General features: G+C 58.9%; 56 protein-coding genes and 1 tRNA gene (1 of these 57 running past the window's edge). 25 read left to right on the top strand and 32 right to left on the bottom strand.

Features of this window, described 5'->3' with window-relative positions:
• Window positions 1-19: 19 nt before the first annotated feature.
• On the top strand, window positions 20-865 hold the full coding sequence (locus INS80_RS07090) for a flagellin N-terminal helical domain-containing protein (protein ID WP_192964963.1): 846 nt from the start codon (window positions 20-22) through the stop codon (window positions 863-865).
• Window positions 866-964: 99 nt separating this feature from the next.
• Window positions 965-3,598 carry a DNA mismatch repair protein MutS gene (gene mutS / locus INS80_RS07085; protein WP_192964962.1) on the top strand — a complete coding sequence of 878 codons (2,634 nt, stop codon included), beginning with the start codon at window positions 965-967 and terminating at the stop codon, window positions 3,596-3,598.
• Between the two features lie 52 nt (window positions 3,599-3,650).
• On the opposite strand, the gene INS80_RS07080 is transcribed toward mutS, so the two are convergent.
• The gene (locus INS80_RS07080) at window positions 3,651-4,211 is read right to left on the bottom strand and encodes a nucleotide exchange factor GrpE (protein WP_192964961.1); all 561 of its coding nucleotides are present in this window, start codon (window positions 4,209-4,211) and stop codon (window positions 3,651-3,653) included.
• A 9-nt stretch (window positions 4,212-4,220) separates the two neighbouring features.
• Window positions 4,221-5,285, bottom strand: coding sequence for a heat-inducible transcriptional repressor HrcA (gene hrcA, locus INS80_RS07075; RefSeq protein ID WP_192964960.1), 1,065 nt, complete (start codon window positions 5,283-5,285; stop codon window positions 4,221-4,223).
• A gap of 142 nt (window positions 5,286-5,427) precedes the next feature.
• Here hrcA and rph point away from each other — a divergent pair, with 142 nt between their 5' ends.
• The 4 genes from rph to INS80_RS07055 are packed head-to-tail and all read left to right on the top strand — an operon-like array spanning window position 5,428 to window position 8,273.
• Window positions 5,428-6,141: a ribonuclease PH gene (rph, locus tag INS80_RS07070; RefSeq protein ID WP_192964959.1), complete on the top strand. Its 714-nt coding sequence runs from the start codon at window positions 5,428-5,430 to the stop codon at window positions 6,139-6,141.
• The gene (gene rdgB, locus INS80_RS07065) at window positions 6,138-6,752 is read left to right on the top strand and encodes an RdgB/HAM1 family non-canonical purine NTP pyrophosphatase (protein WP_192964958.1); all 615 of its coding nucleotides are present in this window, start codon (window positions 6,138-6,140) and stop codon (window positions 6,750-6,752) included. The genes rph and rdgB overlap by 4 nt, the downstream gene beginning before the upstream one ends.
• A complete protein-coding gene (gene hemW, locus INS80_RS07060; RefSeq protein WP_192964957.1) occupies window positions 6,749-7,915 on the top strand; it encodes a radical SAM family heme chaperone HemW in 1,167 nt (388 codons plus the stop codon). Before rdgB ends, hemW begins: the two co-directional genes overlap by 4 nt.
• A 4-nt stretch (window positions 7,916-7,919) precedes the next feature.
• Entirely contained in the window at window positions 7,920-8,273 is a 354-nt protein-coding gene (locus tag INS80_RS07055) for a YbaN family protein (RefSeq protein WP_192964956.1), read from the top strand.
• Here INS80_RS07055 and INS80_RS07050 read toward each other — a convergent pair.
• The 7 genes from INS80_RS07050 to INS80_RS07020 all read right to left on the bottom strand — a co-directional run bounded on the left by INS80_RS07050 (window position 8,263) and on the right by INS80_RS07020 (window position 15,707).
• Window positions 8,263-9,159 carry a ParB/RepB/Spo0J family partition protein gene (locus INS80_RS07050; protein WP_192964955.1) on the bottom strand — a complete coding sequence of 299 codons (897 nt, stop codon included), beginning with the start codon at window positions 9,157-9,159 and terminating at the stop codon, window positions 8,263-8,265. The genes INS80_RS07055 and INS80_RS07050 overlap by 11 nt on opposite strands.
• A 15-nt stretch (window positions 9,160-9,174) precedes the next feature.
• Complete coding sequence (locus tag INS80_RS07045; RefSeq protein WP_192964954.1) at window positions 9,175-9,984, bottom strand: ParA family protein; 810 nt, start codon at window positions 9,982-9,984, stop codon at window positions 9,175-9,177.
• Entirely contained in the window at window positions 9,977-10,591 is a 615-nt protein-coding gene (gene rsmG / locus INS80_RS07040) for a 16S rRNA (guanine(527)-N(7))-methyltransferase RsmG (protein ID WP_192964953.1), read from the bottom strand. The genes INS80_RS07045 and rsmG overlap by 8 nt, the downstream gene beginning before the upstream one ends.
• Window positions 10,591-12,465, bottom strand: coding sequence for a tRNA uridine-5-carboxymethylaminomethyl(34) synthesis enzyme MnmG (gene mnmG / locus INS80_RS07035; RefSeq protein WP_192964952.1), 1,875 nt, complete (start codon window positions 12,463-12,465; stop codon window positions 10,591-10,593). The genes rsmG and mnmG overlap by 1 nt, the downstream gene beginning before the upstream one ends.
• A gap of 12 nt (window positions 12,466-12,477) precedes the next feature.
• Window positions 12,478-13,764: a tRNA uridine-5-carboxymethylaminomethyl(34) synthesis GTPase MnmE gene (gene mnmE, locus INS80_RS07030; protein WP_192964951.1), complete on the bottom strand. Its 1,287-nt coding sequence runs from the start codon at window positions 13,762-13,764 to the stop codon at window positions 12,478-12,480.
• Between the two features lie 31 nt (window positions 13,765-13,795).
• Window positions 13,796-15,067 (bottom strand): transcription termination factor Rho, encoded by a 1,272-nt coding sequence (rho, locus tag INS80_RS07025; RefSeq protein ID WP_192964950.1) that lies wholly within the window; start codon window positions 15,065-15,067, stop codon window positions 13,796-13,798.
• A gap of 184 nt (window positions 15,068-15,251) precedes the next feature.
• The gene (locus tag INS80_RS07020) at window positions 15,252-15,707 is read right to left on the bottom strand and encodes a CopD family protein (RefSeq protein ID WP_192964949.1); all 456 of its coding nucleotides are present in this window, start codon (window positions 15,705-15,707) and stop codon (window positions 15,252-15,254) included.
• 416 nt (window positions 15,708-16,123) lie between these two features.
• On the opposite strand from INS80_RS07020, the gene INS80_RS07015 reads away from it, so the two are divergent.
• The 4 genes from INS80_RS07015 to dnaQ are packed head-to-tail and all read left to right on the top strand — an operon-like array spanning window position 16,124 to window position 18,873.
• Window positions 16,124-16,723 carry a Maf family protein gene (locus INS80_RS07015; RefSeq protein WP_192964948.1) on the top strand — a complete coding sequence of 200 codons (600 nt, stop codon included), beginning with the start codon at window positions 16,124-16,126 and terminating at the stop codon, window positions 16,721-16,723.
• Complete coding sequence (locus INS80_RS07010) at window positions 16,720-17,553, top strand: shikimate dehydrogenase (protein ID WP_192964947.1); 834 nt, start codon at window positions 16,720-16,722, stop codon at window positions 17,551-17,553. The genes INS80_RS07015 and INS80_RS07010 overlap by 4 nt, the downstream gene beginning before the upstream one ends.
• The gene (gene coaE / locus INS80_RS07005; RefSeq protein WP_192964946.1) at window positions 17,550-18,143 is read left to right on the top strand and encodes a dephospho-CoA kinase; all 594 of its coding nucleotides are present in this window, start codon (window positions 17,550-17,552) and stop codon (window positions 18,141-18,143) included. Before INS80_RS07010 ends, coaE begins: the two co-directional genes overlap by 4 nt.
• On the top strand, window positions 18,136-18,873 hold the full coding sequence (dnaQ, locus tag INS80_RS07000; RefSeq protein WP_192964945.1) for a DNA polymerase III subunit epsilon: 738 nt from the start codon (window positions 18,136-18,138) through the stop codon (window positions 18,871-18,873). Before coaE ends, dnaQ begins: the two co-directional genes overlap by 8 nt.
• Before the next feature lie 75 nt (window positions 18,874-18,948).
• Here dnaQ and secB read toward each other — a convergent pair whose 3' ends face one another.
• The gene (secB, locus tag INS80_RS06995) at window positions 18,949-19,446 is read right to left on the bottom strand and encodes a protein-export chaperone SecB (protein ID WP_192964944.1); all 498 of its coding nucleotides are present in this window, start codon (window positions 19,444-19,446) and stop codon (window positions 18,949-18,951) included.
• Between the two features lie 112 nt (window positions 19,447-19,558).
• Window positions 19,559-20,080, bottom strand: a complete 522-nt coding sequence (locus INS80_RS06990) for an FxsA family protein (RefSeq protein ID WP_192964943.1) — start codon at window positions 20,078-20,080, stop codon at window positions 19,559-19,561.
• 113 nt (window positions 20,081-20,193) lie between these two features.
• Between INS80_RS06990 and INS80_RS06985 the strand changes: the two genes are divergently transcribed.
• Genes INS80_RS06985 through INS80_RS06975 form a run of 3 tightly spaced genes read left to right on the top strand, consistent with a single transcriptional unit; the run spans window position 20,194 to window position 22,516 of the window.
• Window positions 20,194-20,853, top strand: coding sequence for a Tim44/TimA family putative adaptor protein (locus INS80_RS06985; RefSeq protein WP_192964942.1), 660 nt, complete (start codon window positions 20,194-20,196; stop codon window positions 20,851-20,853).
• Window positions 20,850-21,917, top strand: coding sequence for a murein transglycosylase A (gene mltA, locus INS80_RS06980; protein ID WP_192967219.1), 1,068 nt, complete (start codon window positions 20,850-20,852; stop codon window positions 21,915-21,917). The genes INS80_RS06985 and mltA overlap by 4 nt, the downstream gene beginning before the upstream one ends.
• Window positions 21,917-22,516, top strand: a complete 600-nt coding sequence (locus tag INS80_RS06975; protein ID WP_192964941.1) for a Smr/MutS family protein — start codon at window positions 21,917-21,919, stop codon at window positions 22,514-22,516. Before mltA ends, INS80_RS06975 begins: the two co-directional genes overlap by 1 nt.
• 5 nt (window positions 22,517-22,521) lie before the next feature.
• On the opposite strand, the gene INS80_RS06970 is transcribed toward INS80_RS06975, so the two are convergent.
• From INS80_RS06970 to hslV, 4 genes are all read right to left on the bottom strand, one after another.
• Window positions 22,522-23,616 carry an alpha/beta hydrolase gene (locus tag INS80_RS06970; protein ID WP_369411378.1) on the bottom strand — a complete coding sequence of 365 codons (1,095 nt, stop codon included), beginning with the start codon at window positions 23,614-23,616 and terminating at the stop codon, window positions 22,522-22,524.
• A gap of 109 nt (window positions 23,617-23,725) precedes the next feature.
• Complete coding sequence (gene hslU, locus INS80_RS06965; protein WP_192964939.1) at window positions 23,726-25,039, bottom strand: ATP-dependent protease ATPase subunit HslU; 1,314 nt, start codon at window positions 25,037-25,039, stop codon at window positions 23,726-23,728.
• A gap of 13 nt (window positions 25,040-25,052) precedes the next feature.
• Window positions 25,053-26,123, bottom strand: coding sequence for a hypothetical protein (locus INS80_RS06960; protein ID WP_192964938.1), 1,071 nt, complete (start codon window positions 26,121-26,123; stop codon window positions 25,053-25,055).
• A 1-nt stretch (window position 26,124) separates the two neighbouring features.
• Window positions 26,125-26,688: an ATP-dependent protease subunit HslV gene (gene hslV, locus INS80_RS06955; RefSeq protein WP_192964937.1), complete on the bottom strand. Its 564-nt coding sequence runs from the start codon at window positions 26,686-26,688 to the stop codon at window positions 26,125-26,127.
• 233 nt (window positions 26,689-26,921) lie between these two features.
• Here hslV and INS80_RS06950 point away from each other — a divergent pair, with 233 nt between their 5' ends.
• A complete protein-coding gene (locus INS80_RS06950; protein ID WP_192964936.1) occupies window positions 26,922-27,116 on the top strand; it encodes a DUF1127 domain-containing protein in 195 nt (64 codons plus the stop codon).
• An 81-nt stretch (window positions 27,117-27,197) separates the two neighbouring features.
• Here the strand turns inward: INS80_RS06950 and INS80_RS06945 are convergent, their stop codons facing one another.
• Both INS80_RS06945 and INS80_RS06940 read right to left on the bottom strand, forming a co-directional pair.
• Window positions 27,198-27,563, bottom strand: coding sequence for a Lin0512 family protein (locus tag INS80_RS06945; RefSeq protein WP_192964935.1), 366 nt, complete (start codon window positions 27,561-27,563; stop codon window positions 27,198-27,200).
• A complete protein-coding gene (locus INS80_RS06940; protein WP_192964934.1) occupies window positions 27,563-27,907 on the bottom strand; it encodes a Lin0512 family protein in 345 nt (114 codons plus the stop codon). Before INS80_RS06940 ends, INS80_RS06945 begins: the two co-directional genes overlap by 1 nt.
• A 174-nt stretch (window positions 27,908-28,081) precedes the next feature.
• Here INS80_RS06940 and INS80_RS06935 point away from each other — a divergent pair, with 174 nt between their 5' ends.
• The gene (locus INS80_RS06935) at window positions 28,082-28,741 is read left to right on the top strand and encodes a dimethylsulfonioproprionate lyase family protein (protein WP_192964933.1); all 660 of its coding nucleotides are present in this window, start codon (window positions 28,082-28,084) and stop codon (window positions 28,739-28,741) included.
• Between the two features lie 137 nt (window positions 28,742-28,878).
• On the opposite strand, the gene trxA is transcribed toward INS80_RS06935, so the two are convergent.
• The 8 genes from trxA to regB all read right to left on the bottom strand — a co-directional run bounded on the left by trxA (window position 28,879) and on the right by regB (window position 40,824).
• The gene (trxA, locus tag INS80_RS06930) at window positions 28,879-29,199 is read right to left on the bottom strand and encodes a thioredoxin (RefSeq protein ID WP_008205718.1); all 321 of its coding nucleotides are present in this window, start codon (window positions 29,197-29,199) and stop codon (window positions 28,879-28,881) included.
• A gap of 62 nt (window positions 29,200-29,261) precedes the next feature.
• The gene (addA, locus tag INS80_RS06925) at window positions 29,262-32,624 is read right to left on the bottom strand and encodes a double-strand break repair helicase AddA (protein ID WP_192964932.1); all 3,363 of its coding nucleotides are present in this window, start codon (window positions 32,622-32,624) and stop codon (window positions 29,262-29,264) included.
• Window positions 32,621-35,557 carry a double-strand break repair protein AddB gene (gene addB, locus INS80_RS06920; protein WP_192964931.1) on the bottom strand — a complete coding sequence of 979 codons (2,937 nt, stop codon included), beginning with the start codon at window positions 35,555-35,557 and terminating at the stop codon, window positions 32,621-32,623. The genes addA and addB overlap by 4 nt, the downstream gene beginning before the upstream one ends.
• The gene (locus tag INS80_RS06915; RefSeq protein WP_226892580.1) at window positions 35,550-36,245 is read right to left on the bottom strand and encodes a nucleotidyltransferase family protein; all 696 of its coding nucleotides are present in this window, start codon (window positions 36,243-36,245) and stop codon (window positions 35,550-35,552) included. The genes addB and INS80_RS06915 overlap by 8 nt, the downstream gene beginning before the upstream one ends.
• On the bottom strand, window positions 36,246-37,241 hold the full coding sequence (locus INS80_RS06910; RefSeq protein ID WP_192964930.1) for an aminoglycoside phosphotransferase family protein: 996 nt from the start codon (window positions 37,239-37,241) through the stop codon (window positions 36,246-36,248).
• Window positions 37,238-37,714: a tRNA (adenosine(37)-N6)-threonylcarbamoyltransferase complex ATPase subunit type 1 TsaE gene (gene tsaE, locus INS80_RS06905; RefSeq protein ID WP_192964929.1), complete on the bottom strand. Its 477-nt coding sequence runs from the start codon at window positions 37,712-37,714 to the stop codon at window positions 37,238-37,240. Before tsaE ends, INS80_RS06910 begins: the two co-directional genes overlap by 4 nt.
• Window positions 37,715-37,791: 77 nt before the next feature.
• A complete protein-coding gene (locus INS80_RS06900) occupies window positions 37,792-39,339 on the bottom strand; it encodes a PAS-domain containing protein (RefSeq protein WP_192964928.1) in 1,548 nt (515 codons plus the stop codon).
• 87 nt (window positions 39,340-39,426) lie between these two features.
• Window positions 39,427-40,824, bottom strand: coding sequence for a sensor histidine kinase RegB (regB, locus tag INS80_RS06895; RefSeq protein WP_192964927.1), 1,398 nt, complete (start codon window positions 40,822-40,824; stop codon window positions 39,427-39,429).
• Window positions 40,825-40,981: 157 nt separating this feature from the next.
• Here regB and INS80_RS06890 point away from each other — a divergent pair, with 157 nt between their 5' ends.
• From INS80_RS06890 to INS80_RS06880, 3 genes are all read left to right on the top strand, one after another.
• Entirely contained in the window at window positions 40,982-41,602 is a 621-nt protein-coding gene (locus INS80_RS06890) for an SCO family protein (RefSeq protein WP_192964924.1), read from the top strand.
• Between the two features lie 81 nt (window positions 41,603-41,683).
• A complete protein-coding gene (locus INS80_RS06885) occupies window positions 41,684-42,238 on the top strand; it encodes an ActR/PrrA/RegA family redox response regulator transcription factor (protein WP_192964923.1) in 555 nt (184 codons plus the stop codon).
• Between the two features lie 27 nt (window positions 42,239-42,265).
• Window positions 42,266-43,444, top strand: a complete 1,179-nt coding sequence (locus INS80_RS06880; protein ID WP_192964922.1) for a glycosyltransferase family 61 protein — start codon at window positions 42,266-42,268, stop codon at window positions 43,442-43,444.
• Here the strand turns inward: INS80_RS06880 and INS80_RS06875 are convergent.
• Complete coding sequence (locus INS80_RS06875; RefSeq protein ID WP_192964921.1) at window positions 43,441-44,037, bottom strand: HD domain-containing protein; 597 nt, start codon at window positions 44,035-44,037, stop codon at window positions 43,441-43,443. The genes INS80_RS06880 and INS80_RS06875 overlap by 4 nt on opposite strands.
• Before the next feature lie 194 nt (window positions 44,038-44,231).
• Here INS80_RS06875 and ahcY point away from each other — a divergent pair, with 194 nt between their 5' ends.
• Both ahcY and INS80_RS06865 read left to right on the top strand, forming a co-directional pair.
• A complete protein-coding gene (gene ahcY, locus INS80_RS06870) occupies window positions 44,232-45,620 on the top strand; it encodes an adenosylhomocysteinase (protein ID WP_192964815.1) in 1,389 nt (462 codons plus the stop codon).
• A gap of 93 nt (window positions 45,621-45,713) precedes the next feature.
• On the top strand, window positions 45,714-46,514 hold the full coding sequence (locus INS80_RS06865; protein ID WP_192964920.1) for a transporter: 801 nt from the start codon (window positions 45,714-45,716) through the stop codon (window positions 46,512-46,514).
• Between the two features lie 398 nt (window positions 46,515-46,912).
• Here INS80_RS06865 and INS80_RS06860 read toward each other — a convergent pair whose 3' ends face one another.
• Genes INS80_RS06860 through tsaD form a run of 4 tightly spaced genes read right to left on the bottom strand, consistent with a single transcriptional unit; the run spans window position 46,913 to window position 49,665 of the window.
• The gene (locus INS80_RS06860) at window positions 46,913-47,335 is read right to left on the bottom strand and encodes an EVE domain-containing protein (RefSeq protein WP_192964919.1); all 423 of its coding nucleotides are present in this window, start codon (window positions 47,333-47,335) and stop codon (window positions 46,913-46,915) included.
• Window positions 47,335-47,607, bottom strand: a complete 273-nt coding sequence (locus tag INS80_RS06855) for a YciI family protein (protein WP_192964918.1) — start codon at window positions 47,605-47,607, stop codon at window positions 47,335-47,337. Before INS80_RS06855 ends, INS80_RS06860 begins: the two co-directional genes overlap by 1 nt.
• Before the next feature lies 1 nt (window position 47,608).
• Complete coding sequence (locus INS80_RS06850) at window positions 47,609-48,571, bottom strand: NAD(P)H-dependent glycerol-3-phosphate dehydrogenase (protein ID WP_192964917.1); 963 nt, start codon at window positions 48,569-48,571, stop codon at window positions 47,609-47,611.
• Window positions 48,568-49,665 carry a tRNA (adenosine(37)-N6)-threonylcarbamoyltransferase complex transferase subunit TsaD gene (gene tsaD, locus INS80_RS06845; RefSeq protein ID WP_192964916.1) on the bottom strand — a complete coding sequence of 366 codons (1,098 nt, stop codon included), beginning with the start codon at window positions 49,663-49,665 and terminating at the stop codon, window positions 48,568-48,570. The genes INS80_RS06850 and tsaD overlap by 4 nt, the downstream gene beginning before the upstream one ends.
• Before the next feature lie 73 nt (window positions 49,666-49,738).
• Here tsaD and INS80_RS06840 point away from each other — a divergent pair, with 73 nt between their 5' ends.
• From INS80_RS06840 to INS80_RS06830, 3 genes are all read left to right on the top strand, one after another.
• Window positions 49,739-50,488 (top strand): uroporphyrinogen-III synthase, encoded by a 750-nt coding sequence (locus INS80_RS06840; RefSeq protein WP_369411377.1) that lies wholly within the window; start codon window positions 49,739-49,741, stop codon window positions 50,486-50,488.
• Between the two features lie 78 nt (window positions 50,489-50,566).
• Entirely contained in the window at window positions 50,567-51,820 is a 1,254-nt protein-coding gene (locus INS80_RS06835) for a COG4223 family protein (RefSeq protein WP_369411376.1), read from the top strand.
• 10 nt (window positions 51,821-51,830) lie between these two features.
• Window positions 51,831-53,366, top strand: a complete 1,536-nt coding sequence (locus INS80_RS06830; RefSeq protein WP_192964915.1) for a heme biosynthesis protein HemY — start codon at window positions 51,831-51,833, stop codon at window positions 53,364-53,366.
• A 126-nt stretch (window positions 53,367-53,492) separates the two neighbouring features.
• On the opposite strand, the gene INS80_RS06825 is transcribed toward INS80_RS06830, so the two are convergent.
• Window positions 53,493-53,569, bottom strand: a tRNA-Arg gene (locus tag INS80_RS06825).
• Window positions 53,570-53,726: 157 nt separating this feature from the next.
• Between INS80_RS06825 and INS80_RS06820 the strand changes: the two genes are divergently transcribed.
• Together INS80_RS06820 and INS80_RS06815 are read left to right on the top strand one after the other, a co-directional pair.
• Window positions 53,727-54,752: a LacI family DNA-binding transcriptional regulator gene (locus tag INS80_RS06820; protein ID WP_192964914.1), complete on the top strand. Its 1,026-nt coding sequence runs from the start codon at window positions 53,727-53,729 to the stop codon at window positions 54,750-54,752.
• Window positions 54,753-55,967 carry a winged helix-turn-helix domain-containing protein gene (locus INS80_RS06815; protein WP_192964913.1) on the top strand — a complete coding sequence of 405 codons (1,215 nt, stop codon included), beginning with the start codon at window positions 54,753-54,755 and terminating at the stop codon, window positions 55,965-55,967.
• Here the strand turns inward: INS80_RS06815 and INS80_RS06810 are convergent.
• Window positions 55,962-55,975: the 3' end of a helix-turn-helix transcriptional regulator gene (locus INS80_RS06810; RefSeq protein WP_192964912.1), read on the bottom strand. The gene runs 916 nt beyond the window's last position; the window shows 14 of its 930 coding nt (coding positions 917-930); the start codon falls outside the window, past its right edge; it ends in the stop codon at window positions 55,962-55,964. The genes INS80_RS06815 and INS80_RS06810 overlap by 6 nt on opposite strands.

Here is a 55,975-nt window from a genome sequence, read left to right as displayed (position 1 = left end):
TAACTTGGGATGCAAGTAAATGACGAGTATAAACACGAACAGCGGCGCCATGACGGCGCTGCAGATGCTGGGCGGAACCGTCCAGAGCCGGGCGGAGGTTCAGGACGCCGTTGCCACAGGTCGCGAAATCAACAGCGCCAAGGACAACGCTGCGCTGTGGGCGATCTCTCAGATCATGGAAACCGATGCCGCCGCGTTCAAGGCAACTTCAAAGACACTGTCTTTGGGTGAAGCAACCGTAGCGGTATCCGCAGTTGGTGCAGAACAGATCGCGGAAACCGTAATGGAGATGAAAGAGCTGGCGATCACCGCTGCCAGCGGGTTGGTCGACTACTCCAAGATTGAAGCTCAAATGCAGCAGAAGACCGATCAGATCAATTCGATCATCTCCTCGACCCAGTTCAACGGGGTCAGTCTCCTCAAGAGCGACGTCAACGGCAGTGGCGCCACCAGCCTTTCGGTAGCCGCGTCGCTGGATCGGGACGGATCAGGTGGGGTTTCTCTGTCGATGATCGACGTGGGCACTGTCGATTTCGAAGGTGATCCCGCTTTTGATATCAACGGGCGCAGTGCCATCACAGACCAGGCCAGTGCAATGGCTGCCCTGGGCGAGATCGAAGGCTTTTTGCAATTCGCAGTGAACGGCGCTGCAGCGCTTGGGTCTTCGGCCAACCGGATCGCCGGACAGAACGAAACCGTCAGCAAACTGGCCGATGCAACACGCATGGGCATCAGTTCGATGGTGGACACAAATATGGAAGAAGCTTCGGTCCGGCTTGCAGCCCTCAGTGTCCAGCAGCAGCTCGGGACCATGTCCCTGTCCATTGCGAACTACAGTCCGCAGTCCCTTGGGGTGCTGTTCTAGGCGTGTTGCCCAAAGACTCATAGTCGCTCAGGCCTAACCGGGTTTTCCTTGGACCGTCCGCATTGTAAATGTCGGGCGAACACTTCCGGGGGACCTTTCATGACCGTTACGCCCATGATGGCGCAATATCTCGAGATAAAAGCAGCGCATCCCGATGCGTTGCTTTTTTATCGGATGGGCGATTTCTACGAGATGTTCTTTGAAGACGCGGTCAATGCCGCCGAGGCGCTGGACATTGCCCTGACGAAACGCGGCAAACATGACGGTGAAGACATCCCGATGTGCGGCGTTCCAGTCCACGCCGCCGAAGGGTATCTGCTGACCCTGATCCGCAAGGGCTTCCGCGTTGCCGTGGGCGAACAACTCGAAAGCCCGGCTGAGGCCAAGAAACGTGGCTCCAAATCGGTGGTCAAACGGGATGTAGTGCGGCTGGTGACACCTGGAACGCTGACCGAGGATTCGCTTTTGGAGGCGCGCAGCCACAACTTCCTCGTCTCCTACTCCGAACTCAGGGACGAGGCAGCGCTGGCCTGGGCGGATATCTCAACCGGTGCGTTTCACGTGATGCCAATCGCGCGCGTGCGCCTGTCGCCGGAACTGGCGCGACTGGCCCCGTCGGAACTGATCGTCGCGGACGGTGCAATCCATGACGCCACCCGCCCCCTGGCCGATGAATACAAGATCCCGCTGACCCCGATCGGCAAGGCGAGTTTCGACAGTGCGGCAGCCGAAAAACGCATCTGCGCCCTGTTCAACGTCGGCGCGCTGGATGGCTTTGGCACCTTTTCGCGTGCCGAGGTTTCAGCGATGGGCGCGCTGATTGACTATCTGGAGATCACGCAAAAGGGCAAACTGCCGCTCCTCCAGCCCCCGGTTCAGGAAGCGCAGGACCGGGTGGTACAAATCGATGCCTCCACCCGCGCCAGTCTGGAACTCACACGCTCCCTGTCGGGGGGACGTGCCGGATCGCTCCTGTCGGTCGTAGACCGCACCGTCACCCCCGGTGGGGCGCGACTGCTGGAACAGCGCATGGCAAGCCCGTCACGCAATCTGGATGTGATCAACGCGCGATTAGCTGCACTGGATTTCGCGGTCGAGGCGACGCAGCTTGCCCAAGACATCCGCGCGGCCCTGCGCAAGACGCCGGATCTGGACCGGGCCCTATCGCGCCTTGCGCTAGAGCGGGGCGGCCCCCGCGACCTGGCCGCCATTCGCAACGGGCTGATGCAGGCCGAGAGCATCGCCCAGATGTGCGAGGGGCAGGACCTTCCCGATCTGATCGCAGGCGCGGTGCGCGATCTTTTGGGCTTCGATGAGTTGCTCTCCCTGCTCGATGCGGCGCTGGTAACCGATCCGCCGCTGATGGCGCGCGACGGCGGTTTTATCGCGGCGGGCTATGATCCCGAGCTGGACGAGGCGCGTACCCTGCGCGACGAAGGGCGCTCGATCATCGCCGGGATGCAGCAGAAATACGCCGAGCACACCGGCATCACCTCGCTGAAGATCAAGCACAATAATGTGCTGGGCTATTTCATCGAAACCACCGCGACCCATGCCGACAAGATGCTGTCGGCGCCCTTGTCGGAAACCTATATCCATCGTCAAACTACCGCAAACCAAGTGCGCTTCACCACGGTGGAGCTGAGCGAGATCGAGACCCGTATCCTCAATGCCGGAAACCGCGCCCTTGAGATTGAAAAGCGGCTCTATGAAAGGCTTTCCCGCGCTATTCTCGAGACGGCGGCGCAGCTCAATACCGCGGCGAAAGGGTTGGCAGAACTGGATCTGGTCACCGCTCTGGCCGATCTTGCCCGCGGTGAAAACTGGACGCGGCCCAAGGTGGACACCTCCCGTGCGTTTCACGTGGAGGGCGGGCGCCACCCGGTCGTGGAGCAGGCGCTTCGGCAGCAGGGAGGTGACAGTTTCGTGGCCAACGACTGTGACCTCTCTGCCAGTGATGGCGCGGCCATCTGGTTGCTGACCGGGCCCAACATGGCCGGTAAATCGACTTTCCTCCGCCAAAACGCTCTGATCGCGCTGCTGGCTCAGATGGGCAGCTATGTGCCCGCCGAGACCGCGCATATCGGCCTCGTCAGCCAGTTATTCAGCCGCGTTGGCGCGTCGGACGATCTGGCGCGCGGGCGCTCGACTTTCATGGTGGAGATGGTGGAAACCGCCGCGATCCTGAACCAGGCCGATGATCGCGCGCTGGTGATCCTTGATGAAATCGGGCGCGGCACGGCGACCTATGATGGTCTGTCGATCGCTTGGGCGACGCTGGAACACCTCCATGAGGTGAACCGATCCCGTGCGCTGTTTGCGACGCACTATCACGAGCTGACCCAACTGGCGAACAAGCTTGAGGGCGTCGACAACGCCACCGTCACCGTGAAGGAATGGGAAGGCGAAGTGATCTTCCTGCATGAGGTCAAGAAGGGTGCTGCGGATCGTTCCTATGGTGTACAGGTGGCGCAGCTCGCCGGCCTGCCGCCTTCGGTGGTGGCACGGGCGCGGGATGTGCTCGACATGCTGGAAAAAGGCAGCCGTGAAGGCGCGGGCGCCAAGATCCAGATCGACGATCTGCCGCTCTTTGCCGCCGCGCCGCCGCCACAGCCAAAACCTACCGCAGGCCCTTCACCGTTGGATGAACTACTCAGCGAGATCCACCCGGATGATCTCACGCCACGTGAAGCACTTGAGGCGCTGTATCGCCTGAAAGAGGCCGCAAAATAAGAAAGGCGACCCGCAAGAGCCGCCTTTTCCAATTCTAGCCAATGTATGCCATTTACGCAGGCGTTGAGGAAACCCCGACCTGCGCCGGCCGCAGAAGACGATCGTGCAACATGAAGCCCTCGGCAGAGACCTGAATGATGTCTCCCGCCTTGGTGCCGGGAACCGGGGCTTCGAACATGGCTTCGTGGACCTGCGGGTCGAACTTGTCACCCACCTGCGGTGAGACGATGCGAATGCCGTGCTTTTCAAAGACACCCAGCAGTGCGCGCATGGTCAGCTCCACCCCTTCGATCAAGGCAGCAGAGACTTCCTTTTGCTCGTCCGTGGCAGATTCCACCGCGCGTTTCATGTTATCAAAGACCGGCAGCATGTCGCGCGCCAGTTTGGAGCCACCATATTGCTCAGCCTCGCGGCGCGCCTTGTCGCCGCGCTTGCGGGCGTTTTCGGCATCGGCCAGCGCGCGCATGAAACGGTCCTTGAATTCGTCCCGCTCGGCGCGCAAGGCATCCAGTTCCAGCGCCGCGTCGTCAAACTCTTCGGTCTGTGCCGCCAGCTCTTCCGCTTCGGCATTTGCGATATCGTCCAGAAAATCGTCGTTCTTGGGCTCTGCCATTTTTCACCTCTAACTCCGGTCTGACAGCAATTTGCCGACCAGTTGCGCCGTGTAGTCCACGATGGGCACAATCCGTCCGTAGTTCAGGCGGGTCGGGCCAATCACCCCAACCGCACCAATCACCTTTCGATCCGCGTTCATATATGGAGACACCACCAAAGAGGAACCCGAAAGTGAGAAAAGTTTGTTTTCCGAGCCAATAAAAATGCGCACGCCTTCGCCTTCCTCGGTGAGTTCGAGGAATTCGGCGATATCCTGCTTGCGCTCCAGATCGTCAAACAGGCTACGGATCAGATCCAACTCCTTGGTGACGCCATCCTCGGCCAAAAGATTCGCGCGGCCCCTCACGATCAGCCGGGCCTGATCGCTGCCATTGTCTTCCCAAGCGGCAAGACCGCTTTCGATCAGATCATGCGCCAGGTTATCAATCTCTTGCCGACGGGCGGTGATCTCTTCCTGCATATCCCGGCGCACATCACTAAGCGTGCGCCCCTCGACCAAGGCATTGAGAAAATTCGCCGCCTCGCGCATCGAACTGGGGGTCTGACCCGGCGGCGGCGTGAACAGGCGGTTTTCGACGTGGCCATCGGAAAAGACCAGCACCACCATTGCCCGGTCATGACCCAGAGAGACGAATTCGATATGACGGATCTCTGCCTCATGTTTCGGAGTCAGCACCAGCGATGCACCCTGCGTCACACCAGACAATGCCGCGCCGACGCGATCCAACATACCGCTGACATCGCCAGAGTTGCGACCCAAAGTGGCGTCGATCTTTTCACGGTCCTGGGCTTTCAGATCTTCGACTTCCAGCAGGCTGTCCACGAACATCCGCAGACCCAGCTGCGTCGGCACCCGCCCGGCGCTGATATGCGGGCTGTCGAGAAGACCGAGAAACTCCAGATCCTGCATCACATTGCGCACGGTCGCCGCGCTGACCTTTTCGCTCAGCGACCGGGTCAATGTCCGGCTGCCAACGGGATCGCCGCTTTCCAGATAGGATTCAACCACCGCCCGGAACACATCCCGCGAGCGGTCATTCATGTCTTTCAGGATATCATTTGCATCTGTCATGAGCATTTCAGCAGTTGAACGCTATATAGATAGGAACTCATTTCCGGATTGCCATTAAAGAGCCCTGCGCGCAAAGGTCAATCATGCTTGCATCCATCGCACCCGCAGGGCTATCCGAAGGCCAGCAACAAAAGGATATTCCATGCGACCCTCTGGACGACAACTGAACGAGATGCGCCCCATTTCCATCGAAACCGGATTTACCAAACATGCCGAAGGGTCCTGCCTGATCAAGGTTGGCGACACTCACGTTCTGTGCACCGCCACAATCGAGGACCGTGTACCGCCATTCATCAAGGGGTCGGGCCTTGGTTGGGTGACTGCAGAATACGGTATGCTGCCCCGCGCCACCAACACCCGGATGCGCCGTGAGGCTGCGGCTGGTAAACAAGGCGGACGTACAGTGGAAATCCAACGCCTGATCGGCCGTGCCCTGCGCGCTGGTGTTGACCGCGTCGCGCTGGGTGAACGTCAGATCAGCATCGACTGCGACGTACTGCAAGCCGATGGCGGTACGCGCTGCGCATCGATCACCGGCGGCTGGGTCGCTTTGCGGCTGGCGGTGAACAAACTGATGAAGGCTGGCGATGTGTCGGTCGATCCATTGATCGATCCCGTCGCCGCCGTGTCCTGTGGGATCTATGCCGGGCAGCCCGTGCTTGATCTGGACTACCCCGAAGATTCTGAAGCCGGCGTAGATGGCAACTTTATCATGACCGGATCGGGCAAGCTGATCGAAGTGCAGATGTCTGCGGAAGGGTCAATGTTCTCGCGCGATCAGATGAACAACCTGATGGATCTGGCAGCGCAAGGCACCGCCGAGCTCGCCGAAATGCAAAAGGCAGCCTGCGCATGACCCGCAAGTTCGAAGGCGACCGGTTGCTGGTCGCCACCCATAACAAAGGCAAGCTCGAGGAGATGGCGCATCTCCTCGAACCCTTTGGCGTCTCGGTCGTGGGCGCGGCCGAGATGAACCTCCCCGAACCGGAAGAGACCGAAGATACATTCGTCGGCAACGCCCGGATCAAGGCCCATGCAGCGGCCAAGGCAACCAGCCTCCCTGCCCTGTCAGACGATTCTGGCATCACCATCGACGCGCTGGATGGCGCGCCCGGTGTCTATACCGCGGACTGGGCTGAGACCGGGAATGGCCGCGATTTCATGGTGGCGATGACTCGCGCCCATGAGGAACTGGAAGCCAAGAACGCGCTGCATCCCCGCACAGCGCAATTTCGATGCACCTTGGTCCTTGCATGGCCTGATGGACATGACGAAGTCTTTGAAGGCGTGGCGCCCGGTCACCTGGTCTGGCCGATCCGCGGCGCCGAGGGCTTTGGCTATGATCCAATGTTCGTGCCTGATGGGCATGACGTGACCTTTGCGGAAATGGACCGCTGGGAGAAAAACAAGATCAGCCACCGCGCCGATGCGGTGTCAAAGTTCATCAAGGGTTGTTTCGGTGAATGACCGATCTGGTAGATGACTGGCGCAACGGGGGCTTTGGCCTTTACGTGCATTGGCCCTTTTGCCAGGCTAAATGCCCCTATTGCGATTTCAACAGCCATGTCACCGCTAATATTGATCAAAAACAATGGGTTGAAGCATATCTTCAGGAGTTGGCACGCACGCCTGAAGCCCTGCGCGGCCGAGTGCTGAACACAATCTTCTTTGGTGGTGGCACGCCATCCCTCATGCATCCAGATACCGTCGCCGCCGTGATTGATGCGGCACGTGACATCTGGCCCTTTGCCAACGATATCGAAATCTCTCTTGAGGCCAATCCTGGATCCGTCGAGGCAGGTCGTTTTGCCGGGTATCGTGATGCCGGGGTCAATCGCATCTCAATGGGTATACAGGCGCTCAATGATGAAGACCTGCGCCGCCTGGGCCGTATCCATTCGGTTGCCGAGGCACGGTCGGCCTTCGACATTGCCCGCGACTGTTTCGATCGTGTCAGCTTTGATCTGATCTACGCCCGCCAGGGTCAAACACCCCAAGCCTGGGAGGCAGAGCTGCAAGAGGCCCTGTCGATGGCCGTGGACCACCTGTCGCTTTATCAGCTGACCATCGAGGACGGCACCGCCTTCGGGGACCGCTATGCTCGTGGTAAGCTGCGCGATCTGCCCAGCGACGACAGTGCCGCCGACATGTACCAGCTGACGCAGGACATCTGCACGGCCCACGGCATGCCGGCCTATGAAGTCTCCAACCACGCCCGCCCCGGTGCGGAGAGTCGCCATAACAAGATCTACTGGCAATATGGAGACTATCTGGGCATCGGACCCGGCGCCCATGGTCGCATTACGATTGATGGCACACGCTATGCCACGGAAACCTATCGTGCGCCCGGCGCCTGGCTGGATGCCGTGGCCAGGGGCAGCGGTGAAACGATGCGTGATCCCCTTAAGCGAGAAGAGGCCGCCGTGGAGCTTCTGATGATGGGTCTGCGTCTGACCGAAGGTGTCGACATTTCTCGCTATGAAAGCCTGGCCGGGATCACGCTCGAAAAAGAGCGTCTTGATCACCTTGCCAACATGGGAATGGTGGCTATTTCAGGTCAAAGGCTGCGCGCAACGGATCAGGGGCGTGCCGTGCTGAATGCAATCCTGCGGGAATTATTGGTGGACTGAACGGATGCGCTACATCTACGCCAGCTTGGGGATGCTGTGCCTGGGCATTGGTCTGGTCGGTATTCCTGTCCCTTTGCTCCCAACTGTACCCTTCCTATTGCTTGCAACATTCTTCTTCGCAAACTCCTCAGAACGGCTTCACAACTGGATGATTACCCATCAGACATTCGGACCAATGATTCAGGATTGGCACGAAAACGGCGCCATCCGTCCAACCGCAAAAAAGGCGGCAACCGGTTCAATTGCCGCCGTCTTTTTACTGTCTCTGGCTCTGGGTCTTTCGTTCCGTGTGTTGGCTATTCAAGCCGTCGTGCTATCATGCGTCCTGATCTTTATCTGGACCCGTCCTAACGGCTAAGCAGATTGCACAACTCATCCAGCTGATCCAGCGTATCGTAGCTGATGGTGACCGATCCGGATTCGCCGCCCGGCTTGTGATCGATGGAGACCTTCATCCGCAGCACGGCAGACAGATCGCCTTCAAGCGCGCGCGTGTCAGCATCTTTCTCCATCTCTTTACGCGGTTTCTTGGCACCTGATGACGGCGTGTCCCCTGCCGCATCTTTTTTGACCAGGTTCTCGGTCGCACGAACCGACAGGCCGCCCTTCACAATTTTTTTCGCCAGATCCGACGCATTATCGGATGTGATCAGGGCACGAGCATGGCCAGCCGACAGCTTCCGATCCTGTACGAGCTGCTGAACGTCCGGCGGCAGATGCAAAAGTCGCACTAAATTGGCAATGTGACTGCGGCTTTTACCCAGCGCTTCAGCCATCCGCTCCTGAGTGTGGCCGAATTTCTCCATCAATTGCTTGTAGCTTTGGGCCTCTTCCATTGCATTCAGATCAGACCGCTGAATGTTTTCGATGATCGCAACTTCGAGCATTTCAAGGTCATCATAGTCCCGGATCAGGACCGGAACCTCATGCAGCTGTGCCGCCTGGGCCGCACGCCAGCGCCGTTCACCCGCAACGATTTCGTATATACCACCATCGCGAGGCCGCACGATCAGCGGCTGCAGAACACCCTTTTCCTTGATCGAAGCAGTCAGATCATCCAGATCTTCCTGCAAAAACTGGCGTCGTGGCTGATCCGGGTTGGCTGTTACCTTCTCGATTGGAACCAGAACTTCTGCATTACGTGGTGCCTCAGTCCGTGTGCTTACGGGATCAGGATTTACATCTGCCATCAGTGCGGACAATCCGCGACCCAAGCCGCGTGGTTTGTTCTTTTTTTCTGTCATAGTGCCCTCCCCGGTTTACGCTGCAAGCTTTTGCTGGTTGGCGATCACTTCCTCAGCCAATGCTCGGTACGCCCGAGCGCCAAGAGAATTCGTATCGTAGTTCAAGACCGGCAAGGCATACGACGGTGCCTCACTGACCCTCACGTTTCTGGGGATAACGGTCCGAAACACCAACTCACCAAGATTGTCCCGCGCATCCTGTTCTACCTGCTGTGACAGATTGTTTCGCCGGTCGTACATGGTCAGAACGACACCTTCGATCCGCAGATCTGGGTTGGCAGCCTGGCGGACTTCGCGAATTGTAAGCATGAGTTGGGAAACGCCTTCGAGGGCAAAAAATTCACTCTGTAACGGGATCAGAACAGAATGCGCTGCAACCATTGCATTCACAGTCAACAGGTTCAAAGACGGCGGGCAGTCGATCAGGATGTAATCCCAATCGTAGTCATCCATGGCCGTCTGCCGTAGCGCATCATGCAGAAGAAAGCTGCGCTTTTCGTTTGCAAACAACTCAATATCCGCCGAGCTGAGATCAACAGTCGCTGGTATCACACAAAGATCTTCAATTTCGGTCGCACGAATGACCTCTGTCAGGGGCGCATCATCCACCAGCAGATCATAGGTGGTATAATCTCGATCTTCGGGATCAATCCCGAGACCAGTAGAGGCGTTACCCTGGGGATCCAGATCCACCACAAGCACGCGCATTCCGGTCTCGACAAGAGCGGCTGCAAGGTTAATTGCCGTTGTTGTCTTTCCCACTCCACCCTTTTGATTAGCAACCGCTATGATACGGGGCCCATCCGGGCGGGATAAGTCAGACACGAGCAACTCCCTCTATTCTTAGTAAGACCGCGTCGGGTTCAGTTAAACTTGTAATCGCTTCGAGATCGAAGCGCCATCGCTGCTGCGCGTTATCCACTTCTTTTTTCCAGTTTGCACCCTTTGGAAACACAGCGATACCATTGGGATCAAGGTGTTGTTCGGAAAACTCTAAAAGTTTCGATAAATCGGCAAGAGCCCGTGCAGACAAGACACCAGCTTGCTGCGGCGAGCACGATTCGATTCTCTTGGAGATCACTTCTATGTTGGCACCGCATTCCCTCGCAGCCGTGCGGAGAAAGGCAGCCTTACGCTGGTCAGATTCGATCAGGGTAACGCGTGTGTCTGGATTTTCTACCGAGGCCATGATGCCAACGATCAGCCCAGGCAAGCCCCCACCACTACCGAGATCTACCCAATGGTCTGGCGTCGGGACGCATCGGAAGACCTGAACAGAATCAATAATGTGGCGGTTCCAAATATCTGGCACGCTATGGCGAGAGATGAGATTGATTTTTGAGTTCCACTTCTTGAGGACGGACTCATATATTTTGAGACGCTCAATTGTTTCACGTGAAACACTCAGTTGATCAAGAAGTCCTCCAGCCATTATGCAAATTTGCTCCGCGACGAACCATCCTTACGAATCCTCGCCAGCAGAAGCGCCAGCGCCGCTGGGGTCATACCATCTACACGCGCGGCCTGAGCGAGGCTCTGCGGGCGCGCCAACTTGAGCTTCTGCTGCAGCTCATTGGACAGGCCTTCTATTCCTTCAAACACAAAACTATCCGGTATCAGCATCTCCTCATCTCGCTGAAGAGCCTCGATCTCACGATTTTGCCGCTCTATATAGTTTGCGTAAAGCGCATCCCTCTCGATTTGCTTCCGGATTTCCAGATCGACACCCGAAAGTTCTGGCACAAGTGGCACAATATCTTCGAAATTAACATTTGGGAAAGCCAACACATCCATACCAGTCCTTTTCTTTCCGTCCTGGTTAATCGATATTCCGGCTTCCGCTATGGTCTTGGGAGAGTAAGACTTCGAGACCAACTTTTCACGCGTCGAAATGAGCTTTTCCTGTTTGGATCGAAACAAAGCCTGGCGATCAGCGCCCACGCAGCCGATCTCCATTCCAAGAGGTGTTAACCTTTGATCTGCGTTGTCCGCCCGCAAAGACAACCTAAATTCTGCACGCGATGTGAACATCCGATATGGCTCAGTCACACCATTGGTGGTCAGGTCGTCAATCATCACACCGATATAGCTACCCGACCGGCCAAAGATGACCGCATCCTTACCCTGACTGTGCCGAGCGGCGTTTAGTCCTGCCACAAGCCCCTGGGCGGCGGCCTCTTCATAACCGGTCGTCCCGTTTATTTGTCCGGCAAGATATAGCCCCGAAACATTCTTCAACTCCAACGCCAAAGTCAAAGCCCGTGGATCTACATAATCATATTCGATGGCATACCCGGGTTGGAGGATTTTGGCATTCTCCAAACCGAAAATCGAGCGGACATAGTCCTCCTGGACCTCAACAGGCAAACTCGTCGAAATCCCGTTTGGATAGACCGTATCATCAGACGCGCCTTCTGGCTCCAGAAAGATCTGATGAGAAGTTTTGTCCGCGAACCGCACAATCTTGTCTTCAATCGATGGGCAGTAACGCGGCCCGATACCTTCAATGTGGCCCCCATACATCGCTGAACGCTTGAGGTTCGATCGGATAATGTCGTGAGTCCTCTCATTTGTATGAGTAATCCCACAGGACACCTGAGGTGCTGATGTTTCTTTGGACATGAAGGAAAAAAAGACGGGATCTTCATCGCCCGGCTGCATCTCCAGAGCGTCCCACCGAATCGTTTTTCCATCCAGCCTGGGTGGTGTCCCTGTCTTCAGTCTGCCAAGCGGTAGGTCAAAGCTATCCAAGCGATCCGCCAGTTGAACCGATGGCTTGTCGCCCATGCGTCCACCGGGCCGGGATTCGTCACCAATGTGGATCACACCTCGCAGAAATGTGCCCGATGTTAGAACGACTGCATGCGACACAACTTCGCTGCCGTCTGCAAGAACGACACCCGTTACCGTGTCTCCTTTCATTAGGAAGTCGACGACTTCGGCCTCGATGATGTCAAGGTTAGCCTGCTGCTCTGTAATCCTGAGCATCTCTGTCCGGTAAATGGCGCGGTCGGATTGGGCCCTCGGTCCCTGAACAGCAGGACCCTTTCGTCGATTCAGCAACCTGAACTGAATACCTGCGACATCGGCGACTTTTCCCATCACACCATCAAGTGCATCAATCTCCCGAACCAGATGACCTTTTCCGAGGCCTCCAATGGCTGGATTACAGGACATTACACCAATACCGGCCCTCTTCAGGGTAACCAAAGCCGTACGCGCACCCAGTCGTGCGGCTGCATGGGCTGCCTCGGTCCCGGCGTGACCTCCGCCAATAACGATTACATCATAATCCGAATGTTTCACGTGAAACACTCCCTACTTCCCAAGACAGAAACTGGAGAAGATCTCATCCAGCAAGTTTTCAACACCAATCCGACCAACAAGACGCTCAAGAGCGCGGATAGCTGCTCGCAGATCTTCAGCAACCAATTCATAACAGTGAGGACCAAGCTCAAGCGTTTTCGCAGCACTATTTAGGTGATTCAAAGCGGCAGACAACGCATCCTGGTGCCGTTTCCTCGTCGCCACCCCTGCTTGGAAGGAACGCTGTTTAAGAACAGACGACACATGGTCGACAAGTTCATCAACGCCCTGTCCCGTTTTTCCGGATATCCCTGGCCCGTCAAAGGACTTCTTGTCAATCTTCGGAATCAACCGAATATCATCAGGTCGCATATCAATATCCAGGGTTTCGTGGGGATCAGCAAGAAAAACACGAAGATCCGCCCGTTCTGCCCGTTCCTTCGCACGGGCGATACCGATGCTTTCGACGTGATCATCTGTTTCCCTCAAACCCGCCGTATCCAAAAGCGTAATCGGCAAACCTGCGAGATCCATCCTGACTTCGATAATATCGCGGGTCGTCCCCGCGTATTCAGAAGTAATTGCGGCGTCTCGACCCGCCAGCGCATTCAAAAGCGTCGACTTTCCAACGTTCGGAGCACCGACAATAGCAACCTCAAAGCCCGTTCTGATCCTCTCGGCAATTTGAACACCAGCGACTTCGGCTTCAAGATCCTTTCTAACCCCCGACAAAAGCGCCGCCACTTCGGGCGTCACATCCACTGGCACCTCTTCGTCCGCAAAATCAATTGTGACTTCAATCAACGATGCCGCCCTGATCAAATCACTTCGCCAACGGTCGGCCAAATCACCCAACGCCCCAGACAGGACAAGTTGAGCCTGCACTCTTTGCGCTTCGGTTTCTGCGTCGATTAGGTCGGCAAGGCCTTCCACTTGCGCCAGATCCAGATTTCCATTTTCAAGCGCCCGCCGGGTAAATTCACCCGGCTCTGCCAAACGAAGCTGATCCAGTTGTCCAAGGCGATCAAGCACAGCAGAAACCACAGCAGTACTGCCATGTGTTTGAAATTCAACAACATCTTCGCCCGTAAAGCTGTTTGGAGCCTTAAAGGTGAGAACGAGCGCTTCATCCAAAATTCCGCCAGATGCATCCCTCAAACGCCGCAATCCACGGCCAGGGGCAGGCATCGACGAGCCGCAGATTTCCTCGATTGTGGCCAGCGAATCTGGACCGGACACCCGGACCACGGCAACCCCGGCCTTCCCCTGGGCAGAGGCCAACGCAAAGATCGTATCCATGGGAGGCCTTCCTTTCTTTGAAACCTAAGGCCTAGGTGTTCATAGAGTCGAAAAACTCTGAGTTCGTCTTGGTTTGCTTAAGCTTTGACAACAGGAACTCGATAGCATCAGTCGTCCCCATCGGATTCAAGATTCGACGCAAAACAAAGGTCTTAGCCAAGTCGGCCTTATCAACGAGCAGGTCTTCTTTCCGCGTACCCGACTTGAGAATGTCAATGGCCGGGAAGACGCGTTTATCGGCAATTTTGCGATCCAGAACCAGTTCAGAGTTACCTGTACCTTTGAATTCTTCAAAGATGACTTCATCCATACGGCTACCGGTATCGATCAGAGCGGTGGCGATGATGGTTAGAGACCCACCTTCCTCGATGTTGCGTGCAGCGCCAAAGAAACGTTTCGGCCGCTGCAGGGCGTTCGCATCCACACCACCGGTCAGAACCTTGCCCGACGAGGGAACAACGGTATTGAACGCGCGTCCAAGTCTTGTGATCGAATCCAGAAGGATCACAACATCTCGTTTATGTTCTACAAGACGCTTGGCCTTTTCGATGACCATTTCCGACACCGCCACGTGACGGGTTGCGGGCTCGTCAAAGGTGGAGGAGACAACCTCGCCCTTCACAGACCGCTGCATGTCGGTGACTTCTTCGGGCCGTTCATCGATCAAGAGAACAATCAGGTAGCACTCCGGGTGATTTTTCTCGATCGAATGCGCGATATTTTGCAGGATAACGGTCTTACCGGTCCGCGGCGGCGCGACGATCAGCGAACGCTGGCCCTTCCCGATGGGCGCGACCAGGTCGATCACGCGGGCCGATTTGTCTTTGATGGTGGGATCTTCGATCTCCATCTTCAGACGCTCATCAGGGTAAAGCGGCGTGAGGTTGTCGAACGCAATCTTGTGACGCGCCTTCTCAGGCTCTTCGAAATTGATCTTTGTCACGTTTGTCAGGGCGAAATAACGCTCGTTTTCCAGCGGTGCCTTGATCTGACCTTCAACCGTATCCCCTGTACGCAATGAATACTGGCGGATCATTTCCGGGGAAACATAGATGTCATCCGGACCCGGCAGATAGTTCGCCTCGGGTGAGCGCAGGAAACCGAAACCGTCTTGTAGAACTTCCAACACACCGTCGCCGCCGATATCCCAGCCTTCATCCGCGCGTTCGCGCAGGATCTGGAACATCATCTCGCCCTTGCGCATGGTCGAGGCGTTCTCGATCTCCAGCTCCTCGGCCATAGACAACAGGTCCTTTGGGCTTTTTGCTTTGAGATCGGACAGATTGAGGGATTGAGCGGTCATACACATACAGCCTTTGCAGCCCTGATGTTCAGGGAGAGGTGTCATTTTGAATTCGGAAGACACGAGTGCCCGGACGGGCCCGTTAGTCGCCATTCATAGGGATATGTCGCTACTGAGTCAAACCCCGACTGTATGGCGCTCTTTTGGGTCTCTTAACGCCGATTCAACATCTCCGCGAGGGACGTCAGAACTTGAAGATCACCGAAACCACGATGATCACCATGAACAGAGTTGGAACTTCATTCATCATTCGGAATTGGCGCCCCGTCAGCGTGTTGCGGTCTTTCTCAAAGTCATTGATGCGCCGCTTCAGCCAGATGTGAAACCAGGTCATTCCAATCACACTGGCTGCTTTTGTCCATGGCCAGATCGACGACCAGTCTACAAAACCCGGAGTGAAAGCAATGAACAGGCCAGCCACCCAGGCGGTGTGCATGGCTGGGCTCATGATCACTTTCATCAGTTTGCGCTCCATCGTCAGAAAGATCGGAATGGCATCCTGCACCTTCTCAGCCTGCTCCACATGATACACAAACAGACGTGGGAGATAAAAAAGACCGGCCATCCAGCTGAGCACCGCCATGATGTGAAGGGACTTTGCGTATGGGTAAAGGACATACATCCAATCAGTCAGGTTCATGGTCGATCTCTTTTCTGCGTTCTCGTGAGGCACCCTAAAATAATAAAGAAAGATTTAAAGGATGATGTTTTTGTAGGGCGCAAGGATTTCCGTGGATTATCGAGTCCTTCCCCCGCATATCCCCAGCATGGAAAAACCTCCATGTGTCACATTGGGTCAAAGGTGAATAATCTCCTAACAGCCTTGTTTTTATGACCTATTAAGCTTTGATTAACCAGGGTAAACATGGGGATAACCCCGGGATGATTTCTGAAGACCAGAGATATCCACGATCCAAGAGTTATCCCAATCCACGCGGGACGACTCAGGGCACAGTCGGGATGAAATCGAGGTTCTGGCTGTGGGCTTGCCAAATGGCCTGAAAACCATACAAAACATTCCAATACTGTGAACCGATTTCCCACGGGGTTTTCCACATGACTGCCCACATAGTGTTGGCCTCCGGCTCCGAGATCAGGGCTCATCTTCTGCGTCAGGCGGGTATTGAATTTGCCCAGGATATACCGCGGCTGGATGAGGATAGCATAAAAGCTGCCCTTTTGGCTGAAGAGGCCCCGCCGCGCGACATCGCTGATGCCCTGGCCGAGGCAAAGGCGCGCAAGATCAGCGCGAAACACCCTGGATCCATAGTCATCGGATGCGATCAGGTGCTTGATTTCAAGGGACGATTGCTGTCGAAGCCTAAGACACCAGAAGAAGCGCTGTCTCAACTCAGCGAAATGCGCGGCCATCGGCACATGCTTCTGTCTGCGGCAGTGATCTACCGCGATGGTGAGCCCTTGTGGCGCCACGTGGGACAGGTGCGACTTCTGATGCGCAAGGCTTCGGACGAATACCTACAGGGGTATGTCACCCGCAACTGGGATAGCATCCGCAATGCGGTTGGCGCCTATAAACTGGAAGAGGAAGGCGTGAGGCTCTTTGCCAGCATCGAGGGAAGCTATTTTAACGTTTTGGGATTACCGCTGACTGAACTTATAAACTACCTGGGACTGCAGGGAGTTATCGATCAATGAGTCTTGCCAAGATACCTCTGGCCGGGGTCATCGGATGCCCGGTGGCCCATTCGCGGTCTCCGCAGATCCAGAACCACTGGCTGCGAACCTATGGGATCGATGGGTATTACATGCCCATGCACGTTGAACCGCAGGATCTGGAAACAGTAATTCGCAGTCTGCCAAAGGCGGGGTTTGTCGGGGCCAACATTACCCTGCCCCATAAAGAAGCCGTGATGCAGATTGCTGACAAGGTCACGGATCGCGCCACACTCATGGGGGCTGCCAATACGCTGATCTTCCGTCAGGATGGATCTATTCTTGCTGATAATACAGATGGTTACGGATTCATAACCAACCTTCATCAGGGTGCCCCCGATTGGAAACCGAATGCCGGCCCGGCCTTGGTTCTGGGGGCCGGTGGGGCTTGTCGCGCGGTGATCGCCTCCTTGGTTGAGGCCGGCGTGCCCGAAATCATGCTGTCCAATCGAACTCGCGAACGCGCAGACCAGTTGCGCAGTGAGTTCGGCAAACGGATCCGCGTGGTCGACTGGATTCAAGCTGGCAATGCGGTCGAGGAAGCCTCCCTTGTGGTCAACGCCACCTCGCTCGGGATGGAGGGAAAGCGCCCGTTGCGGGTGCCGATGGATGGGTTGCAGTCATCCTGTGTTGTCACCGACCTTGTCTATACCCCGCTCGAGACCGATCTGATCAAGGCGGGCAAAGAGGCCGGCTGTACCGTTGTCGATGGTCTCGGGATGCTGCTTCACCAGGCTGTTCCGGGGTTTGAACGTTGGTTCGGTCAACGGCCCAAGGTGGATGAGGACACCCGTGCGGCGGCGTTGGCATGACGTTTTCTCTGGGTCTGACCGGCTCGATCGGCATGGGCAAAAGCACCACGGCCAAAATCTTTGCCGAGCTTGGCTGCGCGGTTTGGGATGCGGATGCGGCGGTGCATCGTCTTTATGCCGTTGGCGGCGCTGCTGTCTCTCCGATGTCAGCAGCCTTTCCCGAGGCGATCAAGGATGGAATGGTGGATCGCAGCGCGCTGAAAAAGATCATCTCCCGCGACCCTTCTGCCCTGTCCGTGATCGAAAAGATTGTGCACCCTTTGGTGGCCGACGACCGCGCGGAATTCCGTCGCACCGCAGGCAGCGACGTCCTTATCTTTGATATTCCACTGCTTTTTGAAACTGGTGGCGACGCGGCAATGGATGCGGTCGCCTGCGTCTGGGTCGATGCAGAAACCCAGAAACAGCGGGTCTTGGATCGCGGCACCATGACGGTTGAGCAATTCACCCAGATCCTGCAAAAACAGATGCCAATCGAAGAGAAACGCGCCCGCGCCGATTATGTGATCGAGACTGACACTCTGGAACATGCGCGCGCGCAGGTGGAAGAAATCCTGAAAGACATCAGGGGAAAGATGGCAGATGCGTGAGATCGTTCTGGACACCGAGACGACCGGTTTTGATCCCTTCACCGGCGACCGCATTGTCGAAATCGGTGCGGTGGAACTTTATAACCACATGCCCACTGGCAAGACCTACCACGAGTACATCAACCCTGAACGGGACATGCCAGAGGAAGCTTTTGGCGTCCATGGGATCGGTCCCGACCTCCTTAGCCCGCCGCAGCCCCCTGCCCCCGGTGCGGTGACTCTTCGGGACAAGCCGGTCTTTGCCAAGATCGGTCAGAGTTTCCTCGATTTTGTCGGTGATGCGCGGCTGGTGATCCACAACGCCAGCTTTGACATGAAGTTCCTCAATGCGGAGCTTGGCTGGATGAACCTGCCTCAGCTCCCGATGGATCAGGCCATCGACACGCTGGCCATGGCACGCAAACGGTTTCCTGGTTCCCCTGCCACGCTGGATGCCCTGTGCCGACGGTTCAATATAGACAACTCCAACCGGACCTTGCATGGCGCGCTGCTGGACTCCGAAATCCTGGCCGAAGTTTATCTCGAACTGATAGGTGGTCGACAGCCGGATTTTGGCCTGTCTACGGCGGGCAGTGGTGGATCGCAGTCAGGATCGGCCGAGCAGGACTGGCGCCCTGCACCGCGTCCAACCCCCCTGCCCTCGCGCCTGACCGCCGAGGAAAAAGCCGCTCATGACGCCTTTGTCGAAAAGATGGGCGATGGCGCCCTCTGGGCGTCCGTTCAGTCCTGATACTCATCCACCAACCAAAGAAAAACGCTGCCGAATTGATCGGCAGCGCTCTGATTTTCTTCACAGTAAGAGGGTTTACTGCTGCGGTTGGGTTTCTGCCTGACGGCGGGCCAGCTCGTTGCGGTAGATCGCAACAAAATCGATATTGTCGAGGTTCAGCGGCGGGAAGCCACCGTCGCGGGTCACGTCCGAAACGATGCGGCGCAGGAACGGGAAAGTCATGCGCGGGCATTCGATCAGCAGAAACGGATGCAGCTGCTCATCCGGCACGCCCTGGATATTGAAAACGCCAACATATTCGATTTCCAGAACAAACAGGACTTCTCCGCCTTCCTTGTTCTTGGATTCGACGGTCAGCTTGGTCATCACTTCGAACTGGTTTTCAGCCGCGCGCTTCTTTGCGTCGAGGTTCACCTGAACGTTTACGTCGGGCTGCACTTCTCCGCCCGCGCCTTTTTGCGCCATCACGTTTTCGAATGACATGTCGCGGATGAACTGACCCAGAATGTTCATCTGGACTTGGGGCTGCTGCGGGGCTTCTGCTGCGCCCTCGGGGGTGCCGTTTTCGGCCATGGAGATACTCCTGAAATATGATTTTGCGCATTGCTTAGCAGCTTGTTGCGGGTACCTCAACGGTCACGCAGGCCGGGTTTGACGGTGCTTTGAAAGCGGGACAAAAAAGCCGTCAGTCCGGACCCTTGACCCAGCCGGATGGGCGGTCGGGCTCATCGCGCGGCGTAACGTCCTGAAAATCCCCGTCGATCACGTCACCTTGGCCCTGCGCACGGTGTGAATCTCGCGCAGAGCGCGGATCGCGGTGATAGGCCTGACCGTGCGTGGTGCCCATCTCAAAGTGAGATACGGTGATCCGAGAGCGAAGATGCCGTATGACGGCAAGACGCACTGGCGGCATCAACAATGCAAATCCAACAGCGTCGGTAAAGAAACCTGGTGTCAAAAGCAGCGCGCCGGCAAAGAGGATCATTGCTCCATGAGCAAGCGGCTCGGCCGGATCCGACAAAGTCTGGAATGAGGACCGAAGCTGACCCATCGCCAACCGCCCCTGTGAGCGCACCAAATATGTGCCGAAGATCGCGGTCAAAACCACGATTGCCAGGGTAGGCCACAGGCCAATCAAACCGCCAACTTGGATGAAAAGAGCGATTTCAATCAGAGGCACCATCAAAAAGGCCAGAAAAAGATACATCTTGGGGTCCTTTGAACTTGCGCTGGATGGTGGACTTGGCCCCACCCGTCACCTACATAAGAGCAGTCCGCTTTGGTTTCAAACAAGGCATGGTTGCCTAGCAAGAGGTTCACATGGAGTCGCCCTTGATTCAGATTTTGGTATTGGCCGGCATTGCCGTCTTCCTGATCCTGCGCCTGAAAAGCGTATTGGGCACCCGTGAGGGGTTCGAAAAGCCGACTCCTCCGCAGATGCCTGCTGCCGACAAGCGGCGCCCGGATTTCGAGGTGATCGAAGGTGGCCCGGATCGTGATATCACCGATTACGTAGCCGAGGGCTCTTCCCAGGCCGACGCGCTTGCCGCGATGAAAAAGGCAGAGCCGTCGTTCCAGGTTCAGGATTTCGTTCAGGGCGCCCGTGGCGCCTATGAGATGATCCTCATGGGATTTGAAAACGGTGAGCTGGACGAGATCCAGCCCTTATTGGCCGAAGACGTCTATGAGAGCTTTGTCGATGCCGTCGCGCAGCGTGAAGATCAGGGTCTGACAATCGAGGCCGAGTTCATCGGCGTGCGCGAAACTGCAATTGACGATGCCAGCTTTGATGAAAGCACGCAGACCGCCGAAATCACAATGCGGTTCGTGGCCGAGATCACATCGGTTGTGCGCAACAAGGATGGTGAGATTGTCGAAGGCGACCCCAAAGCCATCAAGCGTCTGAAGGACACATGGACCTTTGCTCGCGCAATGGGTGCAAGCGATCCGAACTGGCAGCTGGTGGCTACGGACGCATGATTGGTGCGCTCCGGGCGGCACTGCGGGCAGCGGCCTTTTGGGGCGCTGCCATGACCGCCACGGGCGCATCAGCCGAGACAGTTTACTCGCTTTTGGATTTTTCCGAGCTTGAAGGCTGGCACAAGGACGATCACGCTGCGGCGCTTGATGTCTTTCTGGAAACCTGTCCCGATCTTGATGATCCCGATTGGCAGAGCCTTTGCGCGCTGGCGCAGACCCAGGTTCAATCGGGCGCACCGGATGCGGCGCGAAAGTATTTCGAACTATTCTTTCGTCCGGTTCTGATTCAGGACGGAGCCGATACGGCGCTGTTCACCGGTTATTTCGAACCAGAGCTTGATGGTTCTCGCTATCGCACAGAGCGGTTTCGCTATCCGGTTTACCGGATGCCACGTGAAGCACGCCAGACCAATCTGTGGCTCCCGCGGCGCGATATCCTGACCAGCGGGGTGATGGATGGCCGCGGTCTTGAGATCGCTTGGGTGGATGATCCGGTTGAGCTGTTCTTTCTGCAAATCCAGGGGTCCGGCCGCATTAGAATGCAGGACGGATCCACCGTCCGTGTTGGCTATGGTGGGGCAAATGGACATCCCTACAGGTCCGTTGGGGCGGAAATGGTGCGCCGTGGCATCTATAAGGCCCACCAGGTCAGTGCTCAGGTGATCAAGGCGTGGGTGCGGCGTAACCCTGTCGCCGGGCACGAACTACTGATGCACAACCCGTCCTATGTCTTCTTTCGTGAAGTGCGACGCGTGCGTGCCTCCGATGGCCCCCTTGGGGCGATGAATCGGTCGGTAACGGCGATGCGCAGCATTGCGGTCGATCCGAAATATACGCCGCTGGGTGCTCCGGTCTGGGTGGAGAAAGACGGTGACAATCCATTGCGGCGCTTGATGATTGCTCAGGATACGGGATCTGCGATCAAGGGCGCGCAGCGCGCGGACATATTCTTTGGCACCGGGGATGCTGCTGGGCAGGCCGCCGGCCGTCTGCGCGATCCGGGGCGTATGGTGGTTCTCCTGCCGATCCAGCGCGCCTATGCCATGTTGCCGGAAGAATACTGATGACACGCCGCAAGCTGACCTCGGACGAAATCGATCTTTGGCACAAGGTCGTGAAACACGCAGAGCGGCTCCATCCCGGCAGTCATTCGACGCCACCGGATCTGCCGCTTCCCAAGCCCAAGCCGAAAAAGACTCCCCAACCCCACGCCGAGCCACAGATCGACGCCTTTCGCATCGGCAGCCGCGCCCGTAGCAAACCTGCAAAACATGATCTAAAGACGCCGGTTGCCAAATCCCTGGCAACCGCGCCCGTGCAAATGGATGAAAAGGCCTATCGGCGCATGAAACGCGGCAAACTGCGTCCTGAGGGCAAGCTTGATCTTCATGGAATGCGGGTGGATACGGCGCATCCGGCGCTGACCCGGTTCATCCTGTCAGCACAGGCGTCGGGCAAACGTCTGGTTCTTGTTGTGACCGGCAAGGGCAAGGACCGGGACGAGCCGGGCCCCATTCCCACACCGCGCGGTGTGCTGCGCCATCGTGTGCCGCAATGGCTGGCGCTGCCTCCCTTGCAGCAGGCTGTGCTGCAGGTCACACCTGCCCATCTCAGCCATGGCGGAGAGGGCGCCTATTACGTCTACCTGCGTCGCAGCCGTTAGACCCTCTATCGGGGGCTATCCAGAAGCCTCACAACAGACACATCCTCGATTTTCTCTTGTTGGATTTGGGGCGGCGGAAGCACGGTGTTGAACACCAATCCCGGATTCTCAAAGGATCGGGCTGCCTGCTGCGCCGCGCTCAGGATCGCCAGAAGTGCAGGGGAGGTGCCCACGACCAGATGCCCGGAATTTGCCGTATCGGCGTAGGCAGTCGTATCGATGATATTGATCGGCAGATCTTCGAGGTCTTCGACAGACTCCAGATTGCCCAGCCGTGACCGGCTGTGGGTCCCGCGCAGGCGCTGCGACAGGGTTAGGATCTTGTCCTTGCGAGAGACAAAGACAAGGAAGGGCTGCGGCACCGGGTCAAATCGGCTCATCTGGCTTTTGAATACGTCGAGATCCAGATCCGGTGACAGCAGCATCACTCCGTCCAGATGCTGATCCGCCCAGCCGGGTGCGCTGATTTCAATCTGGCGCAAGGTTTCCATGGCCAGAACAGATCCCATTGAATGCGCCACCAGAACAACGCGCCGCGCCTTGGTACGGCTGAGGCTTTTCAGAAGACGCTCCAGACCATCACGGGCAAACATCACGCTATCGGCGTCATAGGCATATCCCAATGGGCTGCCGAGACTGGGCCAGGAGTACACAACAGTTGCGCCGGGCACGTCGATATCATGGGTGAGCTGGGCCGCACGAAAGGCCGTCTCGGATTGTGTGGAATTAAATCCGTGCACAAAGACCGTAATGTCCCGTTCGTCCTGTGGTAACGAAAGAAGTTCCTGGTTGAGCCGTTCCGTGAATTCATCAGGTGTTTCAAATGTGCGCCGACCGGCCATGGTGAATTCATTTCTTGGGTCTGGGTTCTCGCCGGCAAAAACGAGATGACCCGGTTTGTGGTTTGGCGGGATGGAGACGGTCAGCTCCAACAGGTGATATCCGTCCGTTCGACCAGAGCCGAAGCCTCCGGCAGGCTTTGGATCGCGGATCGTTGCGGCAAAAATCGTCTTAGGCGTGCCGATTTCCAGCGCCTCGGGCATTGTGGGGGTATAGGGGCGCGACCCGCAGGCAGCGACCGTGGTCAGGGAAAGAAACAAAAAAAGCCGAAGGCGCCGCATCTCACCGGTCCCAAAACAAACAGTGCCATGGATAGGATGAATGCCGCTCGTTTCCAAGCGGCATTCCGTTCCTATCCAGGTGATCCAGTCAGAGCACGTAGCGGCTCAGATCGGTCGAGCGAGTCAGCTCGCCAAGGTTCGATGTCACGAATTTCGAATCCACGGTAATTGCGTCGCCGGCACGGTCGGGTGCGGTGAAGGACAACTCTTCAAACACCCGCTCCATCACCGTGTAAAGACGCCGAGCGCCTATGTTTTCGACCGATTGGTTCACCTCGGCCGCGATCTTGGCCATGGCGGCGATCCCGTCTTCCGTGAAGGTCACCTTCACATCTTCGGTGCCCATCAGCGCGGTGTACTGGCGGGTCAGGGCGTTGTCGGTTTCGGTCAGGATGCGGATGAAATCCTTTTCGCTGAGCGCGCGCAGGTTCACCCGGATCGGCAGGCGGCCCTGCAGCTCCGGCAGCAGATCCGACGGTTTGGCGATATGAAATGCGCCCGAGGCAATGAACAGGATATGGTCGGTCTTTACAGGTCCGTGTTTGGTGCTGACGGTGGTGCCCTCGATCAGCGGCAGCAGGTCGCGCTGCACGCCTTCACGGCTGACATCACCACCTCGCGCATCAGAGCGGGCGCAGACCTTGTCGATCTCGTCCAGAAAGACGATGCCATTCTGTTCCACGGCTTCCAGCGCCGTGCGTGTCACGGTTTCGTCATCAAGCAGTTTGTCGGCCTCTTCGCTGATCAGCACGTCATAGCTTTCGGCGACGGTGAGGCGCTTTTTGACCGTGCGCCCGCCAAGCGCTTTTCCAAACAGATCACCAAGGTTCATCATCCCGCCCATAGGGCTACCGGGCTGGCCGGGGATGTCGAACATGCCACCCATGGGGTTCGAGGTATCGGCGACCTCCAGTTCGATCATCGTGTTGTCCAGCTCACCGGATTTCAGCTTCTTGCGGAACACCTCGCGGGTGCTGTCGCGTGCCTCGGTCCCGGCAATTGCGGTGATCACGCGGTCCTCCGCGGCCTTGTGGGCCTTGGCCTTGACATCTTCGCGCATGAATTCGCGGGTCTGCAGGATCGCGGTGTCCACCAGATCACGGACAATCTGTTCCACGTCGCGGCCCACATAGCCGACTTCGGTGAACTTGGTCGCTTCGACCTTAATGAAAGGCGCGCGGGCGAGTTTCGCCAGGCGGCGACTGATCTCGGTTTTGCCGACACCGGTGGGGCCGATCATCAGGATGTTCTTCGGGTAGACCTCATCGCGCAGGTCATCGCCCAGTTGCTTGCGCCGCCAGCGGTTGCGCAGGGCGACGGCGACGGCACGTTTGGCCTCCTTCTGGCCGATGATGAACCGATCCAGTTCCGAGACAATTTCGCGGGGGGTGAGGTCAGACATGAGAGTTCCCGTATCAATGTGAGGGCGGTAACCGATCCAGCGGCACCAGCCCGGACAGGGGTGAAAGAAGCGCGGCGCGGATGCGGGTCCAGAAGGCTCCCAGCGCCACAAGGAAGACGCCAAGCACCAGGATGGTCGATGCGGCGCCCTCGCCATCGAAGACGGTTCCGGCCAGCGTCACGCTATAGCCAATGGCGGCAATGAGGAAGGACCGCCGGTCGATCACGATGGCCACGATGGCAAAGGCGAGGAGGACGCCAAGCAGCAAGAGATGCGCGCTGTCCGTGCCCTTTTCCAGAAGGCTGAGCGCAATGGTGTTCACAAGGGCAGGGGCCGCGACCACGTGAAGCCAGAATCCTTGGGCCGAGCGGCGTGTGACCCGGTGTGGATCGCTCATGTCGAAGATCATCGCGACAAAGAAGACGCCCAGCCCTACCAGAAGCGTAATCCAGGCAAAGGGCCCAGAAGCAGACAGCAGGAAGAACTCTCCGATATCCGCTGGCGTGCCCATGCGGATCGCCCCCATCAACAGCGCCAGCGCAAAAACGCCGAGGGCGATCAACGCCATGGCAAAGGGCACCTTGAAGCGCAGCCAGTAGATGGCAATGACCGCGGTACTGAGCGCAATGGGCAGCTGCATGCTGGAGTAATCGGACTGGGCAATCATGAAGGGCTGCGAGAACTGAGCCACGAGGCCCATCCCGGCATTCAGTGCCCAAAGAATCGACAGCGCGATTGCCGGTGCCACCATGCGGCGGCGGCGGATGAAGTATTCGGACAGTATCCAAAGGATCACGGCACCTACAATTGCAGCCGTGACCGTCTTGTCTTGGTATCCGCCAATGCTGCCCGCCAGGGAGGTCGCAGTCACCGCTGCCCAGCCCGAGGCCAGGATCAACAGGCCGATGACAATGAAAATCTCGTTGAAGCCCTTGAATAGCTCGAACGGTTCATCCCCTTCGGCCAGGTCTTCCCGCGCGCCCTTGCGGCTTTGGGCCAGCGCCAGAAGCGAGGCCGCCTGCGCTTCTGTCAAGAGCCCAGACCCTACAGCGGCGCGCAGGTCGTTGCGGTCGATGTCCGACACCTCAGTGGTCCGCCCCGATGGTTTCGACCGTCAGGTTGCCGTTGGTGTAAACGCAGATATCGGCCGCAATCGCCATGGATTCGCGAGCAACGGTTTCCGCAGATTTGTCGCTGTCCATCATGGCGCGGGCTGCGGCCAGAGCGAAGTTCCCGCCCGATCCGATGGCGGCCACATCATGCTCCGGTTCCAGAACATCGCCGGCGCCGGTGATCACCAGCAGGTCGCTGCCATCGGTCACGATCAGCATCGCTTCGAGCTTCTGCAGGTACTTGTCAGTCCGCCAGTCCTTAGCTAGCTCCACACTGGCGCGGGCCAGCTGGCCGGGGGTGGCCTCGAGCTTTGCCTCAAGCCGTTCAAGCAGTGTGAACGCGTCGGCAGTAGAGCCGGCAAAGCCTGCGACCACCTCATAACCACCGGGCGACAGGCGGCGTACCTTGCGGGCGCTGCCCTTGATAACGGTCTGACCAAGTGAGACCTGCCCATCGCCGGCAATCACCACCCGCCCGTCTTTCTTGACGCCGATGATGGTTGTCCCGTGCCATCCGGGGAATTGGTCGTCTGCCATCTGAGCCTCCAATCTCGTCGCAGCATATATGGGCGCTGGGGACGTCATGCTCAACCATGTATGTGGGGCAAGATTTCGCTGACGCGGACGGTTTGATGTTAGTAAACTGTTTATTTGTTATGCAGCGGACGCAGATCGGGCCTGTAAAACGGGCAATTGTGAGACTCAGGGCGGTCTCCTACATGACCCTCAGAACCGGCATGGGGCCGGTTGTCTTGTTTAGGATGCCCGACATGGCCACAACTGCAAACATCCATGCGCCGCTCGGAGCCGTTGCTGTTCTCCGCGTGGTTGACACTCTGCTCAACGCAAAAGCCGCATTCCTTGAAGCGCGCGAAGCCCGTATCACTCGCCGTGCGCTGTACCGTCTGACAGACGCTCAGCTGGCTGATATTGGCTTGACCCGCGACGACATTGCAAAGATCTGATCTGACAGGCAGACTTTCCAATGACAATATACCGCTAGCAAAGCCGTCCATCCCTGGGCGGCTTTTCGCTTTTCAGGTGGCCTATTCCGACCAGCGATAGCGCCCCGCCTGATCCGGCAGCCACGCCTCGATCGCTGCCGTGGCAATCACATGCAGCGCCTTGCCATCCACGCCCGCCACATCCAGACCGCCAAACACCGCTCGCACCTTTGCCCGCCCCCGGGGCAGATCGGAAGCGATCAGATCACAATCCACGGCTTCGGGATTTTGTACTGCAATCGTTACCTCGACCCGCATTTCGGTGTGATCGATCCCCAGCTCGGAAAACAGTGTGATCGAAGAATGATGCAGGGCATCCTGCACCGCGCGCCGGGCTGCCTTGGTGTAATCCTGCCCATAAAGGTCGTTGCCGGTCCCCATTTCGAGGATGATGCGTTTCTCTGCCATTAGACTCTTTCCATCTCGAAGGATACGATCACGGCAGCATTTGCGATCACCGTTTTGCCGCCGCCGGGCTTGTCGATATCGAGGCCACCTTTTCTGACGCGGATGTCGGGGCGGCCATAGGGAAAGATCGCTTTCAAAGCTTCAGCGTCCACCTGTTCGGGATCTTGCACGCCGATCTCGGCATCGATGATCATGGCTTCCTTGGGAAAATCGAACAGTTCGGCCACGTTGACCGAGTTATGCCAAAGCGCATCGGTGATCGCGCGTTTTGCCGCTTCGGTGTAATCGGCGCGTCGTAGGGATGTGCCCATGCCAAACTCCACCAGTACCCGCGTTTTTGCCATGAGGATCTCCTAACCAGCTGGCGGTACATTGACGATGAAAGCGCCGAGTTGAAAGGGGGCTTTGGGTACGTGTCGGGTAAAGTCTGCGCATTGCGACATCGTCGCGTCGCTGTGAGGATAGAGCCTCCCGACCTTGGTGACATGTTGGGCAAATGCCACAAGAAGGGCCTTGATATGACGGATCAGAAGCGACTGAAGGACTGTCCCGAATGGGACTACCTTTTGCGGGATTTCTATGAATTCTACCGCCGACTTTCTGCAGGCGGCAGCGTCAAGATCCGCGCCCATCAGCGCATGGTGCGCGAAAGAATCAGTCGTGTTTTGAAATCCAATGCCGAGGTGCGCGCGGGCGAGAGTGTTGACAAACCGGTGACCGCGCATCTGCAGCGGGCGCTCGACAATGGGCGGCAGGAACGTCACGGAGCCTTTATCCGCGCGATCGAGGCGGTCCGGCAGCATCTTGTCTGGCAGTACGGTTATGAAAAAGTGCCACGCGGTTTGGAGCGCAAATATGCCTATGCAGAACTTGCCGGACCCACTGGCCCGGTGATGACCGATGAGGTGATCCTGGGCTTGGTTCTATTTGCACCGGGCTGCACCTATCCCGCCCATGCCCATGACGGGATTTCGGAAAGCTATATCTGCCTCTCCGGGGCCGTGTCAGAGAATGACCAAGGAGTCTATGCACCGGGATCGTTGATCTTCAACCCGCCGGGGCAGCTTCATAGGATCACTGTCGCCGAACATAATCCATCGCTCCTGTGCTATGCGTGGGTGGGCGATCAGGAGAAGCTGGCGAACCAGAAAATGGTTTTCTCGCGCGCGCCGAAATAGCTGCCGACCAAATTTGTGAACCTCGTTGCAGGGCCGTGGCGTTTGCATCGTTCCGGGTCCCCGGTATCCGGGCGAGAGCCAACGAAAAAGGGCGCCACCCGGGCGCCCTTAAAATCTGTTATCCGAAGCAGCTTGGATTAGATGCTTTCGTCGATCCAGCTTTGCAGCGCGGCCTTGGGAGCGGCGCCGGCGCGGTTCGAGACAACCTGACCGTCCTTGAAGATGAACAGCGCCGGGATGCCGCGCACGCCCATGGCGGCGGCGGAGTTCGGGTTGCTGTCGACATCGACCTTGGCGATCTTGACCTTGTCACCATACTCGGCGGCCAGCTCTTCCAGAGCGGGGCCAATCTGCTTGCAGGGGCCGCACCATTCGGCCCAGAAGTCCACGACTACGGGGACGGAGGAGTTCTTGACTTCGGCGTCAAAGGTTTCGTCGGTGACGGCTACGGTGGACATATGCATGTCTCCTGAAATGAGTGGCAACTGGGTGCGGAACCTATGTAGGCCTTAAGGTCTCGTCAAGGTTCCCCGCGCCGCGCAAAGGCCGCAGTCACAAGATCGTGCGGGAGGGTCATGAGCGCCGCGTTACGGGTCCACAAAAGGGCGGTTTCCACGGTTTTCTCCGGGTAGATCTGCGCCAGCGCCAGGGCATAGGCGCCCATTTGCCGCAGCAATCCTTCGGGGCAGTTTTCCACGCTTTGCGGCACGGTCGCGTTGGATTTGAAATCCACCGCCAGAACACGGTCTGCTTCCACGATGAGGCGGTCAATTACCCCATGCAGGCGCTGACCGTCGATCTCGGCAGTAACCTGTACTTCGGCCAATGTATCTGGCGCAAACACATGAGACAGATCCGGGTTGCGCAGTACGGCGCCGACCTCATCAAGGAGCGTTTCGCTATCCTCGGCTCCGCCCAGCAACGCCTGCGCCAGAGCGGGCCAGTCTTCCTCGGGCTGACTAGGCAGGTGCTCAAGCAGCAGGTGCAGGGCGGTTCCGCGTGCCTTGGCGGCCTCTTCCCCCAGGCCCAGATCGCCGGGCAAGGCCTTGGCGCCGCCCAGATCCGAGGGGCTGAGCGTAGGGTCCGGCGCCACATAGGGCGCGGCAGGGCGCGTGAACAGATCAGGCAGTGTGATCTCTTTGGCGTCGGGAGCTTCGCTGTGCACAAATTCCAGCCCCTCCCAATTGCCATGCTGCATCCTGAGACCCGGCCCGCCGGGCATATCCACCTCGACCGCGCCGCCTTTGCGCAGGGCGCCTTCGACCATCTGGTACCAGCTGTCGCCGTCTTTCGACAGTTCCCCGGCACTGGCAACGATCAGCCACTTTTCCGCCCGTGTTAGAGCCACATACAAAAGCCGCAGTCGTTCATTTCGCTGCTTTTCCTGCGCGGCCTCGCGCGCGGTTCGCATGGCGGCGGGCATCTGGTCTTTTGGCACCCGCCACAGCGGCGCGCCCTCGGCCACCATGATTTCTGCGTCCGTGGGAGGCTTGCGCTTGGCGGTGTCAGGCAGGATCACGATCGGCGCTTCCAGCCCCTTGGAGCCATGCACCGACATGACCCGGATCATATCGCCAGCCGCGCCCATCTGGCGTTTGATCTCCAGATCGTCGGTCTGCATCCAAACCAGAAATCCGGTTAGGCTGGGGATATCCGTACGCTCATAGGCCAGCGCCTGTGACAACAGCGCGTTGACCCCGTCTTCCGCCTCGGGGCCCAGACGGCCCAGCAACCTTTGGCGCCCCTTGTGGCGGGTCAGCACCCGTTCGATCAGGTCATAGGGGCGCAGGAAGTCCGTCTGACTGCGCAGATCGTCGATGATTTCCATCGTGTCGGCAAACTCTGTCGCCCGCTCCCGCAGGGCCGTCCACAGATAGCTACCCGGTTTGCGCCGGTGCGCGAGGTCGAACAGCATCTGTTCGGACCAGCCAAACAGCGGCGATTTCAGCGCGGCGGCCAGCGACAGGCTATCCTCGGGCGTGGCGAGGAAGGACAGAAGTGCCGCGATGTCCTTCACCGCCAGTTCCGCGCCCACTTTCAGCCGGTCAGCCCCGGCAATGGGCAGGCGGGCGGCTTTGCAGGCGCGGATGATTTCAGAGAACAGCTCGGATCGGCGCTGCACCAGGATCAGGAAATCGCCGGCATGAACGGGGCGGCGCCGAAAAGTGCCACGCGTGGGGCCGTCTTCGGGGATGGTCACGCCGGTGTCGATCATCCGCTTGATCTCACGCGCGATGCGTTCGGCCAGGATCACCGTGTGATGGCGTGCACCGGGCCGGTCCACGGGATCGGTCCAGTCGCGATCCTCTTCGTCGTCCACCTTTTCGACCGCAGGCCAAAGATCCACCCGGCCTGGCAGGTCGGATTTGAAGGCACGGTGAAGCGATTCTTTATGAAACCCGGCGCGGGGATAATCCTGAAACACCAGATCCACCAGTTTCAGAATCGCCGCAGAAGACCGGAAGGAAAACTCCAGCGCCGCATTCTGAAGACCGACGCCTGTTTCGGCCAGACGCTGCCCGAACTCTTCCTGCATCCGGTCAAAGGCATCCGGGTCAGCACCCTGGAAGGAATAGATCGACTGTTTCTTGTCCCCGACGACAAAGATTGTGCGCTCCACCTCGGAGCGCGCCCCGGCGCCGGATGTGAATTCCTGCGCCAGTTTCTCGATCACGTCCCATTGCACCGGGCTGGTGTCCTGCGCCTCGTCCACCAGGATATGGTCGATGCCGCCATCGAGGCGATAGAGCACCCAGGCCGCCACCGCCGGATCGTTCAATAGGTTCCGCGCCTTCAGGATCAGGTCGTCAAAGTCGAGCCAGCCACGCAGCTGTTTACGCCGCTCGTATTCCGGCAGGAACACGGCGGCAAAGGCGTGCAGGTCTTCGGATTTCTCCGTTGCCATCAGGGCCAGACGCTTGGCGCGGGCATCCTCCACCCGCAGCATTAGCGGCTCAAGCTGGTTCATCAGATCGCCATGCGCCTCGCGCAGCTTCTTGGTCGGGAAGCTGCCGATCTTGGCCGTGAAGGGTTCCTTGGCGCTCGCACCCGTCAGAAAAACAGTCTCTAACAAAGGCAAGTCAGCCATTGTTGGCGTGGCTATCCCGGCCAGCTTTGCGGCAGCTTTCTGATCGTTTGTGCCGCCTTGCGCCAGCATTTCGCGGATGTGGTTGAGCAGATCAGCCTCACCACCAAGGAAAACCAGAGCCTCTAGCGCGGCGGCATCAAATCCTACCGGCAGATCGAACAGTTTCAGCAATTCTGCGCGATCCAGCGGCGCTGCGAACTCGGCACGGCGCTGGCAGATGGCGGCGGTCAGCTCGTCAAAATCGCTGCCTGCAACGTGGCGGGCGAGGGCATCGACCAGATGCGCTTCCGGCCCCTTGGCAATGTCCTCGACGATTTCGGCGCGCAAAAGCGTGGCAGCGCGGTCTTCCATCTCGGAAAACTGCGGGCTGACACCAGCCTCCAGCGGAAAGCGCCGCAACAGGGAGGAACAGAAGGAATGGATCGTCTGGATTTTGAGGCCACCGGGCGTTTCAATCGCGCGGGCAAACAGCGTGCGTGCCTGTGCCAGCCCCTCGCCATGGGCCACATCGCCCGCGCCCAGTTCTTCCAGCGCAGTGGCAAGATGCGCATCCCCCAGCATTGCCCACTCACCTAGACGCTGGAACAGACGGTTCTGCATCTCGCTGGCTGCGGCCTTGGTATAGGTGAGGCACAGGATGTGTTGTGGCTGTACGCCTTTCAACAAAAGCCGCGCCACCCGGTCGGTCAGCACCTTGGTCTTGCCCGACCCGGCATTGGCCGCCAGCCAGGTGGAGGCATCGGGCCGCGCGGCGCGGAACTGCGCCTCAGAGGCTGCATCGCGGGGCGCGTTCATTTCAGATCCTCCGGCTTGGGCGTGTCGCTGCGATCCCATTCTCCGTAACGGGCAAGGTGATCGAAATCCCCGGCGAAATCGTCCCGGTGCACCATGCGGCGGCTGCTATAGCCTTGTTCAGGGTCGAAATAGGCTTCGATCAGTTTCTTGAGTTCCGCCCAGACCTTGGCCGGGGGTTCATCGGCCAGCGGGGCGGGAACCTCCTTGATCGGGGATTTGAGGCCGATGAACACTGCGCGCTCCACCCGCGCCGCGCCATAGTCTTCAAAGGCGCCCTGTTCGGCCATGGCGGCCTCGATCAGAAGCTGCTTGTCAAAGGCGCGCTGCTGTTTCTCACTCGGGGGATCGCCGGTCTTGTAGTCGAACAGATGCAGGCCGCCGCGTTCATCCACATCGATCCGGTCGGCTTGTCCGATGATCTCGAAATCAAGGGGGTCAAGCCGGATCCCACCTTTCTTTTCGAACCCCGAGGGGCGCGCCACGGCGCGACGGGTCCGCTCCCCTGCGACAAAGCTTTCTGCGATGCGGGCGATGCGCGCCAGCCACAGGCTGCGGGCGACGGGCCAGGGCACTTTGGATTGAAGCTCAGACCGGGTGCGTTCGATGAGCGTTTCAGGTGTCAAAAGGTCGGGGTTCGCGCGGCTGTCGCGGATGAAGTGTTCAAAAACCTCGTGCACGACAATCCCCCGGAGCAGCGCATCAGGTTCGCGCATCAAAGGATCCAGCGGTCTGAGGCGCAGTACATGTTTGGCGTAGATCGCATATGGGTCGCGGATCAGGCGGGGGATTTCCGTGACCGACAGTCTTCGTGGGCGGGCGGAAACCGGCGGGCGCGGGGCAGGGCGCTGGGCGGGATTGCTCGGCAACGGAGCCTCCAGCGCGGTGGACCAGTCAAGCCAGATCTGACCACGGCTGCGCATCGTCTCCAAGGCGGCGCGCCCGCCTTGATCTGGCAGGCCGCGCAGCAGGTTCATCATCCGGTTGAGCCAGCGCGAGGGCACGGTGTCGGCTTCTTCGGAGCGCACGGCGCGGGTCAGCCAAACCTCGGGCGCGGCGACGGCCTGCTGGAAGTCATGCGCCGACAGACCGATGCGTCGTTCAGGTAGCAACAGCCCTGCCTTGTGGCGCATTTGGCGATTGAGCCAGGGATCGGGGCTGGCGGCCTCGGGCCAGCTGCCCTCGTTGAGGCCAGCCAGAATGACCAGATCGGCGCCTTGCACGCGGGCCTCAAGCGTGCCCCAGATCATGATCGATCCATAGGGCGCATCGCGGTCGCGCACCTCTCCCTGCGCCAGAAGCGCACCCAAGAGATCGGCAAAATCGCGCGCGTTCATTTCGCCGCCGTAGTGGGCGTTTTCTTCGAGATCGGTGATAACCTCGAGCGCCTTTTGACCGGCCTTCTTGTCCCACAGGGTGCCGCTGCCCATTTTCTGACTGCCAGAGGCGATGCCTTCAGCACGCCCACGCAGGTGTGCAATCCACTCGGACAGGGACAAATTGCCAGGGATGGTTTGGCTCGCAAAACTCTCACTCAGCCAGTCCGCCCAGCCCGGCATCAGATCATGCGCGGCGGCATAGGCGGCAAAGCTTTCTGCATCCGGGAAGGGTGGACCATGGCGGCGCAGGTGCAATTCATAATCGCGGGTGTGGCGCAGATGTTCCCCGCGCAGGGCCTCTGGCCCGTCGTGGGTCAGCGGGTGTTTAAGCAGAGTCAGCAACCTGTCCGGTGTCAGCTCGTGGCAGAACAGCTCGGCCACATGGCGCAGGAAGCGACCGGGAGGCGAGAGTTGCAGCGGTTGGCCGGCGGAATCATCGGGCAGGATGTCCCAGCGGTCCAGCGCGGCGGAGACCTGCCGCGTCAGCATCCGGTCCGGGGTGATCAGTGCGGCGGTCTGGCCATCTTCGGCGGCTTGGCGCAGACGCAGGGCGATGGCGAGTGCCTCGGCCCTTGGGTTCGGAGCTTCGACCAGCGTGATGGTGTCGGTCGCGTGGTCTAGATCAGTCAGCTGTGGTCCCTCGCTCATCCAGGCGTCGGTGACAGGCGCGGGGCGCAGCGCGAGCGACACCATCCGGTTGCGCGCAGGGTAGGGCGGGGCATCCGGGGTCCAGGGCTGCACATCACGCGGCGATAGCTCCAGATCCTTCATCAGCCTGTAGAACCGGTACTGCGGATGGTCTTCAGAGATCAGCGGATCGTCCAGCCCTTCCCACACGCGGTCCGGCTGGTCGAAGTCGAATCCCGGAAGGATTACGGCGCCCTGGGGCAGGCGGGCAATCGCCTCCATCAGCATCAAGGTGGTGCCACGCGAGCCGGTTGAGCCTGCAAGGATGACCGGATGCTGCGGCGGTGCGCTCTGCCATTGTTCGATCAGGGTCAAAACCACTTGCCGCTGGCGGGTTTCCTTGTCCATGGCGTCATCGGTGCGGTCCACGAATTCATCCGCGATGGCAATGAACTGCTGCGCGCGCGACCAGTGGTCCGATTGGTCCGATACATCGAGATTGCGGATGGTCTCAGGGCTGACGCCTTCGCTTTGCATCTCATCAAACAGCGTCGCAAGGCTGTCGGAGAGATCATAGAGCGAGGCCCGCGACGCCAGATCCGGTTGCGCATCCAGCAGCTTGGCAATCAGTTGTGACAGCTCAAGGCGGCGGCGCAGGGCGGGGAGGGCCGGTGGCAACCCGCTGAGCGCGGCGCGCTGGGCCAGATCGGTCAGCAGCATCAGGCGTGGCAACAGTAGGGTGGGGCCCGCGTCAAACAGGCTGCGCACCCGGCGCTGCATGCGGGCGGTGTTGACGATGACTTCGGTGCGGGCCAATGCTTCGGGCGGCTGTCCTGCACTGCGGGCGATCATGCCATCCACCAGCGCACGTGGGAAATCGACGCCGCAGGGAACGGCAAAGACGCGGGGTTTGCCTTGGATCTCAAACATGCGCACCTGTCAGCAATTGTTCCGCCAAGGTGATGCCCTCGGGGTGGCCCACATCGCACCAGTGGCCGGGGTATTCCAGCGCCACCAGGCGTCCGGCTTTGATCATCGGGTTCCACAGAAGGCGGGTGGAAAAGGTTTGCTCCTTGATCGCGCTCAAACCAGCCGTTTTGATGATCTGAACGCCGCCCCAGACTAGATCTCCGCCCCAGGAGATACGACCGGCCTCATCGGCCGAGAAATCACCGCCACCTTGCCTCCCGACTGCGCGCGCCAGCGGCACACAGATCATCAGACCGTCCATTCGTGCCGGATCCCAGGCCGCGCGCAGCATCTGAAACGGGTTGGGTCCGGCCCAGATGGCATCAGAATTCGAGGTATAGACCGGCCCACCGCCCAGCAGGGGCAGCGCATGGCGAAGCCCGCCGCCGGTATCGAGGATCTCCGGTTGTTCGTCGCTGATCAGAACGTCCTGCGGTGCCAGATGGTTTTGCAGGATATCGGCTTTGTAGTGGGTGTTGACGACGATGCGCTCGGGATCAACAGCGCGGGCGAGATCCAGCGTGTGGTCGATCAGCGGCCGCCCGGCGACCGGGATCATCGGTTTTGGCATGTCACGGGTCAGCGTTTTCATGCGGGTGCCAAACCCGGCCGCATAGACCATGATCGAACGGGGGAGATCTCTGGACATCTATCTGAGCCTATCAAGGTGTTCCGCGCTGGGCGCGGGCAGTTCGTGCCGCAGCCACTCTGACAGCGTTGCAAGGGCTGGGTGCTCCAACCCCCGCATGACGTGCTCCCAGACGCGTGGGATCAGATCAAGGTACTGCGGCTTGTTCATTTTCTGTGATAGCCGCGCAAAGATACCCAGGATACGCAGGTTCCGCTGCACGCCGATCACTGCATAGGCGGTGCGAAAACCCGAGGCATCCACGCCGCATGCCTCGATATAGTGGTCGATCATCTGCATCTCGACCCCTGCCGGGACATCCCGGCGGGCGTCCTGCAAAAGAGAGACCAGATCATAGGCGGGGTGTCCTGCGCGGGCGTCCTGAAAATCGATGACGCCGACGCGGGCAATGCCGTCACGCTCCGGTAGCCACAACAGGTTTTGCGCGTGGAAATCCCGATGCACAAAGACCGGATCGCCCTTCACGCTTTGGCGAAGAATGTCTTCGAACTGGTCCTCGAAACGGCGGGTTAGAACGTCGTCTTCTTCCCCAAGGATGCCAGCGCGGTAGGAGGTCATCACGAGGCTTGCCATCTCTGCCATCACACGCGGTCCAAGGGGCGCCAGATCGGGTACCGGAGCCTGATGCAGCGCGATCAAAAGATCTGTCGCCGCGCGGTAGAGCGGCATTTCCTGTTTCGGATCCTGTGCGATGACGGTGCTGAACAGCGCATCGCCCAGATCCTCGGTCAGGAGGAGACCGGTGTCGGCGTCCTGCGCCAGAATTACAGGAGCGCTTATGCCCTGTTCGCGCAGGTAGGAGTCCACCTCTACAAAGGGGCGGATATCCTCGCCCTTGTCCGGAGGGGCGTCCATCAGGACTGCGTTGTCGCCATTGTGGGAGGTGAGCCGTTCGTAGCGGCGCATGGAAGCATCGCCTGCCAGCGGGGCACGTGCCCAAGTGCCATAGCCTGCCTCATTCAGAAACGCAGAAATCAGGTTGGATCTGTCTGTCATGGAATTATGCGCTCCATCAATGGCTGCCATTTCTCATCACTCCACCGCAGGGTCAGTCGGCGGGCGTCCTCGTCTTCGGGATCAAGGTCAAAGGTCAGATGCAGCGCATGGGCGGGCGCTAGCTCTTCCAGTCGGTCCGGCCACTCGACCAGGGTGACGGCATCGTCAAAAGCTGCGATGAGGCCCAACTCTTCGACTTCATCCAGCACGCTGAGCCGGTAAAGGTCTGCGTGCCACAGCTCTCCGGCCTGAACGTCGTAAGTCTGCACCAGCGTGAAAGTGGGAGAGGGCACATCTTCGGGCTGATCCTGCAGGGACTGGATCAGATGGCGGGCAAAATGGGTCTTGCCGGCGCCGATGGGGCCTTCAAGAAGCAGACAATCGCCCGGACCCAAGGCCCCGGCGATGTCTCTGGCCAGTTCGGCGGTTTTTTCAGGCGTGCTGAGAGAGCAGTGCAGCGGGCTTTCGATCATGGCCCCACAATGGCCTTGTGCGCTACGCGCTGCAAGCGGGATTGCCCGGCGCGAGGGGCGCCGGATATCGTAACGTGCTAGCTATGGTCCGCGATGGTGAAACGTTCCTGATCAGCGCGTGGAAGGCTGAGATCAGGGTCGCGGAAGCTGACCATGGTCGCGCCGTTCTGAATACCGCTGACCTTGCACATCATAGGGGTGCCATCGCGCAGTTTCACCTTGGTCCACCAAGGCTCGCGGGTATCATTTGCAGCGACGAAATCGCGAATCTCTCCCCAGGCCGGGGTCGGATCACAGGTGTCCTGCCAGACGCGGCTGGCATCCATGATAGAAACTTTGGCAAAGCTGGCGTCAGGGTCCATCTTCCACAGCTTGTGGTAGGCGGTGTTCGAGAAGGTCATGGTGCCGTCATTGGCAAAGACTGCAATGGCTTCGTCCATCTGATCCATGATCGACTGACCCATTTCAAGTTCGGAGCGGAACTGACGCGTCAGGGACACTTCTGCGGTGATGTCTTCGAACAGGAACGCAATCGCACCATCGGGATGGGGGCGGCCAGAGACGGAATAGACAGAACCTGAGGGCAGCGACCAGGTTTCCTGGTAGTTCCCTTCGGCGGCGGCCTTCAGCAGATCTTCCATCTGCTGACGCCAGCTGGAATAGTTCTTCGGCTCGGGCATCATGCGTTGATCGCGAAGACGGTCGAAAAAACTCATCAGGTTGGGGCGCGAGCTTAGGAAATCGGGCGACAGTGCCGTCAGATCCACCAGAACCGGGTTGAACAAGACCAGCTGGCGGTTGCGGTCAAAGATCGCAAGGCCGATGGAAAGCTGGGCAAAGGTCTTTGCCAAGGTCTGCACAAAGTTGCGTTGGGCTACTTCGGCATCGACAACCGCGTTCACATCGACGGCATGGCACAGCCAGCCGGCTTCTGTTTCGGTTGTCGAGATGTTGTACCAAAGACGCTTGGTGCTTTCGGGTAGGGGGATGGAGATCCGCTCCGGTTTGCCGCTGGTCTTGGGCTGGTCCAGTTCGGAGAACAGAGGTTCTGCAACATCCGAGCCGCGGCCGCGAATTTTCTGGATCAGATCGTCGTAGGCCAGGTTCGACCAGGTAATTTCCCCTTCGTCCGATTGTAGCCAGACAGGGTAGGGCGCCTGGTGCACGGCCGCCCGCAGGGTGGTCAGCTCTTGGTCCAGCGACCGGTTCTGTTCATCCAGGGTCGAGCGGCGCAGTTGCACGCGTGTGATCCCGTCGATCCACTCGCAATGCGCTTCGCGGCTTTCGGCGGCTGCGGTTCCGGACAGGACCAGCGGACCTACATCTTTCAGGAAACCGGGAGATTGCGGCAGGCCGGGATAGTTTCGGGACAGCTGGTCCCGAAGCATGCTCCAGCTGAAGCTTTCGGCATGGTCACCGATGAATTTGCGTGCGCCCGAGGACCATCCGATCAGTGTGGTATCGTCGAAGAGAAACACGGCATCCGTCCGCCCGTCACTGGTCAACAGATCCTGTTCAAGCGAGTTGGACCGCGTGGCCGGAGATAGCCACCAGACCGCAGCGGCTGCCGTGGCTGCGCAGAGGGCTGCCAGGATGAACCATTCGATCGAAACGATGTTTTGCATTTTGTCCTGCCTAGGTCACCTATCGTCCGTCAATGGTTCACCAATAATGGTTAAGTGAAGTTTAATTAGTTGCCAAAAAATGAATAGCTAAAATTCTATTTTTCGATTTTCCCCCTTTGGAACGGCGTTTTCTCCGTGAAGCGCATCAATCTTGCCGCGGGGCCACGAGACTTCGACAATCGCGCCAAGACGATCCTTTGGCAGGATCAGGCCGGGCAGAGGGTTCGACCCGTTGGTGAATCGCAAGGAAGCGCTGCTGCGTTCCAGCAGGGTTTTGGCGATGAAAAGGCCAAGTCCCATTCCTTCGTATTCGGGGCGTTGTTTGCGTTCCGATGGCATCCGCCGCCGCCGCACGAACGGATCACCAATTCGGCCCAGCAGCTGTGAGGGATAGCCGCGCCCATCATCGCTGATCGTGATGCGGATGATCTCATGATCCCAGGCCGCATCGATCCAGACGGTACTGTCGGCAAAATCCACGGCATTCTGAACCAGGTTGCGCAGCCCGTGGATAATTTCCGGTTTGCGCAAGATCGTGGGCTGCTGAAGGCTGTCTGCCGCAAGTGGGGCTTCGTGCATGATGATCGTCTTGCCGCGATTCACATGGGGCTCGGCGGCCTCATGTATCACTGTCGACAAAGGGGCCTGGCGCAGATGCAGATCATCTTTGCCTGCCCGCCCCATGCTGCGCAGGATATCGCGGCAGCGGTCGGCCTGTTCCCGGATCAGAGACGCGTCCTCGCGCAGGTCTGGCCTGTCTTCCAGTTCATCAAGTAGTTCGGCGCTGGTCAGCTTTATCGTGGCCAATGGCGTTCCCAGCTCGTGTGCTGCGGCGGCCACAACGCCGCCAAGGTCGGTCAGCTTCTGTTCGCGCGACAAGGCCAGTTGTGTGGCCGCCAGCGCGTCGGACATGCTGCGGATTTCTGCGCTGATGCGAAAGGAATACGCGCCGATGAACAGGATCGCGATCACGATGGCTGTCCAGTTGCCAAAGACAAAGATATCGGGAACGCGCAGCAAGAACCCCTGTTCGGTGCGCAGCGAAAAGTGGAATTCAGCCATCAAAGTTACAAGGATGATGGCGGCGCCGCCGATGATCAGGGTTGGGCGCAGGCCCATCATGGCTGCAGAAATCGTCACAGGTGCCAGAACGAGCAGGGCAAAGGGATTGTGCAGACCGCCGGTCAGATACAGCAGAAATGCCAGCTGCAGGAGGTCAAAGAGCACCATCAGAAAGTTTTCAAATTCCGACAGGCGCTTGTTCTCCGGGTACATCAGGGTGACAACAAGATTACCCACAACCGCCACACCGACGGCCAAGACGCATAAACCGAGCTCCAGCTGCAGCTTGTAGACGTATTGAGCCACAATGATCGCCGTGATCTGTCCGGCAATGGCCACCCACCGCAGCAGAATCAGCGTGCGCAGACGAATCCAGTGGCTGCGCTCCTGGCCCTGCATGAGGCCGAACTGGGTGTCGCTCATCTGCATCTCCTGATCTCCAGCGCCTTAATCTGATATCATCACGATTTCGCGCCAAGCTGTGGTGTGACGCCTTGCGCCAGTTGCATCGGCTGAGTTTCTTGATAGGTCTGGCGCCGAAAACGATCAATAACCCTTCCCTTTTGCAAAGTGTGATCAAATGACCCGCCTTTATGCTCTGCTTGCCGTCTCGTTCATTGCCATCGTTGCCGGAGGAACCTGGTTTCTGACACGGCCTGGTGACAGCGATGACAAGTTTGCACAGTGCCGCAGCAGCAGTATTGCCGGTGGCGCAGGTGCTATTGGCGGTCCGTTCGAGCTGGTAAATGCCAAGGGCGAAACCGTTACCGACAAGGATGTGATTACCGAGCCTTCGCTGGTCTATTTTGGCTATACCTTTTGCCCAGATGTCTGCCCGCTGGATGTGGCGCGCAATGCCGAGGCCGTTGATGTGTTGGCCGAACGTGGCTATAGCGTGACGCCTGTTTTCATCTCCATCGACCCGGATCGGGACACACCCGAGGTGGTTGGTGACTTTGCCTATAACCTGCACGAAAAGATGATCGGCCTCACCGGATCACACGAGCAGGTCAAGGCGGCGAGCCTAGCCTACAAGACCTACTACAAAAAGCAGGACGGGGATGAGGACTACTATCTGGTGGATCACTCGACCTTCTCTTACCTGGTTCTGCCGCAAGATGGCTTCGTCGAGTTTTTCCGCCGCGATGACACACCTGAGCAAATGGCAGAGAAAATCGGCTGCTTTATCGATAACATGTAAGCTCAGCCTGCATTTGACCTTTCCCTTCCGGCACATAATATCAATAACAAAAGCATGATGAGGAACGCGGAAGGAGCGGTCATGGGCGAAGCGGCACAACAGGACATCGGACCCGACAAATCTCTTTTGCTGGTCGACGACGATGAACCGTTCCTGCGGCGTCTTGCCAAGGCCATGGAAAAACGCGGCTTTGAAGTAGAGACAGCTGGCTCTGTAGCGGGTGGCAGCGCCATCGCAACAGCGCGTCCTCCGGCCTATGCTGTCGTTGATCTGCGGCTTGAAGATGGCAACGGTCTCGATGTGGTCGAGGTGATCCGAGAGAAACGCCCGGAAAGCCGCGTTGTGGTTCTGACCGGTTATGGCGCGATCGCCACCGCTGTCGCCGCCGTCAAGATCGGCGCGACGGACTATCTGTCAAAGCCCGCAGATGCGACTGACATCACCAACGCGCTTTTGGCTTCTGATGATGAGTTGCCGCCACCGCCGGAAAACCCTATGAGCGCGGACCGCGTGCGCTGGGAACATATCCAGCGGATTTACGAGCTGTGCGACCGCAACGTTTCGGAAACTGCCCGCAGGCTTAATATGCACCGCCGTACCCTGCAGCGGATCCTTGCAAAGCGTAGCCCCAAATAAACGGCTCTTGCCACGACAGGATACCAGATGACAGAGCTCGGCAGCGGACCCGAAAATCAGCCGATGCCGGGGGGCGGGTGGTCCGAAGAGATTGTGACCGTCAGGAACGCGCGCGTCGTACCGCCTGTCGAAAGCGCCCTTGTCCAAAAGGCCGGAATTCTGAAGGCGGATGGGGCCTACTGCCCGCAAGGTGCGCTTTGGCGCAGGTTCCGCCCGATCACCGTTGCGCCAGACCAGCCAAAAGAGATCAAGGAGACGGTTTCGGGCCGCTGGCTTTGGGGTGGCGTTCTGTGGGTGCATTTTGGGCATTTCCTGGTGGAAAGCTCTTCCCGGTTGTGGGCGCTGGCGCATCTGGATCAGCCTGTCGATGGGGTGTTGTTCATTCCCAAACGCCCCAGCGTCGGGGATGAGACGCGTGGATTTCAACGCGAATTCATCGATCTCTTTGCGCCCGGCCTGCCGATCAGAGTGGCTGCGAAGCCTACAGAAGTTGAAGAGCTGGTGGTTCCGGGCCAGGGTTTTGGCCTCGGTCAGATCACGCAAGGGACGCGTAAGTTCCGTACCGCCATCCACAGCAGCTTTGCCCGCGATGTGAAACCGGAAGGACCGGAGAGGATTTATATCTCCCGCTCGAAACTGGGTCTCAGCAAGGGTGGCCTTTTGGGTGAAGAGCAGATGGAAGAGCGGCTGCGCGGCGAAGGCTACGAGATATTCCACCCGCAAGAGCACAGCCTGCGCGAACAACTGGCGCGCTACAAGGCAGCCAAATATGTAATTGCGGCAGATGGGTCGGCCATTCACCTTTATGCCATGGTGGGGCGTCCGGATCAGAAGGTGGCCATCGTTCTGCGGCGTCGTTCCGGGGCCAATAATCTGTTGGCTGCCAATGTCGCGCATTTCTGCCGCTGCAACCCTCTGGTGATCGGTGCTTTGCGCACCGAATGGGTGCCAAAGAACAAGCCGACATCGAACCGCAACAGTTTTGGTGAGATCGACCACGCGGTCATCGGTCGTGCCCTCGCGCAGCATGGCTTCATTGCTGCTGACGCCGAATGGCCGGTGCTGAGTGATGCAGAGCGCAGTCAGATCTTGGCCGACAAGGGCTTTGGCGGTGGAGACCGTTTCATCGAGTCGCCCGAGTTCAAACAGCAACGGGTGCGCGAAATGCGTCGCGCCCGCCGCGCTGCCAAAAGCGCCGCACCCTAAAGCAGGGCCAACAGCTCGGTGTGTCGCGCCACGAAATCATGGCGGACCTCGACTGGAGGGCGAAGCTGGATTGACAGATCTGAAATGTTTTGGGGGTCGGGGTGGCCAAAGAACTTGTTGGCTTCTGTTTCCGAAAACCCGGCGATCTGTACTGCTTCCATCCAGGCGCTGATCTTGTCAGCGCGCTTGATTTTGGACTTGATGGTTTTCGGCAGCGCGGCCGGTAGGCCAAACCGGACATGGATCGCTGTGGTCAGCCGCTCGTCGAGGCTTTCATATCCGGGACCAACAGCGGCTTTGACCGGAGAGATCATATCGCCGATTACATATTCCGGGGCATCATGCAGCAGGGCCGCAAGGCGCCATTTCACCGGGGCTTTGGGATAAAGCCGGGTGAACAGCGTTTCAACCAGCAGCGAATGCTCGGCCACCGAATAGGCGAAATCGCCTTTCGTCTGTCCGTTCCAACGCGCCACAAATGCCAGCCCATGGGCGATATCCTCGATCTCGATATCGACAGGGGTGGGATCCAGAAGGTCCAGACGACGCCCGGACAACATGCGTTGCCAGGCACGGGCAGGTTTCGAAGCCATGGGTCAGGTCAGTCTTTTGTCTCGATTGGGTCCGTGCCTACCCTGTCGGCCTGGCTTGCGCAAACCCTCAATCGGCCAGCGTCCCCCCTTTGGTCGCTGGCCTTGTTTGTTCCGGTATCCATCTTCGTTGCTTGTAAAGGATTGTGGTGTTAGCAGCTTTGGCAAGTTGTGTTTACCCAGAATGGAGTTTGCCAATGGGCGCGGACTATATCGTGAAAGACATCTCGCTGGCCGGGTTTGGTCGCAAGGAACTGGACATCGCCGAGACCGAGATGCCAGGGCTGATGGCTCTGCGCGAGGAATATGGGGACGCCAAACCCCTGAAGGGCGCGCGCATTGTCGGCTCGCTGCATATGACCATCCAGACCGCGGTTCTGATCGAGACGCTGGTGGCGCTGGGCGCCGATGTGCGCTGGGCTTCCTGCAACATCTTCTCGACCCAGGATCACGCGGCGGCGGCCATCGCCGAGGCGGGCATCCCGGTCTTTGCCATCAAGGGCCAGACCCTTGAGGAGCACTGGGATTACCTCGACAAGAGCTTCATGTTCCCCGAGGGCGCCAACATGATCCTCGACGATGGCGGCGATGCGACGCTCTATGTCCTCTTGGGCGCTCGCGCCGAGGCCGGGGAAGACATCCTCCCGGTGCCACAATCCGAGGAAGAAGAGGTCATCAAGGCGCAGATCAAAAAGCGGATGGCGGCCTCGCCCGGCTGGTTCACCAAGACCCGCGATGCGATCAAGGGCGTCTCCGAAGAGACCACGACGGGCGTCAACCGGCTCTATCAGCTGGTCAAGGACGGCCAGCTGCCCTTTCCGGCGATCAACGTCAACGACTCGGTGACCAAGTCGAAGTTCGACAACAAATACGGCTGCAAGGAATCGCTGGTCGACGGCATCCGCCGCGCCACCGACGTGATGATGGCGGGCAAGGTCGCGGTGGTCTGCGGCTATGGCGACGTGGGCAAGGGCTCGGCCGCCTCGCTGGCGGGTGCGGGCGCGCGGGTCAAGGTGACCGAAGCCGACCCGATCTGCGCTTTGCAGGCGGCGATGGACGGCTTTGAGGTTGTGCTGCTCGAGGATGTGGTGGGGCAAGCCGACATCTTTATCACCACCACCGGCAACAAGGACGTGATCCGCATCGAGCACATGCGCGAGATGAAGGACATGGCCATCGTCGGCAACATCGGCCATTTCGACAACGAGATCCAAGTGGCGAGCCTCAAGAACCACAAGTGGACCAATATCAAGGAACAGGTGGACATGATCGAGATGCCCTCGGGCAACCGTCTGATCCTTTTGTCCGAGGGGCGTCTTCTGAACCTCGGCAATGCGACGGGGCATCCGTCCTTCGTGATGTCGGCCTCCTTCACCAACCAGGTTCTGGCCCAGATCGAGCTGTGGACCCGCGGTGAAAACTACAAGAACGAGGTCTACATCCTGCCCAAGCATCTGGATGAAAAGGTCGCGCGCCTGCACCTGGGCCGGATCGGTGTGAAGCTGACCCAGCTCAGCGCGGAACAGGCCGCCTACATCGGCGTCAGCCCCGAGGGCCCCTTCAAGCCGGAACACTACAGATACTGAGCAACACATCGCCAAAATCCAAACGACAAAGCCCCCGCACAAATTCGCGGGGGCTTTTGCATGATATGATTTGCTACATAATTTGGAGCCGTCATGTTCTCTCTCAGATTTTCCCGTTTCGCCCTTTTGGTTTTCTCCATACTCGTCGGTGTATCCGGCAGCGTCCAAGCCTCTGACGAAGACACGCTTGCAAAGCAGCTGGCAAATCCAGTGGCTGACCTGATCAGCGTCCCGTTTCAGTTCAACTATGATCGCGGGATTGGTGCGGGGGGTGAAGGCTCTCGTGTGACCGTGAACGTTCAGCCTGTCATTCCATTTTCGCTGAATGACAACTGGAACCTGATTTCGCGCACGATCGTGCCCCTGACCACACAAAACGATGTGGTTCCGGGATCAAGGCAAACGGGCGTCGGTGACATAGTGCAGAGCATTTTCTTTTCGCCCAAGGCTCCGACGGCGGGTGGATTGATCTGGGGGGTAGGGCCCGTGTTTTTGCTGCCAACGGCAACTGACAACGCTCTGGGCGCGAATACTTTTGCTGCTGGTCCCACGGCTGTGGCTTTGTGGCAAAAAAACGGTTGGACCTATGGTGGCCTCATCAATCACCTGTGGGATGTGGATGGCCCAATGGATGTCAGCGCCACATTCTACCAGCCCTTCGTGGCGCGAGCGCTCGGCAACGGGCAGACCCTGACGCTGCAGGTTGAAGGCACCCATGACTGGGTGCGGGACACAGATTCGATTCCCGTTTCTCTGATCTACAGCAAGGTCACGACCTTTGGAAAACAGCCGGTAAGCTTGGCAGGAGGGATCCGCTACTACGTCGATTCCGCACCAGGGGGGCCATCCGGTTGGGCCGCGCGCATTGCTTTGATATACTTGTTCCCAAAATAGGTGTTTGTTTGGAACGGGCGGATTGCTGGGTGCGAGTTCTTTGACCAGGCCTTGCTTGATCGGGGATCCGGTGTTCAGTGATGCCTTAGAATAGGACGTCAAACATACTCAGAATGCATGTTGCATTTTAGGGGTATTGTCCGGGCTATTAGATTGCACGAACGGGTGCTTTAAGGCTATCAATAAGACAACCCGCCAGGAAGGCAGGAACCGAATTTCTCATACGCGTGTGGTGGATATGGAGCACGCGGGGTGAAGGGAAGGTCCTGCTTTCACAGGGCCTTCCCTTTTTCGGTTTTAAAGCATCCTATACGTGCAAAGCGATTTTTTGATTTGCGGCGTCTTGTATCCAGAACCAGCGATATCAGAGTTCGGCAACCCAGCGTTATGCTGTGAGGTCAATCCGGATCTGTGTCACCCAAAGCGCAGACGACCCGCCATTCATTCTCTGTCACAGGTTGCACCGAAAGGCGCGAACTTTTGACAAGTGCCATATCGGACAGTCGCGGGTCAGATTTGATTTGCGCCAGCGAAACGGGTTTTACGAAAGAGCGTACCGCGCGGATATCGACGCAGTCCCAGCGGTCATCATCGGTGGTGCTGTCAGGGTGAGCCTCTGCGCAGACTTCCACGATGCCGACCACCGATTTCTCCTTCTGAGAATGATAGAAGAAGCCGCGGTCACCGATCTGCATCTGCCGCATGAAATTGCGCGCCTGGTAATTGCGCACGCCGTCCCATTCCTCGCCCGCGTCACCCTTGGCTTGCTGATCCTGCCAGCTCCAGGTCGAGGGTTCGGATTTGAACAGCCAATAGCCCATCAGCCGATAACCTTTTTCCAGGTGATCAGCTCTACCGCCTCAAAGAGACCCGCCTTGTTGTATGGGTCGCCCGCTGCCCAGGCTTCGCCCGCCGCCATGTCCTCGACATCAAGGATGATAAGCGATCCGACCATTTCGCCGTTCTGATCCAGCAAAGGTCCGGCCTGAGCGACCGATCCGGTCTCTTCGATATAGGCCAGATGCGCGGCGCGATTCGCCATCCGGGTATCCAAATGGCCGGGTTTATCGCGTGCAATCAATGCTATAAGCATTTTATTCCTCTTTTAATGGTCGTGACAGCAGTTGAGCGGTTGCATCTTGAATCGTCAAGTCGCCATTGATCAAAGCCACAACTGTCCGCGTGATCGGCATATCCAGACCCATTCCTGAGGCCTTTTCTGCTGTCGCGCGAGCGGTGGCGGCACCTTCGACGGTGATACTGGGGTCAAAGGAATCGCCTCGGCCAATCGCCAGCCCAAGCTGGTAGTTGCGCGACAGATCGGAGCTACAGGTGAGGGTCAGATCGCCAAAGCCAGACAGTCCCGCAAGGGTTTCTGCGCGGGCACCGCAGGCCAACGCCATGCGCTGCATCTCGGCATACCCGCGGGTCATCAGCGCCGCGCGCGCGCTTTCGCCAAGACCGGCGCCAACCACCGCGCCGCAGGCAATGGCGATCACATTCTTCAAGGCCCCGCCCAGTTCTGCGCCGACGGTATCGGTGGTGCGGTAAAGCCTCAGGTTCGCGGTGGTCAGCTCTTTTTGCAAAGCCTCCCCCAAATCGGGGTCCTCGCAGGCCAGTGTCAGCGCTGTGGGAAGTCCGCGTGCGATATCAGCGGCAAAGCTGGGACCGGTTAGAAGCGCGGGATATGCATCGGGCAGGCACTCGCGAATGACTGCGACCGGGCCAAGGCCCGTACTCAGCTCGATTCCCTTGCAGCAGGCCACAAGGGTTTTTCCGCCAAGAAGATTGGTGTTCTCCAAAAGCAGCTCGCGCAGTTTCTGCATTGGCACGGCCAGCAGGATCGTTCCGCTTTGGCACGCTTCATTCAGATCGGAGGTTACGCTCAGGTTTTCTGGAAGATCGACACCGGGCAGACGGGCTTCGTTGCGGCCATTCTGTGCCATCTGATCCGCATGGGCCTTGCTGCGCGCCCATAGGTTGACTGGCCCGTTCCCGGCCAAAGAGATTGCAAGGGCAGTGCCAAACGCACCGGCGCCCAGGACGGAAACGCTCATGCCTTGGCCCCTTTCTTGCCCGAGCCGATCAGGGCGGGGCTCGTCTGGTCCAGAGGCCAGCGAGGACGTGCGGACAGATCCAGACCGTCGCGGGCGCCGGATCTGTAACGCTCAAGCCCGGCATAGGCGATCATCGCGGCGTTATCGGTGCACAGGCGCAGGGGCGGCGCGGTAAAGGCGGCGCCTGCCTCGGCGCAGACCTGCTGCAGGGCGGCGCGAATGGCGGTATTGGCGGCGACACCACCGGCAACGGCAACGGTCGGAGTCGCCGGGTTCTCTTGCATGTACAGTGCGAGGGCGCGGCGGGTTTTCTCGGCCAGGGTGTCAACCACGGCTGCCTGAAAACCGGCGCAAAGATCCGCGCGGTCCTGCCGGGTCAGCCCGCCTTTCTCCGCGACGATCTGGTCGCGCATCCGCATAAGTGCGGTTTTGAGGCCTGAAAAGGACAGGTTGCAGTCGGGGCGATCCAAAAGCGGGCGCGGAAAGCGGAAGCGTTTGGGATCACCTGTTTCCGCCTCGGCCTGAACCGAAGGGCCGCCGGGCTGCGGAAGACCCAAAAGGCGCGCAGTCTTGTCAAAGGCTTCGCCGGGGGCATCGTCGATGGTGCCGCCAAGGCGGGTGAATTCCTCAGGTCCACGCACGATCAGATACTGGCAGTGTCCGCCGGACACCAACAGCATCAGGTAGGGAAAGGGAATGTCATCGGTCAACCGTGGCGTCAGCGCATGGCCCGCAAGGTGGTTCACGCCAATGAGGGGCAGGCCGGTGGCGGCAGAAATCCCCTTTGCGCACATCACGCCGGACATCACGCCACCAATCAGACCGGGGCCAGCGGTGACCGCGATGGCGTCCATATCCTTGAGGGTCAGGCCAGCCTCCTTCAGCGCCTCGATTACACAGATATCCAGCTTTTCTGCGTGGGCGCGGGCGGCGATCTCGGGCACCACGCCACCATAGGCGCTGTGCAGCTCGGTCTGGCCGAATACGACGGATGACAGAACCTCGACCGGGGCACCATCAGTTTGGCGCACCACCGCGGCCGCGGTATCGTCGCAGCTGCTTTCTAGGCCAAGGATCGTCAGGCTGTCAGTCATCGCGCTATCATTGCATCAGGTCAGCGCCGCAGCTACCACCTATGACAGTGGCAAACAATCCCGGGAGCGTGATGTGAGCGATCCGACAAGCCAAAAGGCCGTGGGCCTGTTGATGACACGACCGTTGTCGTCGGCGCAGCGCTTTGTTGCGGATTTGCCGGAGCAGGCAAGGTCATCGGTCGATGTGATCTACGCACCACTGATGGAAATCCGCTCTGTTCCTGGCGAGGTTGACGCCGCAGATGTTAAGGCTCTGATATTTTCTTCAGCAAACGGAGTGGATGCTGCGATTGGCCGGGTCACGCTGCATCTGCCTGCCTATTGCGTTGGCGAACGCACGACCCAAAAAGCTCTTGAAGCTGGTTGGGAGGCCAGATGCATGGGCAAAACCGCCGATGACTTGGTGGAGGCGCTGAAGAATATGTCGCCGCCCGTCCCGATTTTGCATCTCCACGGGCGCAATACACGCGGAGAAGTGGCCGAGCGTCTATCGGCGGCGGGGCTGCCCTGCCGGGGGCAGACGATTTATGATCAACGTCTCTTGCCGCTTGGCAAAGCTGCAACGCGCGCAATAAGCTCGCATCACGCCGTGATTGTGCCGGTTTTTTCGCCCCGGACAGCGCAGCATTTCGCCGATATATGTCCGGATGCGTCGAATTTGCATTTGATTGCGTTAAGTCATGCTGTGGCGAAGCCCTTGAAAGCCTTGAATTGCAGGGACTTGCAGGTATGTAGCAAGCCGGATGCCATTGCCATGGCCGCGATGGTCCGTGATGCCGCAGCCTGTCTTGCGCGGGTTGAGGACTGGCCGCGTGGGCAGTAGTGTCGCCTAGGGTTAGACCATTTGCGCAGACAGAGTCGTGCGCGCTTTTGGATCGGTGGAATCGAGTGGGAGGCCGACGTGGCTGATAAGAAAACTCCGAATGATGTAACCGACGCAGAGATCGTCGACGCCACGCCTTCTGAGGATGCCAAATCAGACGCGCCTGAAACGGTTGACATAGCCGAGGAAACCCAGGTTCAGGCTTCCGAAGCCGAAGCCGAAGCCGAAGCCGAAGCCGAAGCCGAAAAATCTGAAGAGGCTACGTCAGAGGCTGACGCAGAGACCAAACCAGCCGAACAGCCAGAACCGGAGAAGGTGGTCGAGCGGGTCGTGGAAAAACGTGGCGGGTTCGGAGCGGCCCTGTTGGGTGGTGCTGTGGCAGCCGTGGTGGGTTTTGTGCTGGGGCAGGGTGGTCTGTTGCACTCTGTTCTGCCTTCCGGTCTGCAGTCTCCGACTGTTGACGTGGCCGCGATCGAGGCAGAGCAATCCGCCCTGCGCTCAGATCTGAACGCGTTGCAATCCGAAGTCTCGGATCTAACGTTGCCGGACCTGGCGCCTTTAAATGCGCGGCTAGACGCGCTTGATGGAACGCTGTCCGACCTGACCGCCGCATCTGCGCAGGGTGCTCCGCAAAGCGAAGCGCTTGAGGCGCAGCTTGCTGCGATCACCGAACGACTGACCGCGCTTGAACAGCGTCCGGTGGCGGATGCCGGATCCCCTGAAGCCATTGCTGCCGTCGATGCTCAGTTGAAGATGCTACAGGACAGCTTGGCCGCGCAGCGGGCCGAGGTCGAAGACATGATGGCCGAAGCGCGCCAGATGGATGCCGCCAGCGCCGAAGCCGCCCGTATCGCCAGCGCCCAGACCGTGCTGGCCCGCATGCGCTCGGCTCTGGACAGCGGCAGTGGGTATTCCGCGTTGATCGATGAACTTAAGGCTCTTGATGTCACCGCGCCCGATGCTTTGACCGCACCCGCGGATTCGGGTGTTGCGACGCTTGCGGCCTTGCGAGACTCATTTGCTCCCGCGGCCCGCGAGGCTCTTGCCGCAGCGCGCGAAGAGACGAAAGGCACCGGCAACGTGATGGACTACATCAAGCGACATCTCGGTGCCCGTTCGGTTGCGCCGCGTGACGGGGACGACCCGGATGCCATTCTGTCCCGTGCGGGCGCAGCGGTGGATGCGGGAAAGATCTCTGACGCGCTGGGAGAGCTTGAGGCCTTGCCCGAAACGGCAGGTGCCGCCCTGTCTGAATGGGAGGCCGCCGCCCGCGCTCGTGTCGCTGCCTTCTCTGCCGCAGATGAACTGTCCCAAAGCCTGAACGCGAAATAAGGACCCTGCCATGCTCTGGTCATTGCTGAAAATCCTCGTCTTTGTTGCAATCGTCGCGCTTCTGGCCTTGGGTGCCGGGATCCTGATGGAAACCGCAGGCGGGGTGCAGATCACCGTTGCTGGCACCGAATATACGCTTGGCGCGTTGCAATCGGTGATGGCTCTGACCGTGCTGGTGCTTGTGGTCTGGCTGTTCTTCAAGCTGCTGTCGCTGCTGATTGCCACGCTCAAGTTCCTGAACGGGGATGAAACCGCCCTGTCGCGTTACTTCGACAAGGGGCGCGAGGCGAAGGGGTATCAGGCGCTGTCGGACGGGATGATGGCGCTGGCCTCGGGCGAGGGGCGTCTGGCGCTGGCCAAGGCATCGCGCGCGGCGCGCTACCTCGACAAGCCTGAGCTGACCGATCTTCTGACCGCGCAAGCTGCCGAAATGGCAGGCGACACCAAGAAAGCCGCCGAAGCCTACAAACGCCTTCTGGGCAATCAGAACACGCGCTTTGTCGGGGTGCGTGGTATCATGAAACAGAAACTGTCGGACGGAGATACCGATACGGCCCGCCAACTGGCCGAAAAGGCGCTTGCCCTGCGCCCCAAGCATGAAGAGGTGCAGGATACGCTGTTGCAATTGCAAGCCCGCGCCGAGGATTGGGCGGGTGCTCGCAAGACGCTTGCAACAAAACTCAAGACCGGCACCTTGCCACGTGATGTTTTCAAACGCCGTGATGCGGTGCTGGCGCTCTCTGCCTCGAAAGGCGTGATCGAAGAGGGCGCGACGGTGGAGCAGCAGGAACAGGCCATCGAGGCCAACCGCCTGTCGCCCGATCTGGTGCCCGCCGCTGCCATGGCTGCCCGTGCCTATATCGCCAAGGGTAAAACCCGCAACGCAGTACGCGTTCTGAAGAAGGCCTGGGAGGCGCAGCCGCATCCCGATCTGGCGCACGCTTTTGCTGAGGTTGCCCCGGAAGAAAGTGCTGCGGAGCGCGTGAAACGCTTTGGCCAGCTGTCGCGTCTGAAACCTCACGACGACGAAACACGCCTGGTGATGGCCGAACTCAACATCGTGGCCGAGGATTTTCCAGAGGCGCGCCGCGCCCTGGGTGATCTGGCCGAACGTGCCCCAGATGCGCGGGCGCTGACGTTGATGGCCGCGATCGAGCGGGGTGAGGGTGCGTCTGATGCTGTTGTGCAGGGTTGGTTGACCCGCGCCCTTGGCGCGCCGCGCGGCCCGCAGTGGGTCTGTGACAAATGCAACCATATCCATAGCGAATGGGTGCCGGTCTGCGAGAACTGCACCAGTTTCGACACCCTCAGCTGGCGGCGCCCTGAAACCCCTGAAATTGCGAGCGCGACGGGTGCACACATGCTGCCGCTCTTGCGCAGTACACCAGTTGCAGAGCGCGAGGACGCGGATGAGGCTGAGCTCGTTGAGGCGGAACCTGCTTCGTCAGATGCTGAAGCAAATGGCGCATCTTCTGATACTGAGGATGGATCTGACAGCGGATCACATATTGAGGACAGCGCCGATAACGATAAGCCCGGAAAATAGGCTTCACATCTGCTTGCACAGTCGGCAGGCAATTTGCCTGCTGAGCTGACCCGGAGTTTTGTTTCCAGCCGTGCAGCTACGCAGATGTGGCGCTATCTGTCATGTCTTGAACTTGAAGAGAGGCCCTGGCGACCCCGGCAGGATTCGAACCTGCAACCTGCCCCTTAGGAGGGGGCTGCTCTATCCAGTTGAGCCACGGGGCCGCGCGCATTTACGCGATAGCAAATCGTCTCTGTCATCACAATGGGGCGCGCTCAGCTGCTGAGCGTTTTAGAGGCGTTGAGCGATTGCAGTTCCCATTGTGTATTCTGCGGCGTCTGCGCTAACATCAGACGATCAAATTCAAAGAGGCCGACGCCCGTGACAACCGACAACAAGCGCCCGCTTACCCTTCGTGACGTCTCAGAAGCCACAGGTGTGTCCGAAATGACAGTCAGCCGGGTTCTTCGCAATCGTGGGGATGTGTCGGAAAAGACCCGCACCAAGGTCCTGACCGCGGCAAAGGAGCTGGGCTATGTGCCCAACAAGATCGCCGGGGCGCTTGCCTCCAAAAGGGTGAACCTGGTTGCGGTTATCATCCCGTCGCTGTCGAACATGGTATTCCCTGAAGTGCTGACTGGCATCAACAAGGTTCTTGAGAACACAGAGTTGCAGCCGGTTGTCGGTGTCACCGACTATCAGCCGGAAAAAGAGGAAAAGGTTCTTTACGAGATGCTCTCCTGGCGTCCCTCTGGGGTGATCATTGCCGGGCTGGAACATACGGAAGCGGCGCGAGCGATGCTTAATGCTGCAGGGATCCCGGTGGTCGAGATCATGGATACGGACGGCAAACCGGTGGATGGTATGGTCGGTATCTCTCACCGCCGTGCGGGCCGGGAGATGGCCAAGGCGATCTTGAAAGCGGGTTATCGTCACATTGGCTTTATGGGCACCAAGATGCCGCTGGATCACCGTGCGCGCAAACGGTTTGAAGGTTTTACCGAGGCACTGGCCAAGGAAGGTGTCGAGATCGAGGATCGCGCCTTTTATTCCGGCGGCTCGGCGCTCGCCAAGGGTCGCGAGATGACGGCAGAGATGCTGGAGCGTTCCCCGGAACTGGATTTCCTCTACTATTCCAATGACATGATCGGTGCGGGTGGTCTGTTGTACTTGTTGGAACAGGGGATCGACGTGCCGGGTCAGATCGGTCTGGCGGGGTTCAACGGCGTGGAATTGTTGCAGGGTCTGCCGCGCAAGTTGGCCACCATGGATGCCTGCCGTCAGGAAATCGGGCGCAAGGCGGCCGAGATGATTGCGGCCCAGCTTGAAGATCCCGAGGCCGAGGTTGAGCGCCATGTGACCCTCACTCCGACGATCACCTATGGTGATACGCTGAAGCGGCGCTGATTGGTGCGCGCGCGGCTGGGCAACCGGGCCGCGCGGCGGCTGTTTCTGGATCGTCATGGACTGTTGGAGGCACCGTCAGGTCCTGCAAAAGGCGCGGATCTGTTGGAGCTGATCCGGCGGCTGGGCTTTGTTCAGCTCGACAGCATCAACACTGTGGCGCGTGCCCATGATGTAATCCTCTATTCACGCAGGCCCAGCTATCGACCTGCCCATTTGAAGCAGCTTTATGAAGGCGACCGGGCCCTTTTCGAGCACTGGACGCATGATGCCGCCGTTATCCCCATGGCGTTCTATCCCCATTGGCACCTGCGTTTTCAGCGCGATGCGGACCTTTTGCGAAAACGTTGGCGCAACTGGAGGCGCGACGGGTTTGAAGAGCGGTTCAATGCGGTCCTGGAGCACATCCGCGACCATGGACCGGTAAGCTCTTCTGATGTGGGCAAGGACGAAAAGAAGGGGTCTGGCGGTTGGTGGGACTGGCACCCCTCCAAGACCGCGTTGGAGTACCTCTGGCGGTCGGGCGCACTTACCGTGGTGGGGCGCGAGGGATTTCAGAAACGCTATGATCTGACCGAGCGAGTGATCGAAGAGCAACTGCATCCCGCCGCTTCGAATTGCAATGCAGAAGCTACCGTGGATTGGCTTTGCAATGCGGCGCTGGATCGGCTTGGATTTGCCACCTCGGGCGAGATTGCGGCTTTCTGGGATACCGCCTCGGCGGGGGAGGCGAAGGACTGGGCGACGGGTCAGGTGAACTCGGGCGCCCTGGAAGAGATCGAGATCGAACAAGCAGATGGTGGCTGGCGCAGAGTGCTGTCGCGTCCGGGAACGGTGCAGCAGGCTGCGGAGCTTGGCCCTGCGCCGGGGCGGATGAGGGTGCTGAGCCCGTTTGACCCTGCTTTGCGTGATCGAAAGCGGGCCGAGCGGCTGTTCGGATTTCACTACCGGATTGAAGTCTTCACCCCGGCACCAAAGCGGAAATATGGTTACTACGTCTTTCCCTTGATGGAAGGAGAACGACTGGTTGGCCGTATCGACATGAAGGCGGACCGCAGTGCGGATCGGCTGAATGTCACCGCTGTCTGGCCCGAACGGGGTGTAGCGTGGTCGCCGCGTCGCATCCAGCGGCTTGAGGCGGAACTGGATCGGGTCGCGCGTTTTGTAGGTGTGAGTGAAGTTGTTTTTGCCGATAGTTGGCTGCGTGAGCCGCTATAGGCCGGGCT

Origin of the sequence: Phycobacter azelaicus, from assembly GCF_014884385.1 — a bacterium.
Lineage (GTDB): Bacteria > Pseudomonadota > Alphaproteobacteria > Rhodobacterales > Rhodobacteraceae > Phycobacter > Phycobacter azelaicus.
This window is presented reverse-complemented; position numbering and strand designations above follow the sequence as displayed.

Bases quoted from the DNA above. Each gene is read 5' to 3' on its own strand.
- INS80_RS07090 (WP_192964963.1), top strand. From the start codon at position 20: ATGACGAGTATAAACACGAACAGCGGCGCCATGACGGCGCTGCAGATG.
- mutS (WP_192964962.1), top strand. From the start codon at position 965: ATGACCGTTACGCCCATGATGGCGCAATATCTCGAGATAAAAGCAGCG.
- INS80_RS07080 (WP_192964961.1), bottom strand. From the start codon at position 4,211: ATGGCAGAGCCCAAGAACGACGATTTTCTGGACGATATCGCAAATGCC.
- hrcA (WP_192964960.1), bottom strand. From the start codon at position 5,285: ATGACAGATGCAAATGATATCCTGAAAGACATGAATGACCGCTCGCGG.
- rph (WP_192964959.1), top strand. From the start codon at position 5,428: ATGCGACCCTCTGGACGACAACTGAACGAGATGCGCCCCATTTCCATC.
- rdgB (WP_192964958.1), top strand. From the start codon at position 6,138: ATGACCCGCAAGTTCGAAGGCGACCGGTTGCTGGTCGCCACCCATAAC.
- hemW (WP_192964957.1), top strand. From the start codon at position 6,749: ATGACCGATCTGGTAGATGACTGGCGCAACGGGGGCTTTGGCCTTTAC.
- INS80_RS07055 (WP_192964956.1), top strand. From the start codon at position 7,920: ATGCGCTACATCTACGCCAGCTTGGGGATGCTGTGCCTGGGCATTGGT.
- INS80_RS07050 (WP_192964955.1), bottom strand. From the start codon at position 9,159: ATGACAGAAAAAAAGAACAAACCACGCGGCTTGGGTCGCGGATTGTCC.
- rsmG (WP_192964953.1), bottom strand. From the start codon at position 10,591: ATGGCTGGAGGACTTCTTGATCAACTGAGTGTTTCACGTGAAACAATT.
- mnmE (WP_192964951.1), bottom strand. From the start codon at position 13,764: ATGGATACGATCTTTGCGTTGGCCTCTGCCCAGGGGAAGGCCGGGGTT.
- rho (WP_192964950.1), bottom strand. From the start codon at position 15,067: ATGACCGCTCAATCCCTCAATCTGTCCGATCTCAAAGCAAAAAGCCCA.
- INS80_RS07020 (WP_192964949.1), bottom strand. From the start codon at position 15,707: ATGAACCTGACTGATTGGATGTATGTCCTTTACCCATACGCAAAGTCC.
- INS80_RS07015 (WP_192964948.1), top strand. From the start codon at position 16,124: ATGACTGCCCACATAGTGTTGGCCTCCGGCTCCGAGATCAGGGCTCAT.
- INS80_RS07010 (WP_192964947.1), top strand. From the start codon at position 16,720: ATGAGTCTTGCCAAGATACCTCTGGCCGGGGTCATCGGATGCCCGGTG.
- coaE (WP_192964946.1), top strand. From the start codon at position 17,550: ATGACGTTTTCTCTGGGTCTGACCGGCTCGATCGGCATGGGCAAAAGC.
- dnaQ (WP_192964945.1), top strand. From the start codon at position 18,136: ATGCGTGAGATCGTTCTGGACACCGAGACGACCGGTTTTGATCCCTTC.
- secB (WP_192964944.1), bottom strand. From the start codon at position 19,446: ATGGCCGAAAACGGCACCCCCGAGGGCGCAGCAGAAGCCCCGCAGCAG.
- INS80_RS06990 (WP_192964943.1), bottom strand. From the start codon at position 20,080: ATGTATCTTTTTCTGGCCTTTTTGATGGTGCCTCTGATTGAAATCGCT.
- INS80_RS06985 (WP_192964942.1), top strand. From the start codon at position 20,194: ATGGAGTCGCCCTTGATTCAGATTTTGGTATTGGCCGGCATTGCCGTC.
- mltA (WP_192967219.1), top strand. From the start codon at position 20,850: ATGATTGGTGCGCTCCGGGCGGCACTGCGGGCAGCGGCCTTTTGGGGC.
- INS80_RS06975 (WP_192964941.1), top strand. From the start codon at position 21,917: ATGACACGCCGCAAGCTGACCTCGGACGAAATCGATCTTTGGCACAAG.
- hslU (WP_192964939.1), bottom strand. From the start codon at position 25,039: ATGTCTGACCTCACCCCCCGCGAAATTGTCTCGGAACTGGATCGGTTC.
- hslV (WP_192964937.1), bottom strand. From the start codon at position 26,688: ATGGCAGACGACCAATTCCCCGGATGGCACGGGACAACCATCATCGGC.
- INS80_RS06950 (WP_192964936.1), top strand. From the start codon at position 26,922: ATGGCCACAACTGCAAACATCCATGCGCCGCTCGGAGCCGTTGCTGTT.
- INS80_RS06945 (WP_192964935.1), bottom strand. From the start codon at position 27,563: ATGGCAGAGAAACGCATCATCCTCGAAATGGGGACCGGCAACGACCTT.
- INS80_RS06940 (WP_192964934.1), bottom strand. From the start codon at position 27,907: ATGGCAAAAACGCGGGTACTGGTGGAGTTTGGCATGGGCACATCCCTA.
- INS80_RS06935 (WP_192964933.1), top strand. From the start codon at position 28,082: ATGACGGATCAGAAGCGACTGAAGGACTGTCCCGAATGGGACTACCTT.
- trxA (WP_008205718.1), bottom strand. From the start codon at position 29,199: ATGTCCACCGTAGCCGTCACCGACGAAACCTTTGACGCCGAAGTCAAG.
- addA (WP_192964932.1), bottom strand. From the start codon at position 32,624: ATGAACGCGCCCCGCGATGCAGCCTCTGAGGCGCAGTTCCGCGCCGCG.
- addB (WP_192964931.1), bottom strand. From the start codon at position 35,557: ATGTTTGAGATCCAAGGCAAACCCCGCGTCTTTGCCGTTCCCTGCGGC.
- INS80_RS06915 (WP_226892580.1), bottom strand. From the start codon at position 36,245: ATGTCCAGAGATCTCCCCCGTTCGATCATGGTCTATGCGGCCGGGTTT.
- INS80_RS06910 (WP_192964930.1), bottom strand. From the start codon at position 37,241: ATGACAGACAGATCCAACCTGATTTCTGCGTTTCTGAATGAGGCAGGC.
- tsaE (WP_192964929.1), bottom strand. From the start codon at position 37,714: ATGATCGAAAGCCCGCTGCACTGCTCTCTCAGCACGCCTGAAAAAACC.
- INS80_RS06900 (WP_192964928.1), bottom strand. From the start codon at position 39,339: ATGCAAAACATCGTTTCGATCGAATGGTTCATCCTGGCAGCCCTCTGC.
- regB (WP_192964927.1), bottom strand. From the start codon at position 40,824: ATGAGCGACACCCAGTTCGGCCTCATGCAGGGCCAGGAGCGCAGCCAC.
- INS80_RS06890 (WP_192964924.1), top strand. From the start codon at position 40,982: ATGACCCGCCTTTATGCTCTGCTTGCCGTCTCGTTCATTGCCATCGTT.
- INS80_RS06885 (WP_192964923.1), top strand. From the start codon at position 41,684: ATGGGCGAAGCGGCACAACAGGACATCGGACCCGACAAATCTCTTTTG.
- INS80_RS06880 (WP_192964922.1), top strand. From the start codon at position 42,266: ATGACAGAGCTCGGCAGCGGACCCGAAAATCAGCCGATGCCGGGGGGC.
- INS80_RS06875 (WP_192964921.1), bottom strand. From the start codon at position 44,037: ATGGCTTCGAAACCTGCCCGTGCCTGGCAACGCATGTTGTCCGGGCGT.
- ahcY (WP_192964815.1), top strand. From the start codon at position 44,232: ATGGGCGCGGACTATATCGTGAAAGACATCTCGCTGGCCGGGTTTGGT.
- INS80_RS06865 (WP_192964920.1), top strand. From the start codon at position 45,714: ATGTTCTCTCTCAGATTTTCCCGTTTCGCCCTTTTGGTTTTCTCCATA.
- INS80_RS06860 (WP_192964919.1), bottom strand. From the start codon at position 47,335: ATGGGCTATTGGCTGTTCAAATCCGAACCCTCGACCTGGAGCTGGCAG.
- INS80_RS06855 (WP_192964918.1), bottom strand. From the start codon at position 47,607: ATGCTTATAGCATTGATTGCACGCGATAAACCCGGCCATTTGGATACC.
- INS80_RS06850 (WP_192964917.1), bottom strand. From the start codon at position 48,571: ATGAGCGTTTCCGTCCTGGGCGCCGGTGCGTTTGGCACTGCCCTTGCA.
- tsaD (WP_192964916.1), bottom strand. From the start codon at position 49,665: ATGACTGACAGCCTGACGATCCTTGGCCTAGAAAGCAGCTGCGACGAT.
- INS80_RS06830 (WP_192964915.1), top strand. From the start codon at position 51,831: ATGCTCTGGTCATTGCTGAAAATCCTCGTCTTTGTTGCAATCGTCGCG.